The following is a 57,671-nucleotide window of genomic DNA, read 5'->3' as shown; positions in this document are numbered from 1 at the left end:
TTCATGAAGGAAAAATTAACGGTGAACTACAAAAAGAAGATTTTGACCAAGAAAAAATTATGACATATGCAACAGGAGGAAAATAAAAATGGAGAATAAAAAAAACGTCGCTAACAAAAGTAATTTTGATGCAGCGGGGATTATTACAAAATTAGGACCACTACTTGCACTTATTGTCTTGGTCATTGTTGTTTCAGTTATGAATAGTGAATTTTTAAACCCTAACAACTTATTAAATTTATTGCGCCAAGTGGCAGCTAACGGTTTTATTGCTTTTGGGATGACGTTTGTCATCTTAACAGGTGGGATTGATTTATCAGTGGGATCAACGCTTGCGCTATCCAGTGCGTTAACAGCAGGCTTTATTGCCAATGGTATGAGCGCTCCTTTAGCAGTTTTACTCGGTCTTTTGACCGGGGCAATTTTAGGGGCGATCAATGGATTGTTAATTTCAAAAGGTAGTATGGCTCCTTTTATTGCAACGTTGGCTACGATGACAATTTATCGTGGTGCTACACTTGTCTACACAAAGGGAAACCCAATTACCGGGTTAGGAGATAGTTTTTTCTTTAGCTTTTTAGGTCGCGGTTATTTATTTGGGATTCCTTTTCCAGTCATTTTGCTTTTCATTATGTTTATTATTCTTTTCATTCTTTTGCATAAAACAGCTTTTGGTCGTAAGACGTATGCGATTGGTGGCAATGAAAAAGCGGCCTTTGTTGCAGGGGTCAAAATCGATAAAATCAAAATTTTAATTTACTCTTTATCCGGTTTAATGGCCTCCATTAGCGGAATGATTATTACTTCTCGTTTAAACTCCGCTCAACCAACAGCTGGTCAGGCATATGAAATGGATGCAATTGCGTCAGTCGTCTTAGGAGGAACCAGTCTTTCTGGGGGGAAAGGACGAATTTTTGGGACTTTAGTTGGTGCTTTGATTATTGGAACTTTAAACAATGGGCTAAATTTATTAGGCGTTTCTAGTTTTTATCAACAAATCGTCAAAGGGATTGTAATTGTGATTGCTGTTTTACTTGATCGTAAAAAGAAATAAATATGTGCAATCAAAAAATGTAAGCCCTTAAAATAGAGTCGACAATAACAAAATGATTTTTAGGAGTGGGCAAAAGCTCAGTCCTTTAAAAGAAATTCACTTATATGAGGAGGAAGAAATGATGAAAAAATTTTTCGTATTGGCGGCAAGTGTCTTGATGTTATCAGGATGTGGAACGACAGGTTTAGAAGGTGGATCTAGTAGTTCTGAAGGGAAAACCGATCAAAAAAAACCAGCTGAATTAACAGTGGGAGTTTCTGTTTCGACATTAAATAATCCCTTCTTTGTTTCATTACGTGATGGGGTTCAAAAATTAGCAGATGAAAATGAAACCACGATAAAAGTCGTAGATGCCCAAGACGATACAGCAAAACAAAGTAACGATATCGATGATTTAATTCAACAAAAAGTTGACGTCATTTTAGTTAATCCAGTAGACTCTTCTGCTATAGTACCAGCAGTTGAAGCTGCTAATAGCGCCAATATTCCTGTCATTGCAATTGACCGAAGTAGTGATGGAGGAAAATTATTAACTACCGTTGCTTCAAATAATGAAGAAGGCGGTAAAATGGCTGCTCAATTTATCATTGAAAAATTAGGTGAAAATGCAAAAGTAGCTGAACTTGAAGGGGTGCCTGGTGCATCTGCTACGCGCGAACGTGGTAAAGGATTTGATGATTATGCAAAAGGGAAATTAGATGTCGTCGACAAACAATCTGCTAATTTTGACCGTGCGAAAGGATTAACCGTTATGGAAAACATTTTACAAGCACATTCTGACTTGCAAGGTGTATTTGCGCAAAATGATGAAATGGCGTTAGGTGCTTCTGAGGCGGCGTCAAATAAAGGAAAAGACTTTATCATTGTTGGGTTTGATGGTACTGAAGATGGCTTAAAAGCAATAAAAGATGGCAAAATGAGTGCTACAATTGCGCAAAAACCAGAAGAAATGGGTAAATTGGCATTACAAGCTGCGTATGATCACTTTGCGGGCAAAAAAGTGGAGGAAAAAATTGATTCCCCACTTGACTTAGTGACAGAATAAAGATAAATCAAGAAAACTGTGCTACGTAAAATCGGCGCAGTTTTTTTGTTTATACTTGCTATTTTGAAAAATAAGAACCATACGCTAAAAGCCTTTCTTTAACCATTTTTATTTAAAAATGAGTGGTAAAAATAAAACATGAAGTGACGGGGATTAGCAAAAAACAAGAAAGATACTTTTTTAGTAGGTTCTTACTTCTGTTTTTTTTTGCTCCCGGGTATAATTAATTTGTAAAAATAAAAAGAAAATTAAAGATAAAGGAGTAGACAATGAAAAAAAGTAAATGGGTTAGAGTATTGTTGGTTGCAAGTATTTTAACGACTTCATTGCCGCTAAATGCTTGGGGGCAGATAGACGGATTACAAAAGAGTGCAACAAGTTCAACCAGTACAAAAGTGCAAGAAGAAACGGATTCTACAACAGTTGATAGTGAAACAAGCCAGTCAACAGTTACCACAGAAACTACTAGTAACGCAGAAACTTCAACAGCTACAACACAAACTATCTCAAGTGAAACGACAGAGACTATTACAGGAAATACAACGGAATCATCAGTCACTGCCGATAAGATGCAAACACAACAAGGTGAACTAATTGAAAGCTTAGTTGGAAATAAAGAAATTTTAAAAACTTATGCCAAAATTAAAAATGAAGCAGAATTTATTTATCAATTAAACGCTCAAAATCAATTTGTGAAAAAAGAAGATTTAAACATATATCAAGGTAAAGTATACCGTGTGACAGAGTGTGCCAAAACCAGTGAAAACCGAGAAATGATCCGAATTATCAAAGAAGATGGAAATGATTCTGAAATTGGTTGGGTCCCTAGAACGGCCTTGGCTCTTCACAATGGGAGTTATAGTAAAAAAATAGGTTATGTGGCTGTAACTGTAAAAAATTTAGGTTTTCAACCAGATGTTTTTACATCAGCCAAAAATCAAAATTTTTATGGCAAAACGTTACAATACCGCGAGATTTACACAGTAAATAATAAAGAATACTATGCTCTTTACAACAATCAAAATCAATTTTTGGGTTTTGTTAAAAAAGGTACTGGACTGGAGGTGAATACGAGTCCTGGTGGAAAATATTATTCCAAAAGTAGTTATGGAACCTTTATGCAAAAAGGTAAAGTACGTTGGAACAATTTCTATTTTGACAGTATTCGGGGTGATACCACTTCTTACTATGGCAAAACAGTCAAAATTAAAGGTTACTATCAGCACTTTAATGGCAAAACCTACTATACAGTTTATGAGAATAAAAACAATAAAGATTCATGGGTTGGATATATAGAAGCAAAAGACGTTCAGGGGGCTGCTGGGAGTCAAGGTGTGTATCAAAATTTGAATCGTTATGTGACGATTACCAATAAAAATTATGCTACTTGGAATAATTTTAGTTGGAAAAAAAGAGGTACAACAGCTTCCATGGTCACTAAAACGTATCTTGCAAAAGGAATGTATCGTCATTATAACGGTGCAACTTATTATAGTCTAAGTGATAACAAGGCTACATGGGTAGGATATTTGAATTCAAATGCAGCAAGACAAGCTAACAATGCGGCTGGTATTGCTCAAAAAGAGAATCGAAAAGTCAAAATCACTTCGAAAACCGCTACTTTTTGGCGTAATTTTAATTGGCAGAAAAAAGACAGCTCCGCCAAATACTACGGCAAGGTTTATACAGTAAAATGTAAGTATCGCCACATAAATGGAGCATGGTATTACTCCATTTATAATGGTAACACATGGATTGGGTATTTAAATGCCAGCTTTACTGGCAATCCACATACCATTTATAGTACGAAATCGATTAATCGCTATGTTCGTGTGAATGCTAGTTCTGGTAATTTTTATAGTCAGGCGGATCCTAATAGCAGTAAAAAATCAGCAAAAAAAATGTATAAAGGCTATATGGTCCAGGCAGTAAAAGAAGCCCGGACAAGCAGTGGAACGTATTATTATGTGACACTTCCCGGAGGAGCTTTGGGGTGGTTAAAAGCAAGTGAGACCACTAATGTCCATAATCGCTATTACATGTACACAACAGGTGGAAAGTATCCATCATTAAAAGTCAAAAACTTAAATATACAAGTTTCGGTGAAAAAGCAACGCGTGTATATTCGTTCGGGCTCTAAAACAATCTACACTATGCTTTGTTCAACTGGATTAGGATTGTGGCCTAATAATTTAAGTACGCCTTATGGCAATTTCAAAATTCAAGCAGAACGAGGAAGTTCTTTTTGGTTTGCAGGTTCTGGTGGTGCTTTTTATCGGTCATATCATCAACATGGCGTGTATCTGTTTCACACGGTTCCAATTGCCTATCCAGGCACAACGACTGCTTTTAACCACATCGAAGGAATGAAATTAGGTCGAAGAGCTTCTCATGGTTGTATTCGTTTGTCTGTGGCAGATGCAAAATGGTTTTATTATAATATGCCGGGAAATACACCAGTTAAGATTTATTATTAAAAAATAAAGACAGTAGAATATTTCTGCTGTCTTTTTGTTTGTTGATGGTAAGACGCAACCATTAAAGAGCTAATTACTCAAAATAAGAAAGTACAAATTAGATCAAGAGGCTTTTGCAGACTAAAATTTCAATTTTATTTGACGTGCATGCTATAATCGAAGGTGATTTTAACTAGATTTAATCAAAAAAAGTAGGTGAACTTTCTCGTGAATGAACGCATTAAAAATAAATTAGCTCTCCTACCGGATCAGCCTGGTTGTTATCTCATGAAAGATAAAAATGGCACGATTATTTATGTCGGAAAAGCTAAAATTTTAAAAAATCGTGTCCGCTCTTATTTTACCGGTAGTCACGATGCTAAGACTGAACGATTAGTATCAGAGATAGTTGATTTTGAATATATCGTCACCGAATCTAACATTGAAGCGTTGTTGTTGGAAATTAACTTGATTAAAAAAAATGATCCAAAATACAATATCATGTTAAAAGACGATAAAACTTACCCTTTTATCAAAATTACCAATGAAGCGTATCCCAGGTTACTCATTACTCGCAAGGTCTTAAAAGATAAAGCATTATATTTTGGCCCTTATCCCGATGTGGGGGCAGCAAATGAAACAAAGAAACTTTTAGATCGTCTTTTTCCTTTGCGCAAATGCAAAGTTTTACCAAAAGAAGTATGTTTGTATTATCATATGGGGCAATGTCTAGCACCTTGCGTTTTTGATGTACCCACAAAAGTTTATGAAGAAATGGTGGCAGAAATTAAACGCTTTTTAAGCGGTGGTCATACAGAAATCCGGGCGAATATCGCAGCGGAAATGGAGGATGCCGCGGCTAATTTAGAATTTGAAAAAGCTGCAGAATTACGTGATCAAATTAAAGCCATTGATACAGTTATGACCAAACAAAAAATGACCCAGACTGACTTTATGGATCGCGATGTATTTGGGTATGCCATTGATAAAGGGTGGATGTGTGTCCAAGTCTTTTTTGTTCGGCAAGGAAAACTAATTGAACGAGATGTTTCGATTTTTCCGTTTTACAATGATGCGCAAGATGATTTTCTGACATATATTGGGCAATTTTATCAAGAAAATGAACACTTCATACCAAAAGAAGTTTTAATTCCAGATGATATAGATTTAGAATCAGTCGAAGCGTTGTTGCAGACGAAAGTTTTACAACCAAAACGTGGCGAGAAGAAGAAACTAGTGGCATTGGCCAATAAAAATGCTGGAGTTGCGCTAAAAGAAAAATTTGATTTAATTGAGCGGAAAGAAGAGCGAACTATCGGTGCTATTGAAAGTTTGGGCAATGCGATTCAAATTCCCACACCGGTACGAATTGAAGCCTTTGATAACTCCAATATTATGGGAACTAATCCTGTTTCTGCCATGGTAGTTTTCATCGACGGTAAACCCGCTAAAAATGAATATCGTAAATATAAAATCAAAACAGTGACAGGCCCAGATGATTATGCATCGATGCGAGAAGTTATTTATCGTCGTTATTCACGTGTTCTAAAAGAAAATCTACCTTTTCCTGATTTAATCATTATTGATGGAGGGAAAGGGCAGGTAGATGCTGCGCGAGAAGTCTTGGATAATCAATTGGGTTTAGATATTCCGATTGCAGGACTTGCGAAAAACGATAAACACAAAACTAGTGAAATGCTCTTTGGACAAGAATTAGAAGTGGTGCCTCTAGCACGGAATTCACCAGAGTTTTTCTTGCTACAACGTATCCAAGATGAAGTTCATCGTTTTGCTATTACCTTTCATCGCCAACTTAGAAGTAAAACGAGTTTTGCCTCTAAATTAGATGATATAGCAGGCCTTGGTCCTAAACGAAAAAAGACATTGTTGAAAGAATTTAAGTCGTTAAAAAATATTCAAAATGCTTCAATTGCGGAAATTCATGCCCTTGGTATTCCAGAAACTGTAGCAAAAACGATTAAGACGGCTTTGGCTGAAGAGGGAAAGCCAAAGAAATAAGCAACAAAAAGTAAATCAACTTCTACAAGAAATTGGATTTTCGCCATTTTTTTGTGGTAGTTGATTTTTTAATAGTCTTTTTTCACTGTTAAATAAAAAGGAGTAAAAAATGCATTTGTTAGTAAGTCCTAAAATTAGGTTATTTTAAACCTGAAACTATAGCGCGATGCTTGAAAAATTTACTTCAAGAGGAAAGTGATATACCACATTTCCTGGTATACTTTCATTTATTGACGTTTGCCATAAGTTATTTATGAAGGTTGCGCCGTTAGATGCGACACTTTATCAAAAAAAGCTGAAAAATTTTATGAAGAAAAAACATAGGCTTATTATTAAGCCTATTATTTTTATTAGTTGTGTCTATTCTTTCGAAATGAAAAGTGGCTTTTCTTGTTACAGGTGTATCGTCAGTATCAGCGACAAGTACTTCTTTAAAAATCAGTTTTTGACCAAACGCAAAATATGGTTCTATTCGGTTGCGTTAATAAGAGACTTCCATTTTTCTATTTAAAGGGAAGTCAGCAGATTATGCTATGGAATACGAGTTAAAATGACTAATTGTCATTTTTTGTGATTGACACAAAGTGAAAGCTAACATACTATATCATTAAGTGATATATCGGTTTGTGATATAGAGGAGGATCAGGAATGGATGATGCACTGTCAGATAGTGTTTACGCGATTTTGCTCGTATTGTTAAAACCCCAACATGGTTATGCCATTATGAAAGAAATTAGTAACATCACGAATGGTCATATGGAAATTGGACCAGCCAGCATGTATACGAATTTGAAAAAGCTGCAAAAAGCTGATTATATCACGTTGCAAGAGAATTCTGATCGGAAGAAGGTTTATCAGATCACTTCAAGTGGTAGAGAGGCTTTGGAAAAAGATATTGCGCGTCGGCGTCTTTTTTATGAAGCAGGTATCGCATTGTTGGCAAAGAATAAAGAAGAACTTAACTAAAATAATTAGTAAAAAAATGTAATACGGTTTATTAGTACGTTGGCAAAATAGGAGGTAGAAAATGCGAATTGGAAAAAAGAAATATTTACTAAGTCTGGGCGTCTCCTTTTATCCAGAAAAAGAAATGCTACGTCTAAATCAGCAAGCTCAGATTGGTTGGCACTTTATCAAAATGAATAAACTGGGCGTATTGGTTTTTCAAAAAGGGGTTGCGCAACATTCGACCTATAGTGTTGATTATTTTACCGGCTCCAAAGAAGACTATTCGGAATATATTGCCTTATATGAACACAGTGGTTGGCAACATGTAACAACTTTTATGAAGCGTTACTGCTATTTTGTCAGTAATTCATCCGACACGGAAGCCATTTTTACTGATGAAAAAAGCTATCAAGCTCGTATTCGACAAGAATGGCGCCAGCAACTTTTGGAATCGTTATGGGTAGCACTTTTTGGTTTCTTTTTCTATCTTGGAGGCAAGTTCTTCTTTGGAACAGTTTTTCATACTTGGCCAATCTGGTATTTTGCATTAACACTTGTAGCGCTATTTTTTCCAGCTGTCTTGTTATTGTGTATGGGAACGATAAAATTGCTCTATCAAAAAAGAACTAAATATTATAATAAACCAGAAAAATTTGCCAAAAAGCAAAATGTTGTACGAGATACGGTTTTGTTAATGACTTTAGGCGCCGTTTTTGGGGCTACACTGGCATTGTTAATATTATAAATTAGGCCGACTATCGGTTTTATTTAGACTAAAATAAGAGGAGTGAAAAAATGTTAACGGTTAAAAATTTGAATAAAAATTTTGGAGATTATACCGCAGTAGAAAACTTATCCTTTGAAATTCAAGACGGTACAATTATGGGGTTAATTGGGCAAAATGGAGCCGGTAAAACAACGACTTTTCGTTTGATTTTGGATTTTTTAACCCCAGATAAGGGCGAAATTTTGTGGAACGGGAAAAAAATCGACAGTAAAGATTATGACGTTATTGGCTATTTACCAGAAGAACGAGGACTTTATCCTAAGGTTACTATTGAAGATCAGTTGTTGTACTTTGCAGAATTAAGAGGAAAAAAACGCAAAGATATCGTACCGGAAATCGATAAATGGATGGAAAAATTTGAAGTCAAGGGAAAGAAAACAGATAAAGTTAAATCCTTATCAAAAGGAAATCAACAAAAGGTACAGTTGATTGCGACTTTAATCCATGAACCCAAGTTGGTTATTTTGGACGAACCTTTTAGTGGGCTTGATCCTGTGAATGCAGAGCTGTTAAAAAATGGCATCATTGAGTTAAAACAAAAAGGTGCTTGTGTTATTTTTTCCAGTCATAATATGGATAACGTGGAAAAAATCTGTGATCACCTGATTATGTTAAAAAATGGGACGACTGTTTTAAATGGCAAAGTACGCGAAATCAGAGCGTCATTTGGGCGGAGCAAATTATTCTTAGAGTCATCTTTAACAAAATCAGAAGTTCAAGCTATTACCGGTGTCAACGATGTTGTAATCCAAGAAGATAAAAGTTTAGCCATTACACTATCTGATCCAGAGGTAGGCAAAGAAATCTTTATGAGGGCTACGCAAAATGGTTATATTCCAATGTTTAACCAACAACCCCCAACTTTAGAAGAGATTTTCAAGTGGAAAGCAGGTGCCGGTCATGAGTAAATTTTGGGTGATTGCCAAAGATGTTTATAAGAAAAATGTTAAATCAGTTAGTTTCTTAATTTTAATTTTGGCACCATTTTTAATGGGGGCGTTTTATTATTTTACAGGACAATTAGCTGGCAATTCTGAGGTGAATAAAATAGGTGTCTACTCAGAAGATGCAGCTTTAGGGCAAGCTTTTACGCAGTTAGATCATGAAGAATATGAGTTTCAAGTGATGGATTCAAAAAAAGCAGCTCAAAAAGAGTTAGCCAAAGAAAAGCTGGATGCCTTTTTAGTTCTAACCAATAAAGGAGACAGTTTTTCAGGAGAAATCTATACGGAATCGTCATTGGGACAAACAACTCAAATGATGATACAACAGTTGTTAACTCAAATGCAATCAAATCTGCGAGCACAAAAAATGGGATTGTCAGGAGGCGAAGTTGCAAAATTAAATCAACCCGCTCAACTAAAAACACAAAAAGTTTCTTTTGATAAGTTTGATAATATGACTACTGAAGAAGATCATAGCAATTTGCAAATGATTGTAACCAATGTTTCAGCTATTATCTTATTTATCTTTGTTGTGACTTACTCAAGTATTATTGCTCAGGAAATTGCTTCTGAAAAAGGTACCCGAATTATGGAAGTAATTTTATCCAGTACCAAAGCACAGACTCACTTTTATGGTAAATTAACGGGAGTCTTGTTAGTTGCTTTAACCCAGCTGTTGATTTATGGGGTTATGATTGTGTTTGGGTATCAAAAATTCAAAGATTTGGATATCATCAAACAATTTGTCGGCGATGCCTCTTTGGAAGCTCTTTTTGGGCCATTCCTAATTTTTTCGGCTGTCTTTGTGATTTTAGGAATTTTGCTATATGCTGTTTTAGCTGCTTTGTGTGGTTCATTAGTTAACAAGGCAGAAGATACTTCAAAAGCGATTATTCCCGTCACTTATTTATCTATGGGTGCCTACTTTTTAGCCTTGTTTGTGGGGATGTTTGATCCGCAAAATATTGCGTTGCGAATTTGTTCCTATATTCCTTTCTTTTCATCGTTTGCCATGCCGGTACGACTAGCCAATAATACAGCAAGTATTTCAAGTGCGGTTATTTCTGTTGTGATCTTGGCGATCTTTACGGTATTTTTAATGTTAATTTCTTCAGGATTATACAAATCAAATGTCTTGGTGTATAACGAAAACGGGGTAATTGCAGCCTTAAAACAATCTGTGACGATGATGAAAGCAGAAAAAAATAAGTAGATTTTCGTTATTTATTCCTTCACATTTGGTCTATATAAACTAAATATACAAAAAAGCAGCTTATTTTCACCCGCCTAATACAGTGGTTTATTGTGTGAAATAAGCTGCTTTTTGTTTTACTAGTGGAACTAATTGAATTTTTGGACGATATACGCAAAAAATTCCCGTTCTTTTTCCATGGTGAAATAAGCTAATTCAGGATGCCATTGTACACCTATGATTGGGTGGTTGATACTTTCAATTCCTTCAACGACTCCATCTGGTGCTGTAGCAGTTACCACAAATTCTGGCGCAAGTTGATCAATCGCTTGATGATGAAAAGAATTAACTTGATAACTTTGTGGTAAGAACTCACCTAAATGGCTGTTCAAATCAATTTCAACAGGATGGGTGGGTAATTCAAAAGGGGTAGGAACTTGGACATGTTTTAAAAGGGGCTCTTTTGAAAAACTTAAATCCTGCAAAAGCGTTCCACCGAAGACGACATTTAATAATTGCATCCCACGACAGACGCCAATAATCGGCTTACCTACTTTGACAGCTTCTTTCACTAAAGCAATTTCAAAGAGATCCCGTCTATGATTTGTAGCACCTAATTTTTGTTGTGGTAAAGCATTGTAACATTCTGGTGATACATCTTGACCACCAGCTAAAAGTAGCTTGTCGATTTTTTTGATGTAGCTTTTTGCATCTTCCATTGCACCAATTGGCAATAAAACAGGCAAACCACCGGCATTTTGAATTCCAGTAATAAAATTTTTAGGTGTATAACTAATCCAATGACTATCGGTATCTATCATCGTCTGTTCATTTGCAGCAATCCCAATAACAGGTTTCATTTTTCCACGTCCTTAAAAATTAGTACCAAAATCGAAATGAATAAAAAATAGGTAAAATAAACTAGTTTTTTAAACTTCTATTTCATTCCGCGTTTTGGCACAATTTAATTATTTTTCACGAATAACTTCTATTTTGTAGCCATCAGGATCAACGACAAAGTAATAAGACGGCGCCGTTCCTGGAAGACCTTTTAAGTCAGTTACGTTGTAACCATTTGATTGTTGTTTTTCATGCAAGGCCTCTAAGTCACTGACTGCAATAGCAATGTGACCGTAACCATCGCCTAAATCATAGGCTGCGTGATCGTAGTTATAGGTCAATTCCAATTCATAATCATCCCCAGGTAAGCTTAAATAAACTAAGGTAAACTTATTTTCAGGGAAGTCACGGCGACTTTTTTCAACAAAGCCAAAAGCTCCTTCATAAAAGGTTAAAGATGCCTCTAAATCTTTGACACGTACACAAGTATGGGCCATTTTCATAAAAAATCAGTCCTTTCTATTTTATAAAGACATCTTATCATAGGCCTTTGTTTGTGATAAGAAATACGCTTTAACTTGTGAAAGTATCTGCATTTGGGTAAAATAAATAAAATGAAAAGTGGAGGTTACAGCATGGAACCAGTATTTGGGAAAAAAGAGTCAGATAAGCCGTATAAAGCGCGTTATGGTGCTTATGTCATCGTAAGTCGTCATGATGGGCGTGAAGTGATTTTGGTGCAAGCGCCAAATGGAGCTTATTTTTTACCAGGAGGGGAAATTGAAGGGGACGAAAATCATATTGAGGCCATTAATCGTGAAATGTTGGAAGAGTTGGGGTTTGAAGTTACGGTAGGTACGTATCTAGGAGAAGCGGTAGAATATTTTTATTCTAGTCATCGCGATACATATTTTTATCATCCTGGTTTTTTTTATGTTGTTGATAACTGGGAAAAAATTGATGAGCCGACTGAAAAAACAAATAATTTGGCTTGGGTAACACCCGATGAAGCGATGCTTTTATTAAAGCGTGGCAGTCACCGATGGGCGGTTCAAAAGTGGATTAAAGAATACAATAAGTAACAGGAGACAGGCTTGGGCAGTTTTTTTTAATAACTGACTAACGCCTGTTTTTTACTTGTTTTTCCAATTAGTGAATAAATGTTGTTGGGATACGGCTGTGTTTTTGTTGAAACTTTGGGTATAATAAATAAAGTTGCGCTCAAATAATTCAAATTTTTTATCAATAGCGCAGAAAGTTAATGCAATTAACTTGGCAGAAAAGTTATAGCTTCCAGAAATTCATACGAACAAAAGGAGAAGAAGATGTTAAAACGTTTCTTTAGTTATTATCGCCCGTATAAAAAACTATTTATTTTAGATTTTAGTTGTGCAGTTTTAGCCGGGCTGTTGGAGTTGGCATTTCCTGTAGCTGTGAATGAAGTGATTGATAAGATTATGCCACAAAAAGAATTTCGCATTATTTTATTGGCATGTTTAACTTTATTTTTATTTTACATCTTAAATACGATTTTACAGTATATTGTCGTCTTTTTTGGGCATAAATTAGGAGTTAATATTGAAACTGATATGCGGCGTGAGCTATTTGCACATTTACAAACACAACCTTATGCCTATTATGATAATCAGAAGACAGGAAAATTAATAAGTCGTTTGACAACAGACTTATTTGAAATTTCTGAAGTGGCCCATCACGGTCCTGAAGATATTTTTATTACGATTATGACCTTGGCGGGTTCTTTTTTACTCATGCTTCATACCCATGTAAAATTAGCACTCGCAACATTTGCTTTATTGCCACTTATTACAATCGCTTTGGTTTTCTTCAATAAAAAAATGACAAAAGTCAATACACGTATTTACGAAAATCTTGGTGAATTTAACGCCGGAGTAGAAGCTTCGGTGAGTGGTATTCGTGTCACACAATCTTTTGCCAACGAAGATTTTGAAGCGGCACGCTTTGGTGGTTTAAGTGAAGCTTATCGGCAGTCAAAAATTGTATTTTATCGGGTAATGGCGGTTAGTTCGGCTTATAATTATTTGCTAATCCGTCTGATTAATCTTTTTACTTTAATTTTTGGCTCTTATTATGTAATTCAAGGACAATTAACTAATGGTCAATTCGTCGGCTTTATTTTACTAGCCAATGTGTTTGTTCGTCCCATTGAAAAAGTCAATACGATGATTGAAAGTTATCCAAAAGGTATTGCCGGTTTTAAACGTTTGACAGAGGAATTAGACAAAAAACCAAGTATTGTGGATGACAAAGATGCAATAAGGGTTACTGATTTAAAAGGTGATATTTTGTATCAAGATGTTTCATTTTCTTATGCAGAAGGAAAACAAGTTTTAGATCACATTAATCTGGCGATTAAACCTGGGGAAACAGTCGCTTTTGTCGGTCAAAGTGGATCTGGAAAAACAACATTATGTAATTTGTTACCACGTTTTTATGATGTGACGAAAGGTGTAATTACGATTGATGGAACGGATATTCGAAAGATGACCTTAACTTCATTGCGCAGTCAAATTGGTATTGTACAACAAGATGTGTTCTTATTTCCAGGGAGTATTAAAGAAAATATTGCATATGGACGGTTAGACGCAACTGACAAAGAAATTATGGCGGCAGCGAAATTGGCACACTTAGATGGTGTTTTAGCTCAGATGCCAGAAGGAATTGAAACGCAAATTGGTGAGCGGGGAGTCAAATTGTCCGGTGGGCAAAAACAACGTGTAGCCATTGCCCGTATGTTTTTAAAAAATCCTCCCATTTTGATTTTGGATGAAGCTACATCGGCGTTAGATACTGAGACAGAACAAGTTATTCAAGAATCCTTAAATTCACTGGCAAAAGGTCGAACAACGTTAATTATTGCCCATCGCTTGGCCTCGATAAAACATGCGACACGAATCGTAGTAGTTAGTCCAGCAGGTATTCTAGAACAAGGTAGCCATGAAGAGCTAATGGCAAACAATGGCGCTTACCGTGCGTTGTATGAAGCCCAGTTTCGTAAATAATTAAAAATGCAACGTCAAATAAGTTACTAACTTGCTTGACGTTGCTTTTTATTTTTTAGTTAGCAGAATTTTTCAATTGCTTCTTTTACGCCGTCTTCGTCGTTTGAAGATGCGGTGATGTAATTGGCAATAGCTTTTGTTTTGGCAACGGCATTTTGCATAGCGACACCAACTCCTGCATATTCCAACATCGCCATATCATTTTCGTTATCACCAATAGCCATGACTTCTGCTTGGGCAATGTTTAAGTGTTCAGCTAATTTCGCGAGTGCAATCCCTTTATTTGCACCTTTGTGTAAGATTTCCAAGTAAAAAGGTGCGCTTTTTACAATATTGTATTGTTCTTTAAAATCAAGAGGAAGTTGCGTAATGGCATGGTCTAAAATGTCAGGTTCGTCAATCATCATCATTTTAATCATGTCATACGCATTTTTCACCATTTCATCGGAAGTACGGTATTTAATGGGCATATGGACCAAAGTTGATTCGTGAACTGTGTAAGGGCTAATATCCCGATTAGCTGTAAAAATTGCATCGACACCTGAAACGTGGAAGTGCACCCCTAATTTTTGTGCCATATAATTTACATTCAAATAATCGTTTTTTGTTAGACTAGCAGAAAAAACGGTATGTTGAGTGGCAACATTTTGTACCAATGAACCATTGTATGTTATGACATAATCGTCAGCACTCAGTAAATCTAATGTATTCAAATATTCTTTTACACCTGGTAGAGGGCGCCCAGTACATAAAACAATTCGGACTCCCTTTTTTTTAGCCGTTTGTAAAGCATCTTTAACTCCTTTTGTTAATTCGCCAGCACTGTTCAATAAAGTGCCGTCAATATCAATGGCAACTAATTTAATACTCATAAAAAAATCCTCCTAAATGAATGGTTGTCTTTTATTTGGCTACATAAAATGAAAAAAATAAAAAGCACGAGACGCTTTCTATTTTACTAAAAGCCTACTCCTTTTGCTAGTACACAAGAGCAAAAGGAGTAGGCTTTGGATGTAGCTATTCGACTAATTCGCCATTTTTTATGTGGCGGGCAAATTCGGCATAAGTATCACTAAAAAGATCATAATTATCTTGTAAGGAACGATCTACCATCTCTTTTGGAAAATAGTAACGATGATCGCCTGTCTTTTGTCCTGCCAATGCGGCGACTAACTGACTTACTTTTGAAAGTTCTACCAAAGTACCATCCTTTTGTTGTAACTCAATTTGCGTGCGATGAACGCCAGATTTCGGACGGTAAAAATCATACGGCAAATCATAGCTAGAATTAATAGCGGTGTAGTATTTTGGATTGTAGCCAACTTCTTCTACTAATTTGCATAATACTTCGATTAAGTGTTGTTGGTTTTCTTTGAATTTAGCTGATTTTAGTGGTTTTCTAGATAACCAACGATTGGCTAAGTCACTTAAAATAGCGTCATCTTCGTCCACCCACTGGATAAAGTAAGTAATCAAAACACCATCATCTAATTTTAAGTAATCTGATAAAGTAAATTCTTCTTTTAAAAAGGGAATCAATAATTGCGAGTGTTGTTCAAACACATCAGAATTTTCGTTGTATAGTTCATGGGCGCGGTTTAATAAATGTTCTAACAAGACTTCCATACTACGGGAAACTTGATGGAAATAGACTTGGACATACATCTGATAACGACTGACAATATAATCTTCCACCGCATGCATTCCATTCATGGCAAAAGCAATACCGCCTTCATACGGACGAATAACTCGTAAGATACGTGTTAAATCAAAAGTACCGTATTCTGTTCCAGTAAAATAGGCATCGCGTAATAAATAATCCATTCGATCAGCATCAATTTGGCTGGATATCATTTGTACGACCTGCGGATTTGGATAGTCATGAGTGATGACGCTTGCAACTTTTTCTGGGAAACCAGGTGCAACTTTATTTAAAATTTGATAGACCTCAGTTTCTGGTGAAGTAATAATTTCGACAGTGATTTTTTCGTGATCAGTGTGGAAAATATGTTCAAAAGTATGAGAAAAAGGACCATGACCCACATCATGAAGCAGTGCCGCACATAACGCTACCAAGCGTTCATTGTCATCCCAACCTCCAGCACCAATTTTAGCAACCGGAAAATTTCGTTCAAAAATATCACAAATACGACGGGTAATTTCATAAACACCAAGAGAATGTGAAAAACGGCTATGTTCCGCTCCATGAAAGGTGAAAGAGGAAGTTCCTAGCTGCTTAACGCGTCTTAGACGTTGCACTTCTTTTGAGTTGATTAAGTCCAAAACTACTTGATGTTGGACATGAATATAATTATGAACGGGATCACGAAATACTTTTTCAATTGGTAATTTTTGATCTTTATATAAAGTCATCATCGTTTTACTCCTTTTTTTGATTTGATAAGAATGTATGAGTTCATTTTTTCATACTTCATACAAGATAAATTTATAAATTGTCGAGAATCTCATTACGGGTAATCATTCGGCTTAATTTGTCTTTATAAGCGGCGCTTTTATTTTCTCTGGATAACCACTGGTGGCTATCAGTTTGCACAATATTTTTTTTTGTAAATTGTGAAAAGGCTGTTAAAAAGCGGGATTTTGTTTGCGCAATACTTAATTTTTCTTTTAATACTGTAGATACAGTTGTCATACTAGCAGGATTTACTGGTGGATACCCATTTTGTCCAAATTTTTGCCTTAAACTAGTGGAATAAAAATCTTTTACAATTTGTCCACGTTCTTTTTGAGGACCTGCGACACTGAGATACATCATAATAGCAATACCATCTTTGATTTTTCGCTGGGCAATACCGGCGATCTTTTTTCCGCCACAGCTTAAATCGTAAGTTCCTGGACAATAGGAATCAAAAACTTCACCAGTTGTAATGGAAAGCTCGGGAAAAGCTAGTTGTGTTAGTTGGTACATCTTCTCATAAGCTGTATCTGTAGTCTGATCTTTACGAGGAACAATTAAGGAAATATTCAAAATAGCGGGATCGCTAATAACGCCTAATCCACCAGCACTGCGGATTACAGGCGGGTAACCTGCCTGTTGCAAGGTTTGAACACCAGCTTTTAAATGAGGAATTCGCGTATCTTTCATCCCTAAAATCATCGTATTCTCCAATTGCCAAAAATGTAATAAAGGTTGCTTATTCTCGCTGACATATTCGATTAAGACATCGGTTAAGGCAAAGGGCAAAAGAGCTTGTTGGTTGGGATAAATTGTTTGATCTAAACTTATATTCATAGGTTAACTCCTAAATTAAAGGTTTATTGCTTGAAAAGTATTTTTAACAATGACAATCATTTTAGCATTATGTTTTTTGTCAAGCCTTGATCATCACTTTTCTTTCATTATATACGAAAAAGCTATGGAAAAATAACAGAAGGCCTTGAAATAGACGCAATGTTTGACAAAAGGGGCAAAACTGTGAAGAATGAAACTAAAGAAGAGTAGTCCGCGAAAATAAGGCAACGCTTTTTAGGATGATAGTGTGAAGTGGAGGATACAAAAAAATGGATTTAAAAAATGGTGTGCCGGTTTCAATTCATTTGAAAACCCAAGTTAAACAACACAATGAAGTGCAAGACTTTACTTTTGATTTACCTGGACAATTAGTAACCATTGGTGATAAATTGTACATTCGTTATCAAGAAGTGCAAGAAAATGGCGAAAAAATTCCTGTCATTATTAAGATTATGCCAGATGGCACGGTGCAGCTAACGCGCTCGGGGGAAATGCGTTTGCGCTTGAAATTTGATTATAAGAAAAAATTAGAAACGAGCTATACGACTCCTTATGGGATGATGTATTTTGGTACATTTACTAGAAATCTTCATGTTAGTTTAAAAGATCGCCCGATGTCTGGTACAATTTTTATTGACTATGATTTGTATATGGCTGACAAACGAGTAGGAGAATATCAAATTAGCTTGGATTTCACAGCTTAATTTTACGAAATAAATTGATTTTTTCAGTACATTTTTGTATGATAAAGCGTAGACTGCGAAAGGACGTGTCCTATTTTGGAAATTACAGTATTTGAAGGGGCAAACAAAAACGAGTTGTCCATGATCGAAGTTGCTCATGCAATTTTAGAGCAACGTGGCGACGTAATGGAGTTTTCGGATTTAGTAAACCAAATCCAAACGTATTTGGGGAAATCAGATAGCGAGATTCGTGATTTATTGGCACAATTTTATACCGACTTAAACATTGACGGCAGCTTTATCTCATTAGGTGAAAATCGCTGGGGTTTGCGTTCATGGTACGCCATCGACTCAATTGATGAAGAATTGTCTCATGGTCTTGATGAAGATGAAGAAGACACACCACGTAAACGCAAACGTAAAAAGGTTAACGCCTTTATTAACGATGATGAGGATGCCATCGATTACAATGACGATGATCCAGAAGATGCCGATCCAGAAGATGAAGACGACAAAGAATTGTATGATGACGATGATGATGATGATGACGAAGAAATCTCTGCATACAACAGCGACTTACAAGAAATTGGCGCCGATGATAATTCTGACGATGAAGAAGAAGTACCAGGAAACATTGAAGAAGATTTAACCATTATCGATGATGATGATGATTTAGATGACTTTGATGACGAAGAAGAGGAATAAAAAATATAATAAAAAAAGTCTGCATTTTATGCAGGCTTTTTTTTATTCAAAAGGGTAACAAATTGATGGAATAAAAAGGCTAATTGATTAATTTCGTCAATAATTATCATTTTAATTGTAAAAAATGCCTGTTTAAAGAATAATAAAAGAAAAGGAGGAACGATGATGGGTAGCCAAAATGAAAAAAAGACAAACAAAGTTGCGTCAAAAGTAGAACAACAAGAAATTGTTTATGAAGATTATTTTTTTGAACAAGGGCACTGGCTTTTAAAGATAAGAACAATTGTATTAACGATTTTAGGGTGGTGTGCTGTTTTTATTCCCATCTATTGGACACTTACCTCGACTTTGCTTCGCCGTTTCAAAAAGATTACTCCGATTTGGACATATCAAGAAGGCAAAGAATCGTTTTATTTCTTACTTCAGATATTTGGTATATTTTTCCTAGGAGCAATTATATTTTCTGTCTTTATGACGCTACGCAGCAATTATCGCATTAAGCATGACTATCGCAAAAATATTACTTATGATTTTGACAAAATGCTAAAAAAAAGATATGCATTAACGCAATTTTTTAATAAGCAGTTTGGTCCAGAGGAATTTCGTACTACTGTTAAAAACTATGTTGTACCGGAAGAAAAAAATCTATCTGCCAATCAAATTGAAAAAATTTATGATGAGGGGGGGAGAAAATGAATATTCAAATTACCGGTAATGCGGTACTAGATCTTTTTTTTAATATTATTTTATTTATTTTGTTTACTTATCCGATTTTAGGTGCTTTTGTTTGGTTCATAGGCGTTGTTTGTTATCGCTTTTTATTTCGTTACAAAAAAACAACTTTTCGTGCTATTGCTAAAGAAGATGAACCTTTTATAACCATTATGATACCGGCGCACAATGAAGAAGTAGTGATAGAACAGACCCTGACTTATTTACTTCACAATCTTCATTATGTAAATTATGAAGTATTGGTAACGGATGATGGTTCCACAGATAATACACCTAAAATTCTGGCAGAAATAGCCCAAAAAGAAGAAAAGTTGCGTGTTGTAAGAATCGAAAAAAATAAAGGTAAGGCTCATGCTTTTAATGTCGGAATTGGCTTTGCGCGGGGTGAGTATATTTTAAGTAATGATGCCGATACAATTCCAGAAGCAGATGCCTTAGTGAAATATATAAATTATTTTATTGATTCTGGTAGCGCTAATATCGGTGCGGTAACAGGTAATATGGATGTTTTAAATCGTTCTAAAATTATTGAAAAAGCACAAACTGTAGAATTTTCAAGTATCGTAGGTGTTATTAAGCGCAGCCAAGCTGGAACGCTAAATACAATGTACGCGTTTAGCGGAGCCAATACCATGTACCGCAGGACAGCCTTAATTGATGCGGGATTATTTCGACAAGATCGCGCTACAGAAGATATTAGTGTTGCCTGGGATGAGCAATTATTAGGCTGGGTCCCAGTCTTTGCCCCTAATATTATGTTTTATATGATGGTTCCAGACACTCTAAAAATGTTGTATCGCCAACGAAAACGTTGGGCCAAAGGTGGAACAGAAGTCTGGTTAACCAATTTTCCTAAAATCGTAGCACATCCGATTAAATACTTTTCGCAGTTAATGATGTATATTGATCAAACACTAAGCATTATCTGGTCGTTGTTTTTTTGGTGCTCTACAGTTTTATTTTTCATTACATTATTTCAATTTTTGAGCACTCAAAATTATGAACGAGTATTTCATATGTTTGCAATGGCCTTCATTTTTGTCAGTTTTCAGATGCTCGCTGGTCTTATGCAATTAGGAGCAGCATTAGTTATGGATGACAATGGTAAAAAGTTGAAGTATCTACTGTTTGCCCCTTTTTATATGCTGTTTTATTGGATGATGAACGCTTTAACTATTTTGACGACGTTCATTCCTGCAATTAAGACAATTTTAGGATACGGAAGTGGTACTTGGGTGAGTCCAGAAAGGAAAAAAGGGTGAGGAGATTCGCAGTGAAAATTTAAATAATCATTTTTTTCATCATAAAAATAGTTTGCAATTTAATCTTAGAGCAAAAGTAAAAATTTCGTGCGTATATAATATTTTTCAGAGGAAGACAAGGTTTTTTTGAAAAAAATTCTTGTCTTCCTCTTTTATTGTTGAAGGGAAAATTGTAAATGATGTGATTTTTTTAATATGTGGGTGATTTAGTTATAAAATAGATTAACTTTCACGTCTAAACAGATTCACGCACCTTGATGAATGTATCAAGTTTAGCAGCTCTCGTAGGAGATTCGTGCCCTTCAATTTTAGCAATTAAGCTTTCTGCAGCTAATCGCCCCATTTCTTCAATTGGTTGATGAATAGTTGTGATTTCCGGATTAGTCAACGAGGCAATTGGCTGATCATCAAAACCTAAGACAGCTAAGTCAGTTGGGATTAATAGGTTATGTTTCCGTGCTTCACTAATAATACCTGCAGCTACTTCATCTCCGTTTGTAAAAACAGCTGTAGGAGGAACATCTTGGCTTAAAATTTTTTGAACAAAAATGCGTCCACCTTGAATTCCCATCAGATGTGGATAAAATAAATCTTCATCAATTTCAACACCAAATTCATTCAAAGCATCTTGATAGCCTTTATAACGTAAGTCTTGTGGATTCATGATATTCCCGGTACAAAACGCAATTTTTTTATGTCCCTTTTCTAGTAAGAGTTTTGTACCCGCATAACTTGCTTTTCGTTCATCAATTTGAATGACATCCAGTTCTTTTATTCCAATATAGCGGTTACATAAAACAATTTTATTTTCTGCAATGAGCTGTAAAATTGTGTCAGTGGCTACCTCTAAGTTAGTCATAATAATTCCATCAAGTTGTTTTTTTTGAATCATTTCCAAATAAAATTTTTCTAATTCCGGTTTACCTTGTGTTTGCATTACTACTAAGTGATAACCCTTTGCAATTGCTGTTTTTTCAATTGCGTTAATTAAGTTGGCAAAAAAAGGATTTGTAATGTAGGCGATAATTACACCAATCATGTTTGTCCGTTTTCCCCGTAACTGTTGTGCTACGCTATTAGGAAAATAATTTAATTCTTCCATTGCTTTAAAAATTTTTTTCTTCGTTTTATCCGAAACATAAGGATGATCGTTTAAAGCTCGTGAAACCGTAGTGACGGATACTTTAGCTTTTTTTGCAACATCTTCAATACTAGCCATATTTAACTCCTTTAGAGCAACAAAGTTATTTTGTAAATGTTTGCACACAAAATATTGTTGCTGTTTTTACTATATCGTACTCTTTATTATAGTCGAAAACACTGTAATAGCAATCAAAAAAATATATGAAAACGTTTGACATATGAAAACGATTGACATATACTTGGTGCATCAAATGAAAGCGAAAACAATAAATGTTTGATGGAAAATTAGAGGGGGATCTAAACATGAAAAAAAGATTTTTCGGATTGGGCTTAATCACAGTTGCTGCGACACTATTACTGACAGGTTGTAGTGGAGGAAAAGACTCGGCCAATGATGAACTTTATATATTTAATACAAAAAGTGAAATCTCAGATTCGTTAAAAAATTTAGCCAAAGACTATGAAAAAGAAAGTGGAATTAAAGTTAAAACTTTTTCACCTGGTTCTGGCGCAGATGTTACTGAAACGATGAATACTGAAATGACCTCAAAAAACGCACCTGCCATTTTTGCCACGAATAGTCTCGTTACATGGGGACCAAAAGATGGCGATTTTATGTTTAATCTAAATGATGCGACCAATAAGGAATTGAAAAAATTGGCTAACGAAGTTCCTGAAAATATGCGTTTGCAAGCTGATGATAAAACCAACTTTGGTTTACCATATACTATGGAAGGCTACGGCTATATTGTTGATACGAATGTTTTAGCTGACTTATTTCCAAATGTTAAAACCGATGAAATTTTAAAAGACTTAAAGACAGTAAATTATGAAGAATTTAATGATTTTACAAACAAAGTTAATGATTTTATTCAAAACAACACCACTGCAACGGTTACCTTAAACGGTCACAAATACGAACTTGCAAAAGAAAAAACAGAGTTGACAAAAGGATTAACTGGAATTTTTGTAGAAGCCGGTGCTGAAAAATGGACATATTCAGATCATATGATCAATGTAGCGATGAATACCGTTTATACAAGCTATTCTGATGCCCTATATTCTAAACCTAAAAAATTCGCTGAAATGAAAGATGCTCTGGTTAAATACATGGAAGTTTTAGAATATAACACTAGCCATGCTGCAGGTACGGACACACCTTTAAAACGGGGCGCAGATTTCATTAACGGAACTGAAGGAAGTTATGATAATTCTTTACAGTTATTTGCTGATCACAAGGGTGTTTTTATTAAACAAGGAAACTGGATTTATCCTACTTTAAATAAACTAAATAAAGAGATGTTAGCGACTTTAGATATAATTCCTATTAAAATGCCATTCGCAGACTCTGATATTAAAATTGATGGCTGGAAATCACAAGATTTTAATCAAACTATTCCAGAGTTTGTACCGAATTATTGGATTATTAATAAACAAGTTTCAAAAGAAAAAATCAAGAAAGCAGAAGATTTCTTGGTTTGGCTGTATACATCTGATCGCGGTCTAAAATTCTTAAAAGACGAATCAGGATTCATTTTGTTTAATGATTTGGAAAATAGTGAAGGTAGCAATACCTTAAATAAAGCATTGGTAGAATATGCTAAAACAGGTAAAACATTGTCCAATCCATTTAATGCTTCACCAGGAAACTTTTTAGAATTTGTGGTAATGAGTTAAAAGAAAACTATATGACAAAAGCAAATTGGGATGAATCCACTTATCCAGATTTTGCAGATAAAATTATTAAGAAATGGGAAGAGTTAAAAGCTGATAGTTCTTATGACTAAAAATTAAGTAGAGCGGGTTCTTAGTCATAAGGTTTAAAAACCTTATATAAGCTAAGACCTGCTTTTTCTATTCAGATTGAAAAGTTCCGTTTGATTAAACTTATTTTTTATTGATAGTAAAAAATAATATGTTGCTACAATCTAGGAGGAAATACCATGAAAAATGTTTACAAACGCTGGTTTGCACCCTTTACCATTCCTGCAGTAATTCTTTATTCTTGTGTTGTAATTATTCCATTTATTGTTGGCTTTCTTTATTCCTTTTCTGCATGGCGAGGTGCTTACTTTGCTGGTGGAGGTGGCGTTTTTGACGCGTGGGTGGGCTTTGATAATTATCTAAAAGCTTTCCAAGATGATAGCTTTCGAGCTGCCTTTTTTTACACATTAAAATTTACCTTTTTAGCGGTTATTATAGTAAATGTTGTAGCCTTAGCGTTAGCGTTATTAGTGAATAGTATCGGCAAAGCTGTAGGTTTTTATCGTGCGACTTTTTTTCTACCAAACTTACTAGGAGGATTAGCTTTAGGGTTTATTTGGTTGTTTATTTTTGAAAATATTTTTTCTAAAAATCTCTTTGGACCAGACGGACTGTTGCCAATTAGTTTTCTAACGAATATGACACAAGACAATACCAAAAATTTATTCGCTATGTTAATGGTAGTGACTTGGCAAATGGCCGGCTACATGATGATTATTTATATTACGGGTCTAAATAATATCCCAGGTGAGTTATATGAAGCTGCTTCAATCGATGGAGCGAATGCTTGGCAACGCTTCAAAAAAATCACGCTTCCAATGTTGATGCCTTCATTTACTATCGTTTTCTTTATGGTTTTATCGAGTTGTTTTAAATTGCTAGATCCAAACGTAGCTTTAACTAATGGAGAATTTAATACGCGAATGTTGGCATTGCAAATTTTACGAGCACCAAAAGATAGTTCAAATAACTACGGATTAGCTCAGGCCGAAGCTGTCATTTTCTTTATCATTATTGCAGTTGTTTCATTAACCCAAGTAGCGATTACTAAAAAGAAAGAGGTTGAGATGTAATGAAATCGTTTATTCGAAAATCTAAAAAAAATGGTTTGATAAGATACATTATTTTAACGGTTATGGCGATTTATACTTTATTTCCAATTAGTTTTTTAGTAATCAATTCTTTTAAATCTCAAAGTGAGATCGTTAAAACACCACTAGCCCTACCAAAGAGTTTGAATTTTACTTACATTATTAATGCTATAAAAGAAATTGATTTAGCTAATTCAATTTGGCTAACTGTTTTGATTACAGTGGTTGCCGTAACTTTGATTGTGATTATCTCTTCCAGTGTAGCGTGGATGATGGTGCGTTATAAATCCAATGTCTCAAGTTTTATGTTACTATTTTTTACTTCTTCCATGTTAATTCCCTTTCAGGCAGTGATGTATCCTTTGATTAGCTTATTTGACAATGTTGGTTTGAAAAATGTAGTGGGTTTGATTTTGATGTACGGTGGATTTGGAATGAGTATGTCAATTTTTTTATATCATGGATTTATGAAAAGTGTTCCTGTAGCGTTGGAAGAAGCGGCAATTATTGATGGAGCCTCAGTTTTCCAAGTATATTTTAAAGTGATTATGCCTCTGGTTCGCCCAACTACAATGACAGTGATTATCATGAATGCAATGTGGATTTGGAATGACTATTTACTTCCATTTTTAGTAATCGGCAATGGAGAACAAAAGACGCTAACGTTATCGATTTATTTTGCCAAGATTCAATCTGGTCAATACGGTAATGCTTGGGATTTAATTTTCCCAGCAGTTTTAATTACCATCATACCAATTATTATTCTCTTTTTAATTTTACAAAAGAACATTATTCGCGGTATCTCAGATGGGGCTGTGAAGTAAGGAAGGTTTAGAACATGTCTGTTGAAAGAAAATGGTGGCATCAGGCCATAGGATATCAGATTTATCCCAAAAGTTTCCAAGATACAAATGACGATGGTGTTGGTGATATTCCTGGAATTACACAACATTTGGTCGATTTAGTTGATCTTGGTGTGAATGTCATCTGGATTAGTCCGGTGAACACCTCCCCGATGCTTGATAATGGGTATGATATTGCTGATTATTATCAAATTGATCCAGCTTTTGGCACAAACAAAGACTTTGCTATGTTAATACAAGTGGCTAAAGAAAAAAATATTAAAGTTTTAATGGATTTAGTAATTAATCATACATCTACAGAACACGAGTGGTTTAAAAAGGCAATGGCAGATTTAGAAAGTGAATATGCCGATTATTTTGTAATTAAAGAAGGTATTGGGAATAATCCTCCTAACAATTGGCGTTCTATCTTTGGTGGTAGTGCTTGGGAAAAAATTGCTGGTACGAATAAATATTATTTGCATCTTTTTACTGTAGGACAACCAGATTTGAATTGGGAAAATCCGCAACTGCGGCGAAAACTTTATGAAATTATTGACTATTGGTTGAACCAAGGCGTAGCTGGTTTTCGAATTGATGCTATTGCGCATATAAAGAAAATTTACTCCGAAAATAATTTGCCGGCCGATGGTCCAGATGGTTTGGTTACAACGTGGGAGCATTATCGGAATGCGACTGGGATTGGGGATTTTTTAGCTGAAATGCGTGACACGGTTTTTGCAAAACAAGACATTTTAACAATTGCTGAAATGGATGTTCCTAATTCAGATAACTGGGAAGAATATTTCGGTGAAGGCGGTTATTTTTCAAGTATATTTGATTTTTATCATACAGCTTATTCAATTCAAGATGTGAAGTATCGCAATAACGCCAAAGAATTTGTTAATTTGTTAAAGAAACAATTATTTAAAAAACAGACTCTGGCTAATGATCGTGTCTTTTTTACTAATTTTTTGGAAAATCATGATTTACCACGAATGCCTGATCGTTTGATTCCTAAAGCTGAAATTAACTTCAATAGTATTTCAGCGTGGAATATGAGTTATTTCTTCTTACGTGGTATTCCGGTTATTTACCAAGGGCAAGAAATTGGTATGCAAGATTATCCTAAAGAATCTATTGCGGATTATGTAGATTTAGCAACCCACAATAGTTATCACGATTATTTATTAAGTGGCATGACACCTGAGCAGGCTTTAGCACAAATAAATAGAGAAAGTCGCGAAAATAGCCGTACACCGATGCAATGGAGTAATTGCAAAAATGCTGGTTTTAGTGAAACTAAGCCTTGGTTTGCGGTCAATTCTAATTATTCTCAATTAAATTATGAAGCACAAAAGCGCACCCCTACATCATTGTTAAATTTTTTTAAAAAGATGATAGCTGTTCGTAAACAAGTAGATTTACAAGAATTGATGATATGCGGACGTAGTATTCCAGTCCTACAAGATATTTCAGGTGTTATTGCCTATTATCGTGAAAAAAATGGAGAGCGACTTGTTTTAATTAGTAACGTGACGAACGAATCCATCGCGTTGCCTTTACAAAAAGAAATTCAGAATATTTTGTTAATAAATTATGGTGAAGTTATAAAGGATGGTGAAGTACTTGAATTACAACCCTACCAAAGTATCTTATATAAAGAACAAGGAACAGAAAGTCTTGAAATTTGATCGTGAGTGGTGGAAAGAAGCAGTTGTCTATCAAATATATCCCCGTAGTTTCAAAGACGCCAATCAAGATGGCATCGGGGACTTGTTAGGAATCAAAGAAAGTTTACCTTATTTGAAAAATTTAGGTGTTGATGTTTTGTGGCTATCTCCAGTGTATAAATCTCCTATGATTGACGGAGGATATGATATTGCAGATTATCAAGATATTGACCCGATGTTTGGCACGATGGAAGATATGGATGCTTTAATTGCTACCGCAGATAAAATGGATATGAAAATACTGATGGACTTAGTTGTGAATCATACGTCTGATCAACATCCTTGGTTTCAAGAAGCACTAAAAAATCCCAAATCTTCCTATCGAAACTGGTATATTTTTAGAGAAGGAAGAAACGGGCAGCCACCCAATAACTGGCGTAGCTATTTTGGTGGTTCGGTGTGGGAAAAAGTTCCTGGAGAAGAAAATATGTATTATTTTCATTGTTTTGCTAAAGAGCAGCCGGATTTGAATTGGGAAAATTCTGATGTGCGTCAAGCAATAATTGATATGATTAATTGGTGGTTGGAAAAAGGTTTAGGAGGCTTTAGAATTGATGCAATTTTAAATTTGAAAAAGACTATTACTTATGGCAATTTTCCAGCAGATGGTGAAGATGGGCTATGTTGGGTAGGGCGCTATATTTTAAATCAACCCGGAATTTTGGATTGGTTACAAGAGCTTGATCATAAAACTTTTCGTGCTCATAATAGTTTTACGGTTGCAGAAGCAGATGTTCCTTTTGAGCAGTTGAAAGACTATATCGGAGAAGATGGTGTTTTTCGCATGGTCTTTGATTTTAGTTACACTGACATTGATGTCCCTGAAACAGGAGAGTGGCATCAACAATCTAATTGGTCTGTCGCTGATTTGAAAAAGGCTATTTTTAATAATGAAGTAATCACCCAGCAAGTGGGATGGGGCGCCAAATATTTGGAAAATCACGATCAACCACGTTCCATTAATAAGTACATTCCATCCGCAGATATTTCTAATACTTCTAAAAAGATGTTGGGGACTCTTTTTATGATGCTCCATGGCACTCCTTTTATTTACCAAGGACAAGAAATAGGAATGGAAAATATTTGGATGGATTCTCTTACAGATTACGATGATTTGGCGACATTGGATCAGTATGAACGGGCTATTCAAGCTAAAGTAACCCCAGAAGATGCTTTTTATGGATTATTTAAACGAAGTCGGGATAACTCTCGCACACCAATGCAATGGAATAATCAGCCATTTGCCGGTTTTACTCAAGGAGAGACAACTTGGCTTAAAGTTAATCCTAATTATTCTAAAATTAATGTCGAGATAGAAGATAGTGACTCAGAATCTGTTTTAAATCATTATCGAAGATTAATTGCATTGAGACGAGACCCCATTTATCGAGATGTAGTTATTTATGGCAAATTTATTCCATGTGAATCGAGTATGCACACAATTGTATACGAACGTCAACTGGAGGAAAAGAAAATAATAGTGGCTGTTAATTTCAGTAATAAACAACAGCAAATTGAAATTTCACAAGAATATCGCCATTTGCTTCTTAATAATTATCCGGATATTGATTTAATTAAAGATAACCTTTCTTTAGAGGCATATCAAAGTATCATTTTGAGTAATTACTAAAAGAAAATGAGGAGGGTGACAGGTGAAAATTAAAAATGAAACTATGCTTATCACATATGCGGACAGTTTAGGTAAAAACTTAAAAGAGTTAAAAATGGTGGCAGATGAATATTTAAAAGATGTTATTGGAGGTATTCACTTACTTCCATTTTTTCCCTCCACGGGAGATCGTGGTTTTGCACCGAGTGATTATCGGGTTGTAGATTCAACTTTTGGCAAGTGGTCAGAAATTGAAGCCTTAGGTGAAGAATACTATTTAATGTTTGATTTTATGATTAATCATATTTCTCGTGAATCTGAATATTTTAAAGATTTTGTTGCAAAACATGAAGATTCCCCTTACAAAGAAATGTTTATTCGTATTCATGAATTTTTCCCACCTGGACGTCCAACACAAGCTGATATCGATTTGATTTATAAACGTAAGGACAAAGCCCCTTTTCAAGAAGTAACGTTTTTGGATAATAGTAAAGAAGAAGTTTGGAATACTTTTGGGGAAGAACAAATTGATTTAGATGTCACAAAAGAGGTAACAAAAACCTTTATTAAGGAAACGATTCGAGACATGGCCAGTCATGGCTGCTCTTTAATTCGTTTAGATGCTTTTGCTTATGCGATTAAAAAATTAGATACGAATGACTTTTTTGTGGAACCTGAAATTTGGACACTTTTAGATGAGGTTAGAAAAGAAGCATCTAAGTATGGTACAGAATTACTGCCAGAAATTCATGAACATTACACCATTCAAATGAACATTGCCAAACATGACTATTTTATTTATGATTTTGCTTTACCTATGTTAACACTACATGCTTTATATAGTGGGCGTTCAGATCGTTTGGCTAAGTGGTTAATGATGAGCCCCATGAAGCAATTTACAACCCTTGATACCCATGATGGCATTGGCGTTGTTGATGCAAGAGATTTATTATCAGAAGAAGAATTAAATTTTACTTCAGAAGAACTATATAAAGTTGGAGCAAATGTAAAAAAAGTTTATTCCTCCGCTAGTTATAACAATTTAGATATCTACCAAATTAATAGTACCTATTATAGTGCTTTAGGAGATAACGATCGTAGCTACTTGTTAGCCCGAGTGTTACAATGTTTTGCTCCGGGGATTCCGCAAATTTATTATGTCGGACTTTTGGCGGGAAAAAACGACATCACATTATTAGAACAAACTAAAGAAGGACGAAATATTAACCGGCATTATTATGATCTTACTGAAATCAAAGCAGAAGTACAACGTCCAATAGTAAAAAAATTGTTTGCGTTATTAAAGTTTCGTAATCAAGAAACAGCCTTTGATCTTAATGGCACAATTGAAGTACAAACACCTAGTACGAGTGATATTATTATTACCCGTAGTAATAAAACAGGTTCTTCCGTAACTTTAGCAGCCAATCTTGCAGACAAAACATTTTGTATCACAAAAGGTGATAGTGTAGTAATGGAACAAAGGTAAAGTAGAAAAAACTAAATATAATCAAATGCGCCGCCACTAGACTTTAAGTCTAGTGGCGGCGCATTTGATTAGGATAAGAGCTTTCAATGTGGATGTGTCTAATTATATCATCGCATTTTTACTTGTTTTTTTATAACCTAATCGAAACGTTTGCGCTTACTTGAACTAGGAATTTTCAATGCATCACGGTATTTTGCTACTGTTCGGCGCGAAATGTCAATTCCTTCTGCTTTTAGTAAATCAACTAATTTTTGATCGGAGAGCGGTTTACCTTTATCCTCGTTGTCGACCAGATCTTTCAGACGTACCTTAACGTTATCAGTAGATAAATCTTCACCACTTTCATTTTGAATACCAATTTTTTGACTGAAGAAGTGCTTCAATTCAAAAATGCCAAAATCTGTTTCCAAATATTTTCCATTAACGGCTCGGCTAACAGTTGATTCATGAATGTCCAATTCTTCAGCGATGTCTTTTAAGATTAAAGGTTTAATCGGACGATTTTCATTTAAAAAGAATTCTTGTTGGTGAGCAATAATCGCTTGACCCACCCGTAAAATGGTATCACCACGTTGTTGTACCATTTTTTTTAGGGAGTCAAAATCTTGTTTTTTCTCATTTAGATATTTCTGCGTTTCTGCATCAGCTTTTTTTGCCATCTCGTCAAAGTAGCTTTGCTGAAAGTGCATTTCTGGCATACCGCGACGATTACTGGTAATTTTAATTTTCCCAGTATCACTTATTTTGACGGTTAAATCAGGAATAATATAGAGGCCATCGGTGGTGCCAAAACTCGCTCCAGGAGTTGGGGTGAGGGTCTGAATATAATCGAATACTTCTTGTACTTCACTAACCGGAATATTTAAATTTTTGGCTAAGTCAGGCCATTTGCGATTTACCAGCGCTTCGAAATGTTCCTCTAGGATAAGATAAGCTAAATTTGGTGCCGAATCATCTCGTTCGGTTTGTAACATTAGGCATTCTTGGAGATTACGGGCACCTACACCGGCGGGATCGAGTTGTTGAACTAGGGTTAAGGCATCCAAAACCTGTATTTTGGTAGCTTTCATTTTGGTGCTAACTTCATCTAAATCAATGGTTAAAAAGCCGTTTAAATCAACGTATTCTAATAAAAATAAAACGATGTCACGTAAAAAAGTATCACGATAGTTCAAGTGGACTTGATCAATGAGATATTCAAATAAGGAAATGCGATTATCTGGAATTTGACTCAGATAATTTAATTCTTCGCCACTGGAGGAACGTGGTTTAGAGTAGGTTACAGCATAATTGGCTTCAGAAACTTCTATTAATGGATTTTCCATTGCTTGGGTTTCGACAAATTCTGCTAATTCATCAATTGAAAATTGTAAAACCTGAATGGATTGTTGTAATGACTGTGTCATAGCAAGCTTTTGCGATTGTTTTTGCTTTTGTGAAAAACTTTGTTGAAATTTCATGTATTTTCCTCTTGATTTTATTCTAATTATTAGCTAAACTAACATATGTTCGGCGCTCTTAGTGTAGTGGATATCACGTAAGATTCCGGTTCTTGAGACAGGGGTTCGATTCCCTTAGAGCGCGTTATGGCATCTTCTAGCTAGGAAGATGTCTTTTTTTTATAAAATTTTCGTTATAAAGCTACTGGAGTTATTTTAACATTATTTTCTGTGGAATTGAATATTTCTGAAATGATTATTCTTTTTTGTGCTCTAATAAAAAAATGAGAGGAACGTTGAAGCTTTGTGTGATTTATCACTTGCTATTCTAGCAAGCATTAAAACGATTAAAAAAAGTAACTATTTTTTGATGTTTTTTTCTTGTGCTTTTTAGTTGCACAAAGGTTACGAAAATGGTAGTATTAGCTCCGTAAGGTTAAGTAATTTGACTTGCAGTAAATTTTTTTAGGCTTGATGGGTCGAAATAGGTCTAAGGTGGACGTAATGTGTCCATCTGTAAAAAAGGAGAGTAATCATGCTTGATGACTTAAAATTGATTGAAGCAGTTGCTCCTGATATCCTACATGTTTTGCAAGAACGCTACAAAATATTGCGTAACATCTACTGGATGCAGCCTATTGGTCGCCGTAATTTAGCAGATAGTTTAAACATGACTGAACGGGTGCTACGAACTGAAACAGAATTATTGAAGCGATTAGCTTTGATTGATGTTACGAAAAGCGGCATGAGCTTAACTAAAACAGGTGAAAAAGTTTTCACTGATTTAGGAAAAGTCATGGATCAACTTTTTGGGATGCATCAGTTGGAAAAACAATTAGCTAAGCATTTTGGTATTGCGCGCTGTATAATTTCTGCTGGTGATAGTGACCGTCAAGAAAAAGTCGTGAAAAATTTTGGCGAAAGTCTAAATGAATCTTTGGATGTGCTTTTACCTGAAGGCAAGAATATTATTGCGGTAATGGGTGGGACAACTATGGCCCAAGTTGCTGAATGTTTGACCAACCTTGAAAGTAATGAACGACATAACCTTTTTGTACCAGCTAGAGGTGGTATTGGGGAGGCTTTGACTGTACAAGCTAACTCAGTTTCTGCTATGATGGCTATGAGGTCTAATGGGGAACATCGGGCATTATATGTCCCAGAACAATTGAGTTCTGATACGTATCGTTCATTGATGAAAGAGCCCTCAATCCTTGAAGTCTTAAACTTGATAAGCCAAGCCAATTGTGTTATCCATAGTATTGGACGAGCATTGCATATGGCTGCTAGACGTAAGATGAGTGAAAAAGAAATATTGATGTTAAAACAAGCCAACGCAGTCGCGGAATCATTTGGTTATTTCTTTGATGAAGCGGGGAAAGTGGTATATAAAGTGCCACGAATTGGTTTGCAATTAAAGAATTTACAAACAGTGCCACTTATCTTGGCTGTTGCTGGAGGCAAAAGTAAAGCCAAAGCAATCAATGCTTACATGCAAAATGCACCAAAACAAACGTGGCTTCTCACTGATGAAGCTGCTGCTAATGAGATTTTAAAAGGGGAGACCCTTTAAAATAAAAAACCTGATTTTCATAAGGAGGAAATCTTTAATGACAGTTAAAGTAGGTATCAATGGTTTTGGACGTATCGGACGCTTAGCATTCCGTCGTATCCAAGATGTAGAAGGAATCGAAGTAGTTGCAATCAACGACTTAACAGACGCAAAAATGTTAGCTCACTTGTTAAAATATGACACTACTCAAGGACGTTTCAACGGAACAGTTGAAGTAAACGAAGGTTCTTTCACAGTAAACGGTAAAGAAGTAAAAGTTTTATCTAACCGTAACCCTGAAGAATTACCTTGGGGCGACCTAGGCGTAGATATCGTGTTGGAATCAACTGGTTTCTTCACTTCTAAAGAAAAAGCTGAATTACACTTAAAAGGTGGCGCTAAACGCGTAATTATTACAGCTCCTGGTGGAAACGACGTACCAACAATCGTTTACAACGTAAACCATGAAACATTAACTGGTAAAGAATCAGTTATTTCAGGTGCATCTTGTACAACTAACTGTTTAGCTCCTATGGCTAAAACTTTAAATGACAAATTTGGTATTGTTGAAGGCTTAATGACAACTATCCATGCTTACACAGGTGACCAAATGACTCTTGATGGACCACACCCTAAAGGCGACTTCCGTCGTGCTCGTGCTGCTGCTGAAAACATTGTTCCTAATACAACTGGTGCTGCTAAAGCTATTGGTTTAGTAATCCCAGAATTGAACGGTAAATTAGACGGCGCTGCTCAACGTGTGCCAATCGCAACTGGTTCATTAACTGAATTAGTAACTGTTCTTGACAAAGAAGTTACTGCTGACGAAGTAAATGCAGCTATGAAAGAAGCTTCTAACGAATCTTACGGTTACAACACTGATGAAATCGTATCTTCAGATATCGTTGGTATGACTTATGGTTCATTATTCGACGAAACTCAAACTAAAGTATTATCTGTTGGTGGCAAACAATTAGTGAAAACTGTTGCTTGGTACGACAATGAAATGTCTTACACTGCTCAATTAGTTCGTACTTTAGAATACTTCGCTAAATTATAAGATCTGCGCTCTTGCGTAATCTAATGTAGTACTTTTAAAGCGGGGAAGCGACGCGCTTCTCCGCTTTTTTTATGAAATAAATTTAGGAGGCAAACTTAAAGATGGCTAAAAAAACAATCGAAGACATTCAATTAAAAGATAAAAAAGTTTTAGTTCGTGTTGACTTCAATGTTCCGTTAAAAGACGGAGTTATTGGCGACGATACGCGTATCAAAGCTGCTTTACCAACTATCAAATACGTAATCGACAACGGTGGCAAAGCTATTTTATTTTCTCACTTAGGCCGCGTTAAAACACAAGAAGATAAAGAAGGTAAATCTTTAGCTCCTGTAGCAAAACGCTTAGGTGAATTATTAGGTAAAGATGTAACTTTTGTACCTGAAACACGAGGTAAAGAATTAGAAGATGCAATTGCAAATATGCAAGACGGTGACGTTTTAGTATTTGAAAACACACGTTTTGAAGATGTTGATGGTAAAAAAGAAAGCGGCAATGATGCTGAATTAGGTAAATACTGGGCATCTTTAGGCGATGTTTTTGTCAACGATGCGTTTGGTACTGCCCACCGCGCACACGCTTCTAATGTTGGGATTGCTTCAACTGGTATTCCAACTGTTGCCGGTTTCTTAATGGAAAAAGAAATTAAATTCATCGGCGAAGCTGTTGAAAATCCTAAACGTCCAATGATCGCTATCCTAGGTGGCGCTAAAGTTTCAGATAAAATTGGCGTAATTGAAAACTTAATTCCAAAAGCAGACAAGATTTTAATTGGCGGTGGGATGACGTATACTTTCTACGCAGCAAAAGGTATGAAAATTGGGAAATCATTAGTTGAAACAGATAAAATTGATTTAGCAAAAAGCTTAATTGAAAAAGCTGGCGATAAATTAGTTTTACCAATTGACAATATTTGTGCAGCAGAATTTTCAAATGACGTACCAACACAAACAATTGAAGGCGAAATTGAAGGCGATGTTATGGCTTTAGACATCGGCCCTGCGTCGATTGCGTTATTTGCTGAAACATTAGCTGGTGCAAAAACAGTTGTTTGGAACGGACCTATGGGTGTGTTTGAAATGTCTAACTTTGCTAATGGTACTATTGGTGTTTGTGAAGCAATTGCTAACCTTGAAGATGCAACAACAATCATCGGTGGTGGTGACTCTGCAGCAGCAGCTGAACAATTAGGTTTTGCTGATAAATTCACACACATTTCAACTGGTGGTGGCGCTTCTCTAGAATTATTAGAAGGTAAAACATTACCAGGTTTAGCTGCTATTAACGACAAATAATTTACTATTGCAATAGTTTTAAAAAGCCAATTTTTGAAACTATTTCTGCTATTTATTTTAAAAGAGGAGTTGCACAAAATGCGTAAACCAATTATCGCGGGTAACTGGAAAATGAATAAAACAGTTGCCGAAGCTAAAGAATTTGCTTTAGCTGTTAAAGACAATGTTCCGTCAAAAGACGTGGTAGATTCTGTTATCGGTGCGCCAGCATTGGACTTAGCACCATTAAACTGCAAATTAAAAGATTCAGATGTACAATTAGCAGCCCAAAACTGTTATTGGGAAAATGCCGGTGCTTTCACGGGTGAAACTTCACCTGCTGCCTTAGCAGCTTTAGGTGTACCATATGTGATCATTGGTCACTCAGAACGTCGTGAATATTTCCATGAAACAGACGAAGAAATCAACAAAAAAGCCAAAGCAATTTTTGCAAATGGCATGACACCAATCCTATGCTGTGGTGAATCTTTAGAAACCTATGAAGCAGGTAAAACTGCTGAATGGATCGAAGGTCAAATCACTGCTGATTTAGCAGACTTGTCTGCTGAACAAGTTTCAAGCATGGTGATTGCGTATGAACCAATTTGGGCAATTGGTACTGGTAAATCTGCTGACGCTAACATTGCAGACGAAATTTGTGGCGTTGTACGTCAAACTGTTGCTAAATTATACGGTTCAGAAGTTGCTGATAAAGTACGTATCCAATACGGTGGTTCAGTTAAACCTGAAAATATTGCTGAATACATGGCAAAAGAAAACGTTGACGGCGCTTTAGTCGGTGGCGCAAGCTTACAAGCTGATTCATTCTTAGCCTTATTAGATGCCGTTAAATAATCTAATAACAACATTAAAAACATGAGTTTTAATTTGCAGAAATGCATAAAATTAACTAAAATTGTGGATGAAGGGTTTTAACCCTTTTGAAATACAAATCAAAGGAGAGAGACAAACATGTCAATTATTACTGATGTTTACGCACGCGAAGTCCTTGATTCACGTGGTAACCCAACAATCGAAGTAGAAGTATACACAGAATCAGGTGCTTTTGGTCGCGGTATGGTTCCTTCAGGCGCTTCAACAGGTGAATACGAAGCCGTTGAATTACGCGATGGCGACAAATCTCGTTATGGCGGCAAAGGCGTTCAAAAAGCCGTAGACAACGTAAACAACATTATTGCTGAAGCTATTATTGGCTACGATGTTCGTGACCAAATGGCAATCGATAAAGCAATGATCGAATTAGACGGAACTCCTAATAAAGGTAAATTAGGTGCCAACGCAATTTTAGGCGTTTCAATCGCTGTAGCTCGCGCAGCTGCCGATTACTTGGAAGTACCTTTATACCACTACTTAGGCGGTTTCAATACTAAAGTGTTGCCAACTCCTATGATGAACATTATCAATGGTGGTTCTCACTCAGATGCGCCAATCGCATTCCAAGAATTCATGATCTTGCCTGTAGGTGCGCCTACTTTTAAAGAAGGCTTGCGTATGGGTGCTGAAGTATTCCACGCATTGAAATCTATCTTATCTGAACGCGGTTTAGAAACTTCAGTCGGTGACGAAGGTGGTTTTGCACCTCGTTTTGAAGGTACAGAAGATGCTGTTGAAACAATTGTTAAAGCAGTTGAAAAAGCTGGCTACAAAATCGGCGAAGATGTACGTTTAGGTTTTGACTGTGCTGCTTCTGAATTCTATGAAAATGGCGTCTATGACTACGCTAAATTCGAAGGTGAAGGCGGAGCAAAACGCACTTCTGAAGAACAAGTAGCTTACTTGAAAGAATTAGTTGAAAAATATCCATTTATCATCACTATTGAAGATGGTATGGACGAAAACGACTGGGATGGTTGGGAAAAATTAACAGCTGAACTAGGCGACAAAGTTCAATTAGTTGGTGACGACTTGTTCGTTACAAACACTGAAAAATTATCTGAAGGTATCGAACGTAACGTTGGTAACTCAATCCTTATCAAAGTTAACCAAATCGGTACATTAACAGAAACATTTAACGCTATTGAAATGGCTAAAGAAGCTGGTTACACAGCAGTTGTTTCTCACCGTTCTGGTGAAACAGAAGATTCAACAATCTCTGATATCGCTGTTGCAACTAACGCTGGCCAAATCAAAACTGGTTCTCTTTCACGTACAGACCGTATCGCAAAATACAACCAATTGTTACGTATCGAAGACCAATTGGGCGAAGTTGCAGAATACAAAGGCGTTAACGCATTCTACAACTTGAAAAATAAATAATCATCGCTTTTTTTAGACCACAGACAGTTTTGTCTGTGGTCTTTTTTTGGTTCTTTGGAAATGTATGCAAGTTTCACGTGAATAAGTTGTTTGGTAGAAGATTATTTTTGTCTGGCTTCATGCACCAACTACAGCGGCAATAAGTCAAACTGTTGAGAAACCTGAAGAGCAATTTGTCAAAATTCTGTCTTATTGCTAGCGAATAGACCAAGTATATAAAGCTTATCTAGATGTCGGATTTTACAAATCGGCACAGCTTTTCATAGCGATAGTTATAATTTTTTATTGTGCAGAGCAGGTTTGCTTTGCTGTAAAAATAAAAAAGAACAAAAAATAAAGACAACGCCTAAAACAGCAGGGCTAAAGTGGCTAAAGTGATAAAGTTGTCCGACAACAATGGGACCAATAATTCTTGCTAAAGCTTGGATGCTTTGGGCACCACCTTGCACTTGTCCTTGTCTGTTTTCGTCGGCAGATTTTGACAGCAAGCCGTTAAACGCAGGATTGAAGATAGCGTCGCCTAAACTAAAAATTATCATGCCTAAAACAAAAATAATTGTCCGTTGGGTAAGATAGGCGCTACCAATAAAGAGATAGCCGAAAATTTCTGCTATCATACCCAAGGAGATGATTTTTTGGTCGGAAAAATGTTTCAAAAGTAAGGGCATAAGAAAGGTTTGCGATACAATATCTAAAATACCAATCAGCGAGAACATCAGACCGATAATTGTCGGTTTCCAAGCAAAAGTATCGATTGAAAATTGTGAAAAAATTGACTGCAAGCCGCCATTAGGTAACCAAAGTAAAAAAGCAGTAAATAAAAGGCGATTAATGATGGGTAACTTTAAAATGGTAACCAACTGCTTTAAAGGATTCAATCTTTGAAAAGAAATGTTTTGACTTCTTCTTTCTTGTGGCAAGCTTTCAGGCATAAAAAAGAAACCATAAGCTGCATTCAATATGCTAATTGCGGCCCCAACAAAAAATGGGGTATTGTTACCAAAATTAGCTAATAAGCCGCCGATAACAGGTCCTAGTGCGGTCCCAATACCTACAATGGCGCTAATCCAGCCAAAATAGTGTGTTCGTTTTTCAACGGGCGTAATATCGGCAAAGTAAGCGAAAATTGCTGCGATTTCACCACCTGTTATGCCGTCAATGATGCGTCCTAAGAACAACAGCCTTAACGAGCCACCGACACCAAAAATACTATAACCAATGGCAGCCCCAATTAAACTGATAATCAAAATCGGGCGTCTACCAAAGTGATCACTTAATGCGCCTAAAATCGGCGCTGCTAAAAACAGCGCGGTTGCATAAGCTGCGGCTAAACATGTTACAACGCTTGCTTGTTGACTAACCTTAACATAAGGTGCGACTAAAAATGGTAAGACTGGATTTACAATCGTTAGGCCAAGTCCAGTTAAAAAGACCGAAATAAAACCAAAAATTAATGCATGTTTATTTGAATAAGAGTGGTTCATTGAAATTTCCTCCAATATAATTTTGTTTCTTTGTTAACAAAAATGAGTGTAAAACTTTTATGTTTCTTTGTCAACAAAAAACCCCACACACATGATTTACTTTCAAGTGTGTGGGGTTTTTATAAATTATTGATTAGAGTAAGCTAGGGGATTAGCGGGATTTCGGCAATTTTTTCAAGTGTTCACGGTAGCGGCCGATAAAACGAAAAACAGTGTCAAATTCTTCATCGGTCATATTCGTAAAAACCTCTTTATCGCGATTGGCAAAGCGCTGATGTAGCATTTGGTGGGTTTGGTTAATGTGTTCTCCTTGAGTTGTTAAACGAAAATAGATTTCTTTTTTATTTTCAGGTAATTGATAACTGGTGATTAACTCTTTTTCCATTAGTTTTTTAGTTAGTTTACTAATGGCACCGCGAGTCATATAAGTAGCATTGGCTAACTTGGTTACGTTGGGATGAGTGAGTAATCCAATTTTTTCAAGCAACTCAATTTCGTTCAATTTATACCCTTTTAAGGCACTTTGCATTTCTGGTCGATTGAGCCAGATTAATTCATTCGTTAAATCCATCAGTTGACTCATCAGTACTTGTTGACGCTGCATAATTTTCACCTTCAATAAAATATGTTCTGGCGTAAGTATAGCATGTTTTTTATCCGTACCAACGTAAAAGATTTGAAAGAGAAAAATAAAAGGTTGAAAAAGTGATAAAAAAACATCATTTTTCTGTTGTCATTTTGAAGATAATTGCGTATAGTTAATTGAAAGTGAGAATCATTATCAATTAGATAGTTAGGGTTGTGCATGTGAAAAAAATAGGAATCTTTTTACTTGTCATTTTATGTCTGCTTTCAATTTTTATTGGTGTGGGAGAAATGCGTCTTACTGGTTTGATAGCAGGGACAAAGAGTCAGTGGCTTCTTTTAGAAGAAACGCGTTTACCTCGTACTGTCAGTATTGTTTTAGCGGGGAGTATGCTAAGTGTTTGTGGGCTTGTGATGCAAAAGGTATTACAAAATCGTTTTGTTTCTACGAGTTCGATTGGCATGGTGGACTCAGCGCGTTTTGGAATCTTGTTAGTCATGTTATTTATGCCCAACAGTAGTATCTGGCAACGTTCTTTTGTTGCTTTCATTTTCAGCTATATTGGTGTTTTAGTTTTCCTATTTTTGACCCGCCTATTGCCAAAAAATAACCCGTTAATCGTACCATTAACAGGTATGATGTTTGGTAATGTGATTGGTGCACTTGCCAATTTTTTTGGTTATCAATTTCAGTTGGTGCAAAATATGTCTTCGTGGTTACAAGGAAATTTTGCGACAATTATGAAAGAGGATTATCGTTTAATTTATTTAACGATTCCGGTGTTTATCATTATTTTTTTGTTATTACAACAAATTATGGTGTTAAGTTTAGGCGATGATTTGGCGCAAAATTTAGGTGTGAATGTTAAATTGATGCAGTTTTGCGTCTTGGGTTTAGTTGCATTAGGATCGAGTGTCGTTTTAATCATGGTAGGTAGTATCCCTTTTTTAGGAATAATTGTGCCAAATCTTGTGACTTGGTATTTTGGAGATCATTTGAATCACTCCTTAGCTTTCACTGCCATTTTCGGTGCCAACTTTTTATTAATTTGCGATTTGTTAGCTCGAGTGTTAATTGCCCCCTACGAGTTACCGGTTAGTGTTGTAGTCGGGGTGATTGGTGGCATTATTTTTCTAACGTTAATTATAAGGAGACGCAAATTTGCATGAAATCTTATGGGATAAAATTTTTATTGCTAACGATTTTAGCCTGCCTTTTAGTAGGACTATATCTAAGTTATGGGACGTATGGAAATTGGTCTTTTGCTTTGGCCTTACGAGGAAAGAAACTTTTAGCCTTCATCTTAGTTGCGATTTTAACAACAGTTAGCACGATTACTTTTCAAACATTGACGCAAAATAAGTTTTTAACCCCTGGTATCTTGGGAATTGATCAGTTATATGTACTGGTGCAAACAGGCCTGTTTTTTCTACTAGGTGGCGTGAGTCTCTTGGCAGAAAAGTCAACGGGATTATTTTTATTAAACATTATTTTAATGGCAGGACTCAGTGTTGTTTTTATCATTTTTTTTCTAGGAAAATCAGGGAAAGACTTATTTACACTCTTATTAGTGGGGATGGTTGCCTCAAATTTATTTTCAAGTATTAGTACCTTTTTGCAGGTTTTAATGGACCCAAATGAATATGATTTATTGCAAGGGCAGCTTTTTGCTAGTTTTAGTAATGTTTCCAGCCATCATTTAGTTATCAGCACAGGATTATTGCTGATAATTGTTGGGTTTTTCTGGCATTTTACGCCAGAGTTAGATGCCTTGCACCTAGGGGTTGACCTAGCTGTCAATTTAGGGATTTCGGTTGCTTTTTTACAAAAATTATTGTTATTTTTTATCGCTGCAGCTACTGGCATTGCTACGGCTTTAGTAGGCCCCACAATCTTTTTAGGTTTTGTGATTACAACTATTAGCTATGAAGTCTTCCCTAGAGACAACCATCGCCAGCTTTTTGTAGGAGCCAGTTTAATTGCGGTGATTTTTTTAGTTGGCGGCCAATTTTTATTAGAACAAGTATTTGGTTTAAAAACGACAATCAGCATTTTAATCCAATTTATTGGTGGTTTATTTTTTATCATTAAAATTATTTTGGAAAGGAAAAAGGGATGATTGAGATTAAAGAAGTAAGTAAAGTGTACCAACAAAAAATCGTTCTAGATAGAATCGAACTTCAACTTCCTAAAGGTGAAATCGTTGCCTTTATTGGTCCCAATGGCGCCGGCAAAAGTACGTTGTTAAGTATTATGAGCCGCCTACAAGGTGAATTTAGTGGGGAACTTTTTATTGATAATGGTGAAATCAGAACATGGCAGTCTAAAGAATTAGCCAAACGTCTGGCAATTTTAAAACAAAATAATCAATTGCAAGCGCGCTTAACGGTGGCGGAGTTGGTCGCGTTTGGTCGTTTTCCTTACAGTCGTGGTCGTTTAAATAAAGACGATCGGCGAATCATTTCAGAGGCGATTACAGCGATGTCTTTAACAGAATTGGCAGAAGTTGAGTTACAAAATTTATCTGGTGGTCAATTGCAAAGAGCTTATATTGCGATGATCTTAGCGCAAGATACAGAATACATTTTGCTAGATGAGCCTTTAAATAATTTGGATATGAACCATGCTAATCATTTGATGCGACTCTTAAAAAGATTAGTAAAAAAAACGCAAAAAACGATTTTCTTAGTTATTCACGATATTAATTTTGCGGCTGCTTTTGCTGATACAATTGTCGCGTTAAAAGATGGTTGCTTGTTTAAGATGGGGACAGTTGCAGAAGTTATTACCTCAGAAGTTTTAGGCGAGCTTTACGATATGAACATTCGTGTATGCGAGTTGATGGGAAAACGAGTCTGCATGTATTTTGACGCAACAGATATTAGCGAATAGTCGCTTATCAATAATTTTTTTGGGAGGAAATAATGAAAAAAATAGTTTTAATGATGGCAGCAACAGCAATGTTGCTATTAGCTGGATGTAGTAATAATGGTAATGCCGATACACAGGAATCAGCGGCTGCAAAAAATAAAAGTGAAGTAACAATCCAAGATGCCAACGGCAAAATAACTGTACCAAAAACACCAAAAAAAGTCGTCGTCTTTGATAATAGCGCATTAGATACAATGAATAGTTTAGGCGTTGGGGATACCGTTGTCGGTGCAGCAACAGATAACTTGCCTGACTTCTTGCGAGACTATAAAAAAGTTGAATCTGCTGGTGGGATTAAAGAACCTGACTTGGAAAAAATTAATGCATTAAAACCTGATTTAATTATTATTTCAGGACGTCAACGAGATTTTCAAAAAGATTTGGAAAAGATTGCACCCACGATTTTCTTTTCAACAGACAATAGCAATACTTGGGGCTCTATTCAACAACAAGTAACAGCGATTGCTAAAATCTTTGATAAGGAAGAAAAAGCAAAAGAAAAAATTAATTCTTTACAAAAGGAAATAGAGGCTACGAAGAAAAAAGCAGCGACTAGTGGAAAAGCATTGGTATTGTTAGCAAATGAAGGAAATATTTCTGCTTATGGCAAAGGTTCTCGTTTTGGCATTGTCCATGATACCTTTGGCTTTAAAGAAGCCGATGATAAAATTAAAGCTTCGACTCATGGTCAAAATGTTTCTTATGAATATGTATTGGAAAAAGATCCTGCAATTATCTTTGTAGTAGATCGTACCAAAGCGATCGGCGGCGATGATAGTCAAAATAATGTTGCTGAAAATGAGTTAGTTAAGCAAACAGATGCTGGGAAAACTCAAAAGGTAATTAGTTTAGATCCAAGTGTTTGGTATTTGGCAGGTTCTGGTTTAGAATCTGTAAAAATCATGCTTGAAAATGTAAACCGTGCATTTTAAATTTCGGAATAAAAGAGCGTATCTTTGTAATTGAGATACGCTCTTTTATTGCAACCATGTATTGTTTGTATTATAATTAATAATACAAAGAGGTGAGAATATGTTACTAGAAATTAACACGCGTTCTGAAATTCCGATTTATCAACAATTAAGTGAACAAATCATTATGGGAATTGCCACGGGTGAATTAGCAGTTGGTGAAAGTTTACCAACCGTGCGGCAATTAGCCGATGAGGTAGGCGTTAATACTATGACAATTTCCAAATCCTATAATCAGTTGAAAGAAGCAGGATATTTAATTACCGATAGAAGAAAAGGCTCAATCGTTACTTTACCCAAACCTTATCAAAAAGATGAAAAAGAGTTGTTAAAAAGTAGATTAGCACAAATATTAGCTGAAGCCAAAGTTCATCAACTAAAAGAAAATGAGGTAAATAGTTTTATTAAAGAGATTTGGTCGGGTTTTTCAGAGTCTATAAATTCGCTTGAATAATTGACTAAAAGGAAAGAGGGAATGATGATGCTTGCAGCAATTTTGATTGGAGTACTTATTTTTTTTGATATAATAATGGCTTTTACTTTAGGTCTGGCAGGGAAACCACATAAAAATATTATTTTAGAAAATACCTTACCAAAAGAAGTCATAAATGATTCAGAAGTAAAGACGCTGGCAAAAAAATATCGTGTTAGTTTATGGCAGATTGCAGGAATATTTAGTGTACTGAATCTTTCCTTGTTATTTACACAATATGAATCTATTTTGATGACATTATTTTGGTTATTATTACTTGTGCCAATGGGGCTATTTTATGGAATAGAAATATCTTATATTCGGCAAATGGCACAATTAAAAGCAAAAAAAGGCTGGCAATTACCTGTTTCGCCAACTCTAATTGATACAAAACTTACCATTATGAAAAATAAAAAAGCGTTAGGATTTAGTTATTTGGTCCCCGCCTTTTTGCTTACGTTGCTTTTGGTTTTTGCGATGTTTAAAATTCAAAATGATGGTGCACTAATTTTTTCTGTATCTGTATGTATTGGCTGGCTAATTTCATTTCTTTTGTGGTATGGCATACGACGCTTACCGGTTGCTGCTCCCACAAGCAATGAAAGGATTAATCGAGCGTATAACGATCTAACTAAGCACGATTGGTCCATTGTTGCAGTAGGAACTTCTTATATGATTATTTTGGCAATGGCAATGCCGTTTTTAGCCAGTCAGCTAAAAGGTATCTGGGTCCAAGTTATAATTTGGGCGCTTCTTATTTTGATTTGCAGTTTGTCGGGGCTGCTTGTTTGGTATTTAATTCGGCTACGAAAAAAACAAGATGCACTTTTAGCGCAAGTAGAACAGTACCGTTATCAAGGAGAAGATCAATATTGGCGTTTTGGTGTTTATAATAATCCGAGTGATCATCGTCTGATGATTCCTGATCGAATTGGGTTAAATATTACGATGAATCTGGGTAGACCGGCTGGAAAAATATTTATGAGTGCAATTGGACTTTTAGTAATTGGCATATTATTTGCAACGTTAATTCCTATTTATATAATGGACTTTAACAAAGAACCATTTCAAGCTGAATTAAAAGAGAGTACACTAGTTTTAAAAGCTCCTTTTGCTACTACGAGTACGATTGCATTAGCAGCTATTCAAGAGGTGACATTGACAGATTCATTAAAAGGATCAGTTGAACGAACCAGTGGTTATGGTGGGGATAATTACAATACAGGATATTACGTTGTAAATGATAAGAAAGCAACATTGTATTTAGATAAACGTTCCAAGCCGTTTTTAAAAATTAGCACCAAAAACAGAGATTATTATTTTACTTTTAAGCAACCAAAAGCGACCAAACAACTTTATCAAAAATTGCAAAAAACTATAAAATAGCAAAAAAGCGTAAACAAGTTTTGGGTTTACGCTTTTTTGCTGTTTTATGGTCAGATAATGTGCCGAAACATTACTTTACTAAATGGCTTGATAGACAATGACAAAAAAGAATAATTTTATAAAACCGAAAAAAAGATAAAGTGAAGTTGGTCACAACGTAATCAAAAACAGAAATAAGTTTCATTTTTCGTATTTTTAATCATGAAATTAGCACCTTTAAAAGTTTTAGTTTTAGACAGTGATAAAAAAATGTCTAAAAAGAAGAGAAAGTAAAGTTGTTTATTTTTGCACAATGAAATATTCAGGTCTATTCTTAAATCAGGAAGAAAAAAGGAGCTGTTAAAAGTGTTACTGAAAGGAAGTGACAATGATGAAAAAAGGATTATTACGCGTTGGCATCGGCGTTGCCGTCTTATCTCTTGGCGTTGCGTATTTAGCTAAGAAAACAGGTTTTTTTGAAGACGATAGTCATTTATACGATGAATTTGAAGCATAACAGTTGGCAGTTAACCAATTGCAGTGTTCCTAATTGGAGGGAATTACGATGAGAAAAAATAAAGCAATTATGATAGGCGCTGGCTTAGCGAATATGGCAGCAGCAGTATATTTAATTCAAGAAGGAAATTGGTCAGGAGATAAAATTACGTTTTATTCATTAGACGATCATGGTTCAAATGATGGTTCACCTTTAAAAGATGCGACAGATGAATATTGGAATGAAAATCATCCTTTGGAAAATCAAAAAGGCTATATTGCTCGTGGCGGACGAATGTTAAATTATCGTACGTATGTTGATTTAATGGATTTATTGGAAAGAGTACCTTCTGTAACAGAAGAAAATATGACAGCTGCAGAAGATACCCGCGATTTTGACGCGAAACATCGTACTTTTGATAAAGCGCGATTACTACAAGGTGGTAAAGGTATCGTTGATGGCGGACATTTAGGGTTTAGTAATAAAGATCGTATGCTATTAACTAAATTAATCGCTATGCCTGATTCTGAAGAAGAAAAGCTCGACAATGTTTCTATTGCCGAATATTTTAAAGATGATCCTGCATTCTTTGAAACGAACTTCTGGTATATGTGGGAGACAACCTTTGCTTTTCGGACTAAAAGTTCTGCCCAAGAGCTACGACGTTATATGCATCAAATGATTTATGAATTTACTCAGATAGAACATTTGGTTGGGGTAAATAGAACCCGTTACAATCAATATGAAAGTATCATGTTGCCACTCATCAACTATTTAAAAGATCAAGGGGTCAAAATTATTTTAGATCGTTTGGTTACAGATTGGGAATTTAAAGAGACTGCAATGCAAGATGAAATCACAGTGACAGGTTTGCATATGACGAACACTAAAACGAACGAAGAAGAATTTGTATCAGTAGACGAAGATACGGCAGTAATTTTTACCAATGGTTCTATCACTGATGCAGCTACTATGGGGGATTATCATACTCCAGCTGTTGAAAATCTAGATTATGGTGCTGCTTCAAGTCTTTGGAAAAAAGCCGCTAGTCGTTTTTACAACTTGGGTAATCCAGATAAATTTTTTGCAGATCGAGATGCGAGCGAATGGGTTAGCTTTACACTAACAACCAAAAATCATTTATTGTTAAATGAAATTGCCCGTATTACAACCCAAGAACCCGGTAATGCTTTGAATTCATTCTTGTCAACGGCACCTATTACACCGCTAAATCAAGTGGATGTTAATATGTCAATTGTGGTTCACCATCAACCGCACTTTACAACACAAAAACCAAATGAAGCTGTAATCTGGGGTTACTTCCTATATCCTCGTCGCAAAGGTGAATTTGTGGATAAACAATACATCAAAATGACAGGGAAAGAAATGGCTGAAGAATTAATTGGGCAATTATCAAAAGTTGATCCAGGTCCTGTGAATATTAAAGAACATGAAGCAGAAATCTTGGATAGTATTATAAATAATATTCCTGTTTATATGCCATATGCTTCTGCTTTGTTTAACAATCGTGCAAAATCTGATCGACCAAAAGTTATTCCAAAACATAGCACTAACTTAGCTTTCACTGGTGAATTTGTCGAACAGCCTTATCAAATGATCTTCACAGAACAAAGCGCTGTGCGTTCAGGTGAAATTGCGGCTTTCCATTTTGCTGGGATTCCTATGAGTCATTTGGTTAAAACACCACGATACGATAAAGATTTACCAACTTTATTAAAAGCTGCTAAAAAAATGTTTGAGTAAAAGTATAAATATCTACGCAACAGCAAATAAATTACTTTACATCAACAGTGAGAAAAAAGAATTTGAGCATTGCTCAAATTCTTTTTTTCTTTTGGGATGATATTTGTTTGTAGGGCAGAGCGCAGATACTTAAGCGGAGCCATTTATTTTTGTGATTATACATACGTATTTGCTTTCTCATTTTAAAAAGAACAAAACATTAAGTTATTGAATTTTCAAAAAATTCATGACAAATTTGTAAAATTGTTGTACCATAGCAAAAAGTACCTGAAGAATGGTTGAAGGAGAGTGGATTTGTATGGAAATAGATTGGGAAAATTTGGGTTTTAATTATATGAAATTACCTTATCGTTTTATCGCCCATTTTAAAAATGGCATCTGGGATAGTGGTCAATTAACAGAAGATGAATATTTGCACATCCACGAGGGTTCTACTGCATTACATTATGGTCAACAGTGCTTTGAAGGACTAAAAGCATACAGTCGCAAAGATGGAAAAGTAAATTTATTTCGTGCCGATCAAAACAGTGCTCGTCTAAATCGTAGTGCGCGCCGACTATTAATGCCAGAAGTACCAGAAGCTATGTTTTTAAATGCCATTAAACAAGTCGTTGCAGCAAATCGTGAATTTGTACCACCTTATGGCACCGGGGGAACACTTTATCTTCGCCCATTATTAATTGGAGTAGGTCCTAATATCGGTGTTCATGCCGCACCAGAATATATCTTTACAGTTTTTTGTATGCCAGTAGGTGCTTACTTTAAAGGCGGCTTAACACCAACTAATTTTATCGTCTCAGATTATGATCGGGCTGCACCAAAAGGTACTGGAGCTGCCAAAGTGGGTGGCAACTATGCAGCCAGCCTATTACCTGGGGAAGAAGCAAAAGCACATAATTTTTCTGATTGTATTTATTTAGACCCTGAAACTCATACTAAGATTGAAGAAGTTGGATCAGCCAATTTCTTTGGAATCACAAAAGAAAATCAATTTGTGACACCAAAATCACCGTCGATTTTACCAAGCATCACCAAATACTCTTTGCTTTATCTAGCCAAAGAACGTTTAGGGCTGGAAGCTGTAGAAGAAGATGTATTTCTCAATCGCTTAGATCGCTTTACAGAAGCGGGGGCTTGTGGCACAGCAGCAGTTATTTCACCAATTGGTGGCATTCAATACGGAGATAAATTTCACGTCTTTTATTCGGAAACTAATGTCGGACCTGTTACCCAAAAATTATATGATGAATTAACTGGAATTCAGTTTGGTGACAAAGAAGCACCGACAAACTGGATTATTACACTAGATTAATGCAACAAAATAGCCACAAAAAAGCAGTAGCTTGGATTTTGCTACTGCTTTTTTACTCTTATTCAGCTAATAAATCGGCTAAGTTTGGCATATCATGAATTTCGTAACGTTTTTTAAAAGCTTCGATTTGTTCTGCTGTGAAATTATTGGGGTCAAGTTCCATTGCATCGACTGGGAATGGACGATCGTTTGCAATTTTTACCTCAATTACAACGGGCCGATCACTAACTTTTGCCGCATCAAAAGCAGGCGCTAATTGATCATAATCCGTAATGGTAAAGCCTTTTGCACCCATTGCTTCAGCTGCTTTACCAAAATCAACATCGTATAAATCAACTCCAAAGATTGCTTTATTGGTTACTTCTTGTTCTGCTTCAATGAAACCAAGTGAATCGTTGGTCAATATTACGTTAATGATTGGTAATTTGTATTTTACTTGAGTAATAATGTCTTGCATATTCATGGCAAAACCACCATCGCCATTAATTGTGAAAACTTGACGATCTGGGAAACTCAATTGCGCCCCAATTGCACCAGGTACTGCATAACCCATGGTTGCAAACCAACCCGATGTGGTAAATTGTTGTTTACCATTCATTTCCAAATGACGAACAGAGTGGGTTGTGACATTCCCCACATCCACGACGAAAATTGCGTCGTCTTCAGCAATCCGGTTAATTTCTTTGTACACGGGTTCTGGTCGCATTGGTTTGCGGTTATCATCATAGAAACTATGACGCCAGTTGTGCCAGTTCTTAATGTTTTGTTGATTTGCTTTGTACCATTTATCAGCAGAACGGGCTTCTCCAAGTTCGATTAAGCGTTGTAAGGACATAATACCGTCCCCTAAAATAGCAACATCTACTTCATGTCGGCGACCAAATTTTGAACCATCAATATCGACTTGGATAAATTTAGCATCTTTGTTAAACATAAAGTTACCAAATGGGAAGTTACTACCGACAGAAATAATCAAGTCAGCACTAAGTAAAGCTTCGTTGGCTGGTTTTGTTGCCACCCGTGCAGCAGAGCCTAAATAATTTTCATAATCATCATTAATAATACCTTTTGCTAAAACCGCAGCTGCCACTGGCATACTAAAATGTTCAGCGAAAGCTTTGACCACCTCAGCGCCACCACGAACTCCTTGTCCAATATATAAAACGGGTTTTTTAGCTTCTTTAATTAATGGCAAAGCAGCTTTTAATTGCGCATCATTTGGTGGAATAATAGCAGTTTGGTAAGTTGCCGCAGTTGAAACAAAGTTGTCTTCAATTTCTTCATACCCATAATCAACTGGGATAGTAACAACCGCTACACCACTGTGGCGGTAAGCAGCCTTAATTGCTTCATCGATTACAAATGGTAAACTTTCCGCATTCATCACAGTACGATTATAAACACTGACGTCAGCAAACATTGGATTTTCATTTAATTCTTGAAAAGCATTAGTATTCATCGCAGTTGAAGCCACTTGACCGAGCAAAGCCAAAACTGGAACATGATCCATTTGTGCATCATACAAACCGTTGATCAAATGAGTTGCACCAGGACCGGCTGAACCAAATACTGCACCAATTTTGCCCGTTACCTTGGCATCAGCAGCAGCAGCGAGTGCACCAGTTTCTTCATGGCGGACTTGGATATAGTGAATATGATTTTGTTCGTCGAATAAAGCATCCATTGTAGAGTTGAAGGAACCACCAGGTAAGCCGTAAAGATGATCAATTCCCCAATCTTCCATGACTTTTAACATTGCGACACCGGCATTGATTTTTGTCATTTCCAAACACTTCTTTCTTCTTTGTATCGAACGGTTTCAAGAACGTTCGTTTTATTTATCTGTCCTTATGTTACTGCCAATTAAAAAAAAATACCAATATTCTTACTCAAAGTAAGTAAAATGAAAAGAGAAATGTGCTTTAGTTACTACTTGAAGGGATGAATGGCGCAATTAATCCCGCAAACGCTTCAATATTACGACTTTGAATAATGATTTTGCCTTGACCCGAAAAACGATTCACGAGTCCTTCGCCGGTTTTAAAACCAAATGTTCCAGAAGCAAATTCAATATGGTAATCAAGCGACTTACTCCAAGCCAAAACATGCTCGTTGTCGATGACAAATTGTTGGCTGCCATCCATGGTAATTTCGACTAAATCACCGTAGCCGTTAATTAACATCATTCCCTCTCCGGCAGTTTCCATGACGAATAGACCTCCAGTGCCACCTAATAGTGCGCCTTCTAATTTTTGGCGTTGCATTGTATACGAAACACTACTCTCGCTGGCTAAAAAAGCACCTGTATTTAAACGCCATTGTGTTGGGCCTATCGGTAATTCACGAATGGTTCCTGGAGTGGAAGGGGCAATGGTAACGTGGGCGTTTTCTGCATCACCACGGACCTTAGTAATAAAGAAACTTTCGCCACTAGATAATGAACGTCCTAGTGCTTTCATCATGCCGCCGATCCCTTTTTTTCCATTACTATTCATGTGACCTTCTAATGTAACCAAACCATTATGATAAACCATTGAACCAGGTTCGATTTGAACCTCTTCACCTTCCTTTAATGCAATATCCACTAAAGGGAAAACAGAAGTAGAGCTTAAATTGTATTTCATGTCCTAACCTTCTTTCTTAATTCATATCTTTATTATATGCCAAACCTGCGTTGAGACAAAAAGTTAACTTCTGGCAAAGAAGAGGGTTATTTATGGAGGTTTGATTTTTGAAATGATAAACTAAATAAAAGAGAAAGTTGGATGGGCAACCAAATTGTTGAGTTTAGATAGAAATAGGTGACGTGGATGTTGATGATTATTGGAATAATTTTAGGGTTATTAGTGATTGGACTGCTGATTTACTACCATTATTTAAAGCGTTGGGCGCATTTTTTTGTAGATGCAGTAGTTGAACGAGACAACCACTGGTATTTAGCAAAAGGACAATCTTCTTTAAATCCAGATGCCAAAAAAGAAGAGCCCACAAATGAACTTTACAATTTTTGGCTAACAGAATATGAATGGGGAGCACTTAGTTTTGATCAAGAAAAATTAGTAGCTTCAACGTTTTTACAAGATAGCAATCGATGGGTAATTTGCGTTCATGGCTATCGCAGCACAGGATTTGATGAAATGGCAGCTGAAGCCAAAACGTATTTTGAAGCAGGATATAATGTTTTAGTACCTGATCTTAGAGGACAGGGCGCAGCAGTGGTAAGATTATCGGTCTTGGGTGGTTAGATCGATTAGATATAATAACATGGATAAATTTGGTCACTGAAAATAATCCCCAAGCAAAGATCATTCTTCATGGTGAGGGCATGGGGGCGGCCGCGGTACTGATGGCAAGTGGCGAAAAGCTACCGCAACAAGTAAAATTACTGATTGCCGATAGTAGTTACACATCTGTTTATAGTACATTTAAATACCAACTTCATCGTTTAACCAACTATCCTATTAATCGTTTTATGGGGTTAGCAAATCATTATGCGAAAGAAAGGAATGGGTACTCCTTATTAGAGGCATCTGTTAGCAGACAGTTGGGAAGTAATCATTTACCGGTTTTATTTCTCCATGGTCAAAAGGACAAATTTATTCCCGTTAAAGAAACAGTTACGTTAATGGAGGCTACGGCAGATAGAAAAGAACTCAAAATTTTTGAAGGATCAGGTCACTTAAAAGCTAAAAAAGAACAACCAGAAGCCTATTGGCAAACAATTTGGTCATTTATTGAAAAAAATTTAAGTTAACATAACATAAAATTTGCATTGTCATTTTAAAAGGATAATTGTTTGTTTAAAAAGGATACTACTGATAAAATGTAAGTGGTTATAATTCTAATGAATCATGTGAAGAATTAAGGCAAGATACTTAAATAAAGGAGGTAAATAGATGGAAGGAAATAAAATCAACGGTCAAGGAGTCACAGAAGAAATGCTAGTTGCTGATGGGTATCGCAAATACTCCGGCAAAGATATTGATATTTATTATAACAAAGATATTTGTGCCCATGTCGGTAATTGTGTTCGTGGAAACGGTGCTGTATTTGAAGTTGGTCGCAGACCATGGATTTTGGCAGATAATGCGAGCGCCGATGAAGATGCGCGCGTTATTAACACATGTCCGACTGGGGCATTAAAATTTATTCGAAAGGATGTTTGAAATGGAATTTAAAGAAGAAAAAGACCGTTTTGCAGTTTATGATGATGGAAGAGAAATTGGTGAAATGACATGGTCTTCTGCTGATGGCATGATGATTATTGACCATACGTTTGTTGAACCGGATTATCGAGGTCAAAAAATTGCTGAAAAATTGGTATCTCATGGTGTAGAACGTGCACGACGGGATGATTTAAAAATTATTCCACTTTGCCCATTTGCTAAAAAAGAATTTGCTGAAAAACCAGAATACGGGGATGTTTTACGTAAGTAATATTTTCCTTGTGATAACAGCACACTGGCGTTGATTGCCGGTGTGCTGTTTTTTGTGATGTGAAGAATAGTTTAATCAATAAGTTAATAAGTTCATTGTATTTTTTCTATCCCATTTTAAATAGTATAAAATGGAAGTCTTTTTTGAAGGACTATTCCTTATGGTAATCCAACTGTATTTATGCTAAAGTAAAGTAGATGAATTGTATTTAAGGAGGAAGCGGCGAATGTATAATTTTTTATTAGGCGTAGTGATTGTGCTTTCAATCATCATTATTATCGCTATCATGATGCAGCCGAGCAAGCAAAATAGTGCAGCCAGCGCCTTTACCGGTGGTGCCGATCAGCTATTTGGTAAACAAAAAGCCCGCGGTTTTGAAGCCGTGATGCAGCGTACAACAGCAGTTTTAGGCGCTGTTTGGTTAATTTTGTTATTTGTATTAGCCTTTTTATCATCAAAATAAACGGATAAATCCGATCGTTTTTTGGCTGAAACTTACGGCGTCTTTAGCGTCAAGTTTCAGCCTTCTTTTATTTTTATGGTAAAATTGGGCTATTGAGGTGAAGAATCGTGGAAAAAAAACCAACATCTTTTTTTACAGCAAAAGGAAAAAAGGCTGTCTTACTCTTTCATGCTTATTCTGGCAGTCCCAATGACGTTAGAATGTTGTCCAGAGCGCTAGAAAAAGAAAATTATACTGTTTATGCACCGCTTTTTTTGGGTCATGGCACTATGGAACCCAAAGAAATTTTAACGACTGACTTTCAAAAATGGAAAGAAGATGCACAAAATGCTTTTTATGCTTTAGTCAAAGAAGGGTACCGGGAAATTTGTGTGTTTGGACTCTCCATGGGAGGCATTTTTGCGATGGACCTATTAACAAAAGGGCATCCAGAAATTGTAGCAGGGGGAGCTTTTTGCTCGCCTTTATTCAAAACAAAAAATAATGTGCCTGAAAACTTCCTATTATATGCAAAACAATTATACCAACGACAAAAAATCGATGACGCTATAATTGAAGAAAAATTAAACAAGTTGAAGCCGCTAGTGATGAAACAATTGCACGCAATTGAGACATTCGGTGAAAAAGTGAGTCAGAATCTTTCTTCTGTGAAAGTACCCGTGTACTTAGCGCAAGGAGGAGCAGATGAAATGATTGATGCAAATACAGTCTATAATACAGCCACAGCGTTACAACAAGTAGATGTAACATTGGATTGGTATGCTAAAAGTGGACATGTAATCACCGTTGATCCAGTACATCGGCAATTTGAAAAAAATGTTATCCACTTTTTAACTAAGCAAAATGAAAAGAGGTAGAAAATGAAAGCAACAATTAAAGAGCAGGTTTTAACTTTTTTAGCTACGAGTAATAAAAAAAGTTTTTCTGCCGAAGAAATTGCAGAAGGTTTAAATCTGCAAAAAAGTACTGATTTTAAGCTGCTGGTACAGACAATAGCGGCAATGGAGCGAGAAGGTACGATTATTTTTAACAAAAAAGGCAAAATTAAGTTGCCACCACAAACAGTATTAGTAGAGGGTACATTTCGTGCTAACGAACGAGGTTTTGGTTTTGTAACCATCGATCCAGAAGAAGATGATATTTTTATTCCCAAGGAAAAAACGGGCTATGCTATGGATGGTGATACGGTTGCCATTGATATCGTGAAAATTTCAGATCCTTTTTCTGATCGTGGTGCAGAAGGTCAGGTTGTAGAAATTAGACAACGAGCTGTCAATCAAATCGTGGGTGAATTTAGTTTATTTGATGAAAGTGAAATCGCCGAAAGCGATTTATATGGGAGTGTGAAACCAAAAGATAAGAATTTTAATGGCTTAAGAGTTTTAGTTGCTGCACAAGGAATTAAGCCAGTGGACGGTAGTATTGTCATTGTAGAGATTACCCATTACCCTGAAAAAGGCTATCCTACTAGTATTGAAGGTGTAGTCAAACAAATTATTGGACATAAAAATGATCCTGGCATGGATATTTTATCTATCGTTATTAGTCATGGTATTAACACGAGTTTTCCTGCAAATGTTTTAGCTCAAGCAGACAAAGTAGCAGAGACGATAGACCCAGCTGATTTTCCTGATCGTGTGGATCGTCGAGATCAATTGATTGTAACGATTGATGGCGAAGATGCCAAAGACTTAGATGATGCGGTCACTGTAAAAAAATTAACAAATGGTAATTTTTTCTTGGGTGTGCATATTGCAGATGTTTCATATTATGTAACAGAAGGTAGCCCTTTAGACCAAGAAGCTTATGATAGAGGTACGAGTGTCTATTTGACAGATCGCGTTATTCCGATGATTCCACAACGTCTATCAAATGGTATTTGCTCCTTGAATCCTCACGTGCCCCGTCTTACTATGAGCTGTGAAATGGAGATTGACCCAACTGGAAATATTGTCAAGCATGCTATTTTTCCAAGTATAATTCAAACTACCGAACGGATGACATATACAGCGGTAAATGCGATTATTGAAGATGAAGAACCAGAAGTCTCCAAGCGCTATGAAAAATTAGTACCGATGTTTTATGAAATGGCAGAATTACATTATATTCTGGAACAACGCCGGATAAAAAGAGGAGCAGTCAGCTTTGAAGATCGTGAAGCGAAAGTTTTAGTTGATGAGCAGGGCCACCCTAAAGATATTATTTTGCGCAGCCGTGGTATAGGAGAACGTCTAATTGAATCCTTCATGTTAGCAGCCAATGAAACGGTGGCAGAACATTACAATAAATTACAATTACCTTTTATTTATCGAATTCATGAAGATCCAAAAGAAGAAAAATTGCAACGTTTTTTTGATTTTGCAGCTGCTTTGGGTATGGTAGTAAAACATACGAAAGGAAGCATCACCCCCAAAGATTTACAAAAGGTTGTGGCCGATGTCGCAGAGCGACCAGAAGCGATGGTTGTCAATATGATGTTGTTACGTAGTATGCAGCAGGCAAAATATTCTGAACATAATGCCGGACACTATGGCTTGGCCGCTGATTATTATACACACTTTACTTCACCGATAAGACGATACCCAGATTTAATCGTTCATCGCCTTATTCGCAGTTATGCAAGTGATACAAGCAAAAAAATGCAAAGCAAATGGCAAGAAAAGCTGCCAGAAATTGCGCATCATTCTTCTGATATGGAACGTCGTGCTGTTTTGTGCGAACGGGAAGTTGACGCCATGAAAAAAGCAGAATTTATGCAAGAACATATTGGTGAAGATTTTGATGGAGTTATCAGCTCAATTACGAAATTTGGTATTTTCATTGAATTACCAAATACAATTGAAGGTATGATTCACATTAGTAATTTAAAAGAGGACTATTTTCACTTTGTTGAGCAACAATTAGCTCTTGTTGGTGAAAGAACAGGAATGACTTTTAAAATTGGACAAAAAGTCCGTGTGAAAGTAACTAATGCTAATCCTGAAACAAGAGAAATTGACTTTGAATTGGTCTCAGCAGAAGAAGTTACCCAATTACCTCGACCACAAGTGAGTCGTAACAATCGTAGTGGCAAAAAAACAGATAATCGTTCCAGTCGCCGTCAGAAACATACGCCAGCTAAATCAAAGGCGTATGATAATAAAGGTAAATTGCAAGTTG

53 protein-coding genes and 1 tRNA gene (2 of these 54 only partly in view) are annotated in these 57,671 nt (G+C 36.0%); 43 read left to right on the top strand and 11 right to left on the bottom strand.

The annotated features are described in order from the left end of the window. From EsVE80_RS08995 to EsVE80_RS08955, 9 genes are all read left to right on the top strand, one after another. Nucleotides 1-86 carry the end of a sugar ABC transporter ATP-binding protein gene (locus EsVE80_RS08995; RefSeq protein WP_173103411.1) on the top strand. Its footprint begins 1,399 nt before the window's first position, so the window shows 86 of its 1,485 coding nt (coding positions 1,400-1,485); its start codon lies off the left edge, out of view; its stop codon occupies nucleotides 84-86. Between the two features lie 2 nt (nucleotides 87-88). Next, nucleotides 89-1,054, top strand: a complete 966-nt coding sequence (locus tag EsVE80_RS08990) for an ABC transporter permease (RefSeq protein ID WP_173103410.1) — start codon at nucleotides 89-91, stop codon at nucleotides 1,052-1,054. Nucleotides 1,055-1,172: 118 nt separating this feature from the next. Continuing rightward, entirely contained in the window at nucleotides 1,173-2,099 is a 927-nt protein-coding gene (locus EsVE80_RS08985) for a D-ribose ABC transporter substrate-binding protein (RefSeq protein ID WP_173103409.1), read from the top strand. Nucleotides 2,100-2,368: 269 nt separating this feature from the next. Continuing rightward, nucleotides 2,369-4,576, top strand: coding sequence for a L,D-transpeptidase family protein (locus EsVE80_RS08980; protein ID WP_173103408.1), 2,208 nt, complete (start codon nucleotides 2,369-2,371; stop codon nucleotides 4,574-4,576). 207 nt (nucleotides 4,577-4,783) lie between these two features. Further along, complete coding sequence (uvrC, locus tag EsVE80_RS08975) at nucleotides 4,784-6,574, top strand: excinuclease ABC subunit UvrC (protein WP_173103407.1); 1,791 nt, start codon at nucleotides 4,784-4,786, stop codon at nucleotides 6,572-6,574. A gap of 648 nt (nucleotides 6,575-7,222) precedes the next feature. Then, the gene (locus EsVE80_RS08970; RefSeq protein WP_173103406.1) at nucleotides 7,223-7,540 is read left to right on the top strand and encodes a PadR family transcriptional regulator; all 318 of its coding nucleotides are present in this window, start codon (nucleotides 7,223-7,225) and stop codon (nucleotides 7,538-7,540) included. Between the two features lie 61 nt (nucleotides 7,541-7,601). Then, nucleotides 7,602-8,267, top strand: a complete 666-nt coding sequence (locus tag EsVE80_RS08965) for a DUF2812 domain-containing protein (RefSeq protein WP_173103405.1) — start codon at nucleotides 7,602-7,604, stop codon at nucleotides 8,265-8,267. A gap of 50 nt (nucleotides 8,268-8,317) precedes the next feature. Next, nucleotides 8,318-9,217, top strand: coding sequence for an ABC transporter ATP-binding protein (locus tag EsVE80_RS08960; protein WP_173103404.1), 900 nt, complete (start codon nucleotides 8,318-8,320; stop codon nucleotides 9,215-9,217). Beyond that, the gene (locus tag EsVE80_RS08955) at nucleotides 9,210-10,466 is read left to right on the top strand and encodes an ABC transporter permease (RefSeq protein WP_173103403.1); all 1,257 of its coding nucleotides are present in this window, start codon (nucleotides 9,210-9,212) and stop codon (nucleotides 10,464-10,466) included. The genes EsVE80_RS08960 and EsVE80_RS08955 overlap by 8 nt, the downstream gene beginning before the upstream one ends. Nucleotides 10,467-10,594: 128 nt before the next feature. Here the strand turns inward: EsVE80_RS08955 and EsVE80_RS08950 are convergent, their stop codons facing one another. Both EsVE80_RS08950 and gloA read right to left on the bottom strand, forming a co-directional pair. Further along, entirely contained in the window at nucleotides 10,595-11,305 is a 711-nt protein-coding gene (locus EsVE80_RS08950) for a gamma-glutamyl-gamma-aminobutyrate hydrolase family protein (protein ID WP_173103402.1), read from the bottom strand. A gap of 108 nt (nucleotides 11,306-11,413) precedes the next feature. Next, on the bottom strand, nucleotides 11,414-11,788 hold the full coding sequence (gloA, locus tag EsVE80_RS08945) for a lactoylglutathione lyase (protein WP_173103401.1): 375 nt from the start codon (nucleotides 11,786-11,788) through the stop codon (nucleotides 11,414-11,416). 132 nt (nucleotides 11,789-11,920) lie between these two features. On the opposite strand from gloA, the gene EsVE80_RS08940 reads away from it, so the two are divergent. Continuing rightward, complete coding sequence (locus EsVE80_RS08940) at nucleotides 11,921-12,367, top strand: NUDIX hydrolase (protein WP_173103400.1); 447 nt, start codon at nucleotides 11,921-11,923, stop codon at nucleotides 12,365-12,367. Nucleotides 12,368-12,610: 243 nt separating this feature from the next. Continuing rightward, the gene (locus tag EsVE80_RS08935) at nucleotides 12,611-14,326 is read left to right on the top strand and encodes an ABC transporter ATP-binding protein (RefSeq protein WP_173103399.1); all 1,716 of its coding nucleotides are present in this window, start codon (nucleotides 12,611-12,613) and stop codon (nucleotides 14,324-14,326) included. Nucleotides 14,327-14,385: 59 nt separating this feature from the next. On the opposite strand, the gene yidA is transcribed toward EsVE80_RS08935, so the two are convergent. From yidA to EsVE80_RS08920, 3 genes are all read right to left on the bottom strand, one after another. Further along, on the bottom strand, nucleotides 14,386-15,198 hold the full coding sequence (gene yidA / locus EsVE80_RS08930; protein WP_173103398.1) for a sugar-phosphatase: 813 nt from the start codon (nucleotides 15,196-15,198) through the stop codon (nucleotides 14,386-14,388). A gap of 145 nt (nucleotides 15,199-15,343) precedes the next feature. Beyond that, complete coding sequence (locus tag EsVE80_RS08925; RefSeq protein ID WP_269474236.1) at nucleotides 15,344-16,702, bottom strand: HD domain-containing protein; 1,359 nt, start codon at nucleotides 16,700-16,702, stop codon at nucleotides 15,344-15,346. Between the two features lie 70 nt (nucleotides 16,703-16,772). Beyond that, nucleotides 16,773-17,579, bottom strand: coding sequence for a lipoate--protein ligase family protein (locus tag EsVE80_RS08920; protein ID WP_173103397.1), 807 nt, complete (start codon nucleotides 17,577-17,579; stop codon nucleotides 16,773-16,775). Nucleotides 17,580-17,848: 269 nt separating this feature from the next. Here EsVE80_RS08920 and EsVE80_RS08915 point away from each other — a divergent pair, with 269 nt between their 5' ends. The 4 genes from EsVE80_RS08915 to EsVE80_RS08900 all read left to right on the top strand — a co-directional run bounded on the left by EsVE80_RS08915 (nucleotide 17,849) and on the right by EsVE80_RS08900 (nucleotide 20,961). After that, nucleotides 17,849-18,283 carry a DUF1934 domain-containing protein gene (locus EsVE80_RS08915; RefSeq protein WP_173103396.1) on the top strand — a complete coding sequence of 145 codons (435 nt, stop codon included), beginning with the start codon at nucleotides 17,849-17,851 and terminating at the stop codon, nucleotides 18,281-18,283. 75 nt (nucleotides 18,284-18,358) lie between these two features. Continuing rightward, on the top strand, nucleotides 18,359-18,967 hold the full coding sequence (rpoE, locus tag EsVE80_RS08910) for a DNA-directed RNA polymerase subunit delta (RefSeq protein ID WP_173103395.1): 609 nt from the start codon (nucleotides 18,359-18,361) through the stop codon (nucleotides 18,965-18,967). 162 nt (nucleotides 18,968-19,129) lie between these two features. Next, nucleotides 19,130-19,663 carry a hypothetical protein gene (locus tag EsVE80_RS08905; RefSeq protein WP_232061168.1) on the top strand — a complete coding sequence of 178 codons (534 nt, stop codon included), beginning with the start codon at nucleotides 19,130-19,132 and terminating at the stop codon, nucleotides 19,661-19,663. Then, a complete protein-coding gene (locus tag EsVE80_RS08900) occupies nucleotides 19,660-20,961 on the top strand; it encodes a glycosyltransferase family 2 protein (RefSeq protein WP_173103394.1) in 1,302 nt (433 codons plus the stop codon). The genes EsVE80_RS08905 and EsVE80_RS08900 overlap by 4 nt, the downstream gene beginning before the upstream one ends. A gap of 235 nt (nucleotides 20,962-21,196) precedes the next feature. Here EsVE80_RS08900 and EsVE80_RS08895 read toward each other — a convergent pair whose 3' ends face one another. Continuing rightward, nucleotides 21,197-22,180 carry a LacI family DNA-binding transcriptional regulator gene (locus EsVE80_RS08895; RefSeq protein WP_173103393.1) on the bottom strand — a complete coding sequence of 328 codons (984 nt, stop codon included), beginning with the start codon at nucleotides 22,178-22,180 and terminating at the stop codon, nucleotides 21,197-21,199. 227 nt (nucleotides 22,181-22,407) lie between these two features. On the opposite strand from EsVE80_RS08895, the gene EsVE80_RS08890 reads away from it, so the two are divergent. From EsVE80_RS08890 to gtfA, 6 genes are all read left to right on the top strand, one after another. After that, on the top strand, nucleotides 22,408-23,781 hold the full coding sequence (locus EsVE80_RS08890; RefSeq protein ID WP_173103392.1) for an ABC transporter substrate-binding protein: 1,374 nt from the start codon (nucleotides 22,408-22,410) through the stop codon (nucleotides 23,779-23,781). Between the two features lie 266 nt (nucleotides 23,782-24,047). After that, nucleotides 24,048-24,941 carry a carbohydrate ABC transporter permease gene (locus EsVE80_RS08885; protein ID WP_173103391.1) on the top strand — a complete coding sequence of 298 codons (894 nt, stop codon included), beginning with the start codon at nucleotides 24,048-24,050 and terminating at the stop codon, nucleotides 24,939-24,941. Further along, entirely contained in the window at nucleotides 24,941-25,783 is an 843-nt protein-coding gene (locus EsVE80_RS08880; RefSeq protein ID WP_173103390.1) for a carbohydrate ABC transporter permease, read from the top strand. Before EsVE80_RS08885 ends, EsVE80_RS08880 begins: the two co-directional genes overlap by 1 nt. A 14-nt stretch (nucleotides 25,784-25,797) precedes the next feature. Further along, on the top strand, nucleotides 25,798-27,495 hold the full coding sequence (locus EsVE80_RS08875; protein ID WP_173103389.1) for an alpha-glucosidase: 1,698 nt from the start codon (nucleotides 25,798-25,800) through the stop codon (nucleotides 27,493-27,495). Continuing rightward, entirely contained in the window at nucleotides 27,485-29,164 is a 1,680-nt protein-coding gene (locus EsVE80_RS08870; protein ID WP_232061167.1) for an alpha-glucosidase, read from the top strand. Before EsVE80_RS08875 ends, EsVE80_RS08870 begins: the two co-directional genes overlap by 11 nt. A 22-nt stretch (nucleotides 29,165-29,186) precedes the next feature. Further along, entirely contained in the window at nucleotides 29,187-30,632 is a 1,446-nt protein-coding gene (gene gtfA, locus EsVE80_RS08865; RefSeq protein ID WP_173103387.1) for a sucrose phosphorylase, read from the top strand. 137 nt (nucleotides 30,633-30,769) lie between these two features. Here the strand turns inward: gtfA and rpoN are convergent, their stop codons facing one another. Continuing rightward, a complete protein-coding gene (gene rpoN, locus EsVE80_RS08860) occupies nucleotides 30,770-32,092 on the bottom strand; it encodes an RNA polymerase factor sigma-54 (RefSeq protein ID WP_173103386.1) in 1,323 nt (440 codons plus the stop codon). A gap of 52 nt (nucleotides 32,093-32,144) precedes the next feature. On the opposite strand from rpoN, the gene EsVE80_RS08855 reads away from it, so the two are divergent. The 6 genes from EsVE80_RS08855 to eno all read left to right on the top strand — a co-directional run bounded on the left by EsVE80_RS08855 (nucleotide 32,145) and on the right by eno (nucleotide 38,231). Continuing rightward, nucleotides 32,145-32,216, top strand: a tRNA-Arg gene (locus EsVE80_RS08855). Between the two features lie 390 nt (nucleotides 32,217-32,606). Continuing rightward, nucleotides 32,607-33,644 (top strand): sugar-binding transcriptional regulator, encoded by a 1,038-nt coding sequence (locus EsVE80_RS08850; protein WP_173103385.1) that lies wholly within the window; start codon nucleotides 32,607-32,609, stop codon nucleotides 33,642-33,644. A gap of 37 nt (nucleotides 33,645-33,681) precedes the next feature. Further along, entirely contained in the window at nucleotides 33,682-34,683 is a 1,002-nt protein-coding gene (gene gap / locus EsVE80_RS08845; RefSeq protein ID WP_016171449.1) for a type I glyceraldehyde-3-phosphate dehydrogenase, read from the top strand. 101 nt (nucleotides 34,684-34,784) lie between these two features. After that, nucleotides 34,785-35,975: a phosphoglycerate kinase gene (locus EsVE80_RS13885; protein ID WP_173103384.1), complete on the top strand. Its 1,191-nt coding sequence runs from the start codon at nucleotides 34,785-34,787 to the stop codon at nucleotides 35,973-35,975. Nucleotides 35,976-36,053: 78 nt separating this feature from the next. After that, on the top strand, nucleotides 36,054-36,809 hold the full coding sequence (gene tpiA, locus EsVE80_RS13880; RefSeq protein WP_173103383.1) for a triose-phosphate isomerase: 756 nt from the start codon (nucleotides 36,054-36,056) through the stop codon (nucleotides 36,807-36,809). Nucleotides 36,810-36,926: 117 nt separating this feature from the next. Further along, entirely contained in the window at nucleotides 36,927-38,231 is a 1,305-nt protein-coding gene (gene eno, locus EsVE80_RS08830) for a phosphopyruvate hydratase (RefSeq protein WP_173103382.1), read from the top strand. Nucleotides 38,232-38,503: 272 nt separating this feature from the next. Here eno and EsVE80_RS08825 read toward each other — a convergent pair whose 3' ends face one another. Together EsVE80_RS08825 and EsVE80_RS08820 are read right to left on the bottom strand one after the other, a co-directional pair. After that, on the bottom strand, nucleotides 38,504-39,715 hold the full coding sequence (locus EsVE80_RS08825) for an MFS transporter (protein WP_173103381.1): 1,212 nt from the start codon (nucleotides 39,713-39,715) through the stop codon (nucleotides 38,504-38,506). A 151-nt stretch (nucleotides 39,716-39,866) separates the two neighbouring features. Then, complete coding sequence (locus tag EsVE80_RS08820) at nucleotides 39,867-40,319, bottom strand: MarR family transcriptional regulator (protein WP_173103380.1); 453 nt, start codon at nucleotides 40,317-40,319, stop codon at nucleotides 39,867-39,869. A 203-nt stretch (nucleotides 40,320-40,522) separates the two neighbouring features. Here EsVE80_RS08820 and EsVE80_RS08815 point away from each other — a divergent pair, with 203 nt between their 5' ends. The 9 genes from EsVE80_RS08815 to EsVE80_RS08775 all read left to right on the top strand — a co-directional run bounded on the left by EsVE80_RS08815 (nucleotide 40,523) and on the right by EsVE80_RS08775 (nucleotide 49,612). Then, nucleotides 40,523-41,470 carry an ABC transporter permease gene (locus EsVE80_RS08815; RefSeq protein WP_173103379.1) on the top strand — a complete coding sequence of 316 codons (948 nt, stop codon included), beginning with the start codon at nucleotides 40,523-40,525 and terminating at the stop codon, nucleotides 41,468-41,470. After that, complete coding sequence (locus EsVE80_RS08810) at nucleotides 41,467-42,420, top strand: iron chelate uptake ABC transporter family permease subunit (protein WP_173103378.1); 954 nt, start codon at nucleotides 41,467-41,469, stop codon at nucleotides 42,418-42,420. Before EsVE80_RS08815 ends, EsVE80_RS08810 begins: the two co-directional genes overlap by 4 nt. Then, the gene (locus tag EsVE80_RS08805) at nucleotides 42,417-43,193 is read left to right on the top strand and encodes an iron ABC transporter ATP-binding protein (protein WP_173103377.1); all 777 of its coding nucleotides are present in this window, start codon (nucleotides 42,417-42,419) and stop codon (nucleotides 43,191-43,193) included. The genes EsVE80_RS08810 and EsVE80_RS08805 overlap by 4 nt, the downstream gene beginning before the upstream one ends. Before the next feature lie 32 nt (nucleotides 43,194-43,225). Further along, on the top strand, nucleotides 43,226-44,164 hold the full coding sequence (locus EsVE80_RS08800; protein ID WP_173103376.1) for a siderophore ABC transporter substrate-binding protein: 939 nt from the start codon (nucleotides 43,226-43,228) through the stop codon (nucleotides 44,162-44,164). A gap of 100 nt (nucleotides 44,165-44,264) precedes the next feature. Next, a complete protein-coding gene (locus EsVE80_RS08795; protein WP_173103375.1) occupies nucleotides 44,265-44,657 on the top strand; it encodes a GntR family transcriptional regulator in 393 nt (130 codons plus the stop codon). A gap of 21 nt (nucleotides 44,658-44,678) precedes the next feature. After that, nucleotides 44,679-46,061 carry a PH domain-containing protein gene (locus tag EsVE80_RS08790; protein WP_232061165.1) on the top strand — a complete coding sequence of 461 codons (1,383 nt, stop codon included), beginning with the start codon at nucleotides 44,679-44,681 and terminating at the stop codon, nucleotides 46,059-46,061. Between the two features lie 370 nt (nucleotides 46,062-46,431). Continuing rightward, nucleotides 46,432-46,557 (top strand): methanol dehydrogenase, encoded by a 126-nt coding sequence (locus EsVE80_RS08785; RefSeq protein ID WP_173104171.1) that lies wholly within the window; start codon nucleotides 46,432-46,434, stop codon nucleotides 46,555-46,557. A 48-nt stretch (nucleotides 46,558-46,605) separates the two neighbouring features. Continuing rightward, complete coding sequence (locus tag EsVE80_RS08780; protein ID WP_173103374.1) at nucleotides 46,606-48,300, top strand: oleate hydratase; 1,695 nt, start codon at nucleotides 46,606-46,608, stop codon at nucleotides 48,298-48,300. 298 nt (nucleotides 48,301-48,598) lie between these two features. Continuing rightward, on the top strand, nucleotides 48,599-49,612 hold the full coding sequence (locus EsVE80_RS08775) for a branched-chain amino acid aminotransferase (RefSeq protein WP_173103373.1): 1,014 nt from the start codon (nucleotides 48,599-48,601) through the stop codon (nucleotides 49,610-49,612). Between the two features lie 58 nt (nucleotides 49,613-49,670). Here EsVE80_RS08775 and spxB read toward each other — a convergent pair whose 3' ends face one another. Beyond that, a complete protein-coding gene (gene spxB / locus EsVE80_RS08770; RefSeq protein WP_173103372.1) occupies nucleotides 49,671-51,395 on the bottom strand; it encodes a pyruvate oxidase in 1,725 nt (574 codons plus the stop codon). Nucleotides 51,396-51,534: 139 nt separating this feature from the next. Further along, nucleotides 51,535-52,236 carry a TIGR00266 family protein gene (locus tag EsVE80_RS08765; protein WP_173103371.1) on the bottom strand — a complete coding sequence of 234 codons (702 nt, stop codon included), beginning with the start codon at nucleotides 52,234-52,236 and terminating at the stop codon, nucleotides 51,535-51,537. Nucleotides 52,237-52,422: 186 nt separating this feature from the next. Between EsVE80_RS08765 and EsVE80_RS13875 the strand changes: the two genes are divergently transcribed. From EsVE80_RS13875 to rnr, 7 genes are all read left to right on the top strand, one after another. Then, on the top strand, nucleotides 52,423-52,857 hold the full coding sequence (locus EsVE80_RS13875) for an alpha/beta hydrolase family protein (RefSeq protein WP_232061163.1): 435 nt from the start codon (nucleotides 52,423-52,425) through the stop codon (nucleotides 52,855-52,857). 29 nt (nucleotides 52,858-52,886) lie between these two features. Then, nucleotides 52,887-53,366: an alpha/beta hydrolase gene (locus EsVE80_RS13870; RefSeq protein WP_232061161.1), complete on the top strand. Its 480-nt coding sequence runs from the start codon at nucleotides 52,887-52,889 to the stop codon at nucleotides 53,364-53,366. A 142-nt stretch (nucleotides 53,367-53,508) separates the two neighbouring features. Further along, the gene (locus tag EsVE80_RS08755; protein WP_173103370.1) at nucleotides 53,509-53,778 is read left to right on the top strand and encodes a (4Fe-4S)-binding protein; all 270 of its coding nucleotides are present in this window, start codon (nucleotides 53,509-53,511) and stop codon (nucleotides 53,776-53,778) included. A 1-nt stretch (nucleotide 53,779) separates the two neighbouring features. Next, on the top strand, nucleotides 53,780-54,049 hold the full coding sequence (locus tag EsVE80_RS08750; RefSeq protein WP_173103369.1) for a GNAT family N-acetyltransferase: 270 nt from the start codon (nucleotides 53,780-53,782) through the stop codon (nucleotides 54,047-54,049). A gap of 226 nt (nucleotides 54,050-54,275) precedes the next feature. After that, complete coding sequence (secG, locus tag EsVE80_RS08745; protein ID WP_016171486.1) at nucleotides 54,276-54,512, top strand: preprotein translocase subunit SecG; 237 nt, start codon at nucleotides 54,276-54,278, stop codon at nucleotides 54,510-54,512. A 107-nt stretch (nucleotides 54,513-54,619) separates the two neighbouring features. Further along, the gene (locus EsVE80_RS08740) at nucleotides 54,620-55,369 is read left to right on the top strand and encodes an alpha/beta hydrolase (protein ID WP_173103368.1); all 750 of its coding nucleotides are present in this window, start codon (nucleotides 54,620-54,622) and stop codon (nucleotides 55,367-55,369) included. Between the two features lie 3 nt (nucleotides 55,370-55,372). Continuing rightward, a protein-coding gene (gene rnr / locus EsVE80_RS08735; RefSeq protein ID WP_173103367.1) for a ribonuclease R crosses the window boundary here: on the top strand, nucleotides 55,373-57,671 show its 5' portion. 74 nt of this gene lie beyond the right edge of the window; the window shows 2,299 of its 2,373 coding nt (coding positions 1-2,299); it begins with the start codon at nucleotides 55,373-55,375; the stop codon falls past the right edge of the window.

The organism is Enterococcus saigonensis (assembly GCF_011397115.1).
Lineage (GTDB): Bacteria > Bacillota > Bacilli > Lactobacillales > Enterococcaceae > Enterococcus_C > Enterococcus_C saigonensis.
Note: the sequence above shows the minus strand (reverse complement) of the source record. Positions and strands in the feature narration are given on the sequence as shown.

Bases quoted from the DNA above. Each gene is read 5' to 3' on its own strand.
- EsVE80_RS08990 (WP_173103410.1), top strand. From the start codon at position 89: ATGGAGAATAAAAAAAACGTCGCTAACAAAAGTAATTTTGATGCAGCG.
- EsVE80_RS08985 (WP_173103409.1), top strand. From the start codon at position 1,173: ATGATGAAAAAATTTTTCGTATTGGCGGCAAGTGTCTTGATGTTATCA.
- EsVE80_RS08980 (WP_173103408.1), top strand. From the start codon at position 2,369: ATGAAAAAAAGTAAATGGGTTAGAGTATTGTTGGTTGCAAGTATTTTA.
- EsVE80_RS08970 (WP_173103406.1), top strand. From the start codon at position 7,223: ATGGATGATGCACTGTCAGATAGTGTTTACGCGATTTTGCTCGTATTG.
- EsVE80_RS08965 (WP_173103405.1), top strand. From the start codon at position 7,602: ATGCGAATTGGAAAAAAGAAATATTTACTAAGTCTGGGCGTCTCCTTT.
- EsVE80_RS08960 (WP_173103404.1), top strand. From the start codon at position 8,318: ATGTTAACGGTTAAAAATTTGAATAAAAATTTTGGAGATTATACCGCA.
- EsVE80_RS08955 (WP_173103403.1), top strand. From the start codon at position 9,210: ATGAGTAAATTTTGGGTGATTGCCAAAGATGTTTATAAGAAAAATGTT.
- EsVE80_RS08950 (WP_173103402.1), bottom strand. From the start codon at position 11,305: ATGAAACCTGTTATTGGGATTGCTGCAAATGAACAGACGATGATAGAT.
- gloA (WP_173103401.1), bottom strand. From the start codon at position 11,788: ATGAAAATGGCCCATACTTGTGTACGTGTCAAAGATTTAGAGGCATCT.
- EsVE80_RS08940 (WP_173103400.1), top strand. From the start codon at position 11,921: ATGGAACCAGTATTTGGGAAAAAAGAGTCAGATAAGCCGTATAAAGCG.
- EsVE80_RS08935 (WP_173103399.1), top strand. From the start codon at position 12,611: ATGTTAAAACGTTTCTTTAGTTATTATCGCCCGTATAAAAAACTATTT.
- yidA (WP_173103398.1), bottom strand. From the start codon at position 15,198: ATGAGTATTAAATTAGTTGCCATTGATATTGACGGCACTTTATTGAAC.
- EsVE80_RS08925 (WP_269474236.1), bottom strand. From the start codon at position 16,702: ATGATGACTTTATATAAAGATCAAAAATTACCAATTGAAAAAGTATTT.
- EsVE80_RS08920 (WP_173103397.1), bottom strand. From the start codon at position 17,579: ATGAATATAAGTTTAGATCAAACAATTTATCCCAACCAACAAGCTCTT.
- EsVE80_RS08915 (WP_173103396.1), top strand. From the start codon at position 17,849: ATGGATTTAAAAAATGGTGTGCCGGTTTCAATTCATTTGAAAACCCAA.
- EsVE80_RS08905 (WP_232061168.1), top strand. From the start codon at position 19,130: ATGATGGGTAGCCAAAATGAAAAAAAGACAAACAAAGTTGCGTCAAAA.
- EsVE80_RS08900 (WP_173103394.1), top strand. From the start codon at position 19,660: ATGAATATTCAAATTACCGGTAATGCGGTACTAGATCTTTTTTTTAAT.
- EsVE80_RS08895 (WP_173103393.1), bottom strand. From the start codon at position 22,180: ATGGCTAGTATTGAAGATGTTGCAAAAAAAGCTAAAGTATCCGTCACT.
- EsVE80_RS08890 (WP_173103392.1), top strand. From the start codon at position 22,408: ATGAAAAAAAGATTTTTCGGATTGGGCTTAATCACAGTTGCTGCGACA.
- EsVE80_RS08885 (WP_173103391.1), top strand. From the start codon at position 24,048: ATGAAAAATGTTTACAAACGCTGGTTTGCACCCTTTACCATTCCTGCA.
- EsVE80_RS08880 (WP_173103390.1), top strand. From the start codon at position 24,941: ATGAAATCGTTTATTCGAAAATCTAAAAAAAATGGTTTGATAAGATAC.
- EsVE80_RS08875 (WP_173103389.1), top strand. From the start codon at position 25,798: ATGTCTGTTGAAAGAAAATGGTGGCATCAGGCCATAGGATATCAGATT.
- rpoN (WP_173103386.1), bottom strand. From the start codon at position 32,092: ATGAAATTTCAACAAAGTTTTTCACAAAAGCAAAAACAATCGCAAAAG.
- EsVE80_RS08850 (WP_173103385.1), top strand. From the start codon at position 32,607: ATGCTTGATGACTTAAAATTGATTGAAGCAGTTGCTCCTGATATCCTA.
- gap (WP_016171449.1), top strand. From the start codon at position 33,682: ATGACAGTTAAAGTAGGTATCAATGGTTTTGGACGTATCGGACGCTTA.
- EsVE80_RS13885 (WP_173103384.1), top strand. From the start codon at position 34,785: ATGGCTAAAAAAACAATCGAAGACATTCAATTAAAAGATAAAAAAGTT.
- tpiA (WP_173103383.1), top strand. From the start codon at position 36,054: ATGCGTAAACCAATTATCGCGGGTAACTGGAAAATGAATAAAACAGTT.
- eno (WP_173103382.1), top strand. From the start codon at position 36,927: ATGTCAATTATTACTGATGTTTACGCACGCGAAGTCCTTGATTCACGT.
- EsVE80_RS08825 (WP_173103381.1), bottom strand. From the start codon at position 39,715: ATGAACCACTCTTATTCAAATAAACATGCATTAATTTTTGGTTTTATT.
- EsVE80_RS08820 (WP_173103380.1), bottom strand. From the start codon at position 40,319: ATGCAGCGTCAACAAGTACTGATGAGTCAACTGATGGATTTAACGAAT.
- EsVE80_RS08810 (WP_173103378.1), top strand. From the start codon at position 41,467: ATGAAATCTTATGGGATAAAATTTTTATTGCTAACGATTTTAGCCTGC.
- EsVE80_RS08805 (WP_173103377.1), top strand. From the start codon at position 42,417: ATGATTGAGATTAAAGAAGTAAGTAAAGTGTACCAACAAAAAATCGTT.
- EsVE80_RS08800 (WP_173103376.1), top strand. From the start codon at position 43,226: ATGAAAAAAATAGTTTTAATGATGGCAGCAACAGCAATGTTGCTATTA.
- EsVE80_RS08795 (WP_173103375.1), top strand. From the start codon at position 44,265: ATGTTACTAGAAATTAACACGCGTTCTGAAATTCCGATTTATCAACAA.
- EsVE80_RS08790 (WP_232061165.1), top strand. From the start codon at position 44,679: ATGATGATGCTTGCAGCAATTTTGATTGGAGTACTTATTTTTTTTGAT.
- EsVE80_RS08785 (WP_173104171.1), top strand. From the start codon at position 46,432: ATGAAAAAAGGATTATTACGCGTTGGCATCGGCGTTGCCGTCTTATCT.
- EsVE80_RS08780 (WP_173103374.1), top strand. From the start codon at position 46,606: ATGAGAAAAAATAAAGCAATTATGATAGGCGCTGGCTTAGCGAATATG.
- EsVE80_RS08775 (WP_173103373.1), top strand. From the start codon at position 48,599: ATGGAAATAGATTGGGAAAATTTGGGTTTTAATTATATGAAATTACCT.
- spxB (WP_173103372.1), bottom strand. From the start codon at position 51,395: ATGACAAAAATCAATGCCGGTGTCGCAATGTTAAAAGTCATGGAAGAT.
- EsVE80_RS08765 (WP_173103371.1), bottom strand. From the start codon at position 52,236: ATGAAATACAATTTAAGCTCTACTTCTGTTTTCCCTTTAGTGGATATT.
- EsVE80_RS13875 (WP_232061163.1), top strand. From the start codon at position 52,423: ATGTTGATGATTATTGGAATAATTTTAGGGTTATTAGTGATTGGACTG.
- EsVE80_RS08755 (WP_173103370.1), top strand. From the start codon at position 53,509: ATGGAAGGAAATAAAATCAACGGTCAAGGAGTCACAGAAGAAATGCTA.
- EsVE80_RS08750 (WP_173103369.1), top strand. From the start codon at position 53,780: ATGGAATTTAAAGAAGAAAAAGACCGTTTTGCAGTTTATGATGATGGA.
- secG (WP_016171486.1), top strand. From the start codon at position 54,276: ATGTATAATTTTTTATTAGGCGTAGTGATTGTGCTTTCAATCATCATT.